Here is a 57,671-nt window from a genome sequence, read left to right as displayed (position 1 = left end):
GGCCGCCGGACGACGTGGCCGCCCTGCCCGCGGGCCGGGTGCTGATCGGGCTGCTCGACCCGCTCGGCGATCCGGCGCTGGCCCAGACGCTGGCTGAGCAGGGTGTCACGGCGATCAGCCTCGACCTGCTGCCCCGTACGCTCAGCCGGGCCCAGCCGATGGACGCGCTGACCTCACAGGCCAACGTGGCCGGTTACAAGGCGGCGCTGCTCGCGGCCGAGGCGTACGGGGGCTTCTTCCCCATGCTGGTCACGGCGGCCGGCACCACCCGGCCGGCGCAGGTGCTGGTGCTGGGCGCCGGGGTGGCCGGGCTGCAGGCGATCGCGACGGCGCGGCGGCTCGGGGCGTTGGTGACCGGATACGACGTACGGGCTCAGGCCCGCGCCGACATCGCGTCGACGGGAGCCGCGGTGTTGTCGATGGACGCCACTCAGGACGGCGACGGGGGCTATGCGCGGGCGCTGGACGAGGACGAGGCCGCGACCCAGCTGCGCGCGCTGACCCAGGCGGTCCCCCGGTTCGACGTGGTGATCACGACGGCCAAGGTGCCCGGCGGCCGCTCGCCCCTGCTGGTCTCGGAGGACGCGTTGCGGGCCATGCGCCCGGGCTCGGTGGTGCTCGACCTGGGCGGCGGCAACGTGGCGGGTTCGGCCCCCGACACGCGGACGGTCACCGACCACGGCGTCACGGTGATCGGGGCGCCCAATCTGGCCGCCACTGTGCCGGTGGCGGCGTCCACGGCGTACGCGAGAAACGTCGTCGCCCTCATCAGCAGCCTGATGCCCGAGGGGCGGCTTCCCGGCGAGAGCAGCGACGAGGTCCTCGCGGCGGTGCTGGTCTGCCGCGACGGCGCTGTCGTGCACCCCCGACTCAACGAACTGGAGACCCGATGAGCCCGCTCCTGCTGGCCGATCTGACCGTGTTCACGCTCGGGCTGCTCGTCGGTTTCGAGGTGATCAGCAAGGTCCCGGCCACCCTGCACACCCCGCTGATGTCCGGGGCCAACGCGATCCACGGCGTCGTGCTGGTCGGCGTCATGCTGCTGGCCGCCACGATCTCGACCCCGGCGGGTTACGCGCTGCTCGCCGTGGCTGCCTTCTTCGCGGCGATGAACGTCGCCGGGGGCTACCTGGTGACCGACCGGATGCTGGCGATGTTCCGGAGCCGGTCGTGAGCGCCTTCGACACGGTCGTCCACCTGATCTATCTGGCCTGCGCGACGGCCTTCGTGGTCGGGCTGCACCTGATGAACGCGCCGAGGACGGCCCGGCGCGGGAACCTCGTCTCCGCCGCCGGCATGGGTGTCGCGATCCTGGTCACGCTCGCGGTCCTCATCGAGGGGCAGCAGATCAACGCGTACGCGGCGTGGGCGCTGGGCCTGGGCACGGCGGCGGGCGCCGTGGCGGGGCTGGTCGCCGCGCGGGTGGTCCGGATGACGGCGATGCCGCAGCTCGTGAGCCTGTTCAACGCGGTCGGCGGCGGCGCGGCGGCCCTGATCGCGCTGGGCGACCACCCGGCGTCCACCCAGGCCGAGGTCACCGGGGTGCTCGACGTGCTGATCGGCGCGCTCACGTTCAGCGGGTCCCTGATCGCCTCGGGCAAGCTGGCCGGGCGGGTGCCGGGCCGCCCGATCGTGGTGCCGTACGGGCGGTTGATCTCGATCGCGCTGGCAGCGGTCGCGGCCGTCATGGCGGTGCTGGTGGTGGGGTTCGACGGGGGCACGGCGGCGCTGGTCGGGGCGGCGGGCGCGGCGCTGGTCGCGGGTGTGCTGCTGACGTTGCCGATCGGCGGGGCCGACATGCCGGTGGTGATCTCGCTGCTCAACGCGTGCACGGGCACGGCGGTGGCGATGGCCGGGTTCGTGCTCGGCAGCACGCCGCTGATCATCGCGGGCGCGCTGGTCGGCGCGGCGGGCGCGATCCTGACCAAGCTGATGGCCGACGCGATGAACCGTCCGATCAGCGCGATCATCGCGGGCGGGTACGGCACCGGCGACGCCGTCGCGGTGGAGGCCGGGGGCGGTTCGGCGGCCGTACGGGAAATCACCGCCGACGACGCCGCGATCCAGCTGGCGTACGCGGGAAAGGTGGTCATCGTGCCCGGGTACGGTCTGGCCGCCGCCCAGGCGCAGCACGAGGCGGTGGCGCTGGCCCAGGCGCTGGCCGCGCACGGGGTGGAGGTGTCGTACGCGATCCACCCGGTCGCCGGGCGCATGCCCGGGCACATGAACGTGCTGCTGGCCGAGGCGAACGCCCCGTACGAGCAATTGCAGGACCTGGAGGAGAGCAACCCGGCGTTCCCGCGGACGGACGTGGCGCTGGTGATCGGGGCGAACGACGTGACCAACCCGGCGGCGCGGCGGCCCGGCAACGCGGTGTCGGGCATGCCGATCCTCGACGTCGACAAAGCACGCAGCGTCATCGTGATCAAGCGGTCGCTGGGGCACGGGTACGCCGGCATCGACAACGAGCTCTACTCGGACCCGCGTACGGCGATGTTGTTCGCGGACGCGAAACAGGGCCTGAACGCGTTGTTGACCGGGTTGTCGGCCTATGCGTCTTGACTAAGCAAGATCCACTTGGGACTCTCGGTGGCGGATCGCTCACCCTCCGCCGCCCTGAGGAGTGTTGCCGTGCAGAGTCCGCAGATGTCCGCGCTGCTGGACGACCCGGCCGGCCTGCACGAGTGGTGGCAGCGCGTGACCGCTGACGGCACGCCGCTGATCGAGCCGTGGCGCGACGGCTCCCAGCTGGTGACGTTCCTGTGGCGGGGGTCGGCGAGCAGCGCCCGCGTGGGGTGGGGGCTCGACGTGCCGCTCGAACGCATGCGCGGCAACGACCTCTGGTACGCGACCCGTGTGCTGCCGTCCGACCTGAGCACGGTGTACTGCCTGGCGCACGACGGCAGGACCCACATCGACGCGTTCAACCCGGCCCGCCTGCTGTTTCCACGCGACCCGGGCGACCCCGGCGACCGCGACGTCTGGGCGTCGACGCTGACGCTGCCCGATGCGCCCTCCGAGCCGTGGCTGGCCCCGCGCCCCGGCGTGACAACTGGGGTGCTGACCGAGGCGCCGCTCGGCCGGCAGGTGGTCGTGTACCGCCCGGCCGGCACGCCGACGGCCGGGCTGCCCGTGCTGGTCGTCTTCGACGGCTGGACGGCCCGCAAGGTCCAGCGCGTCCCCACCGTGCTCGACAACCTGATCGCCGCGGGCGAGATCCCGCCGCTGGTCGCGCTCTTCGTCACCAGCCACACCGCCCGGCGCGACGACGACCTGTCCCCGGACGGAACGATGCGCGACTTCGTGACCGGCGAGCTGCTGCCGTGGGCCCGCACGACGCTGGGGGCGGGCCTGGACCCGCGGGCCAACATGATCGCCGGCGCGTCCCGGGGCGGCCTGATCGCGGCGCACATCGGGCTGACCTCGCCCGACAACTTCGGCGCGGTCATCTCGCAGTCGGGCAGCTTCTGGTGGCCGAGCGGCGACCCCGGCCGGTTGATCCGGGAGGTCGGCCTGCTGCCGCTCGCCGACGTGCGGTTCTATCTGGACGTGGGGATCTTCGAGACGTTCCCGGGGCCGGGCGGGGCGCCGTCACAGGTCGACGTGAACCGGGCCATGCGCGACGCGCTGCGCCGACGGGGTTACACCGTTGCCTACGCCGAATACTCCGGCGGCCACGACTACGTGAACTGGCGCCGCACGTTCGCCGACGGCCTGATCGCGGTGACAGGCGTGCGAGCATGACGGCGGCGGACACTCTCGGCGAACTGTGGGCCGTCTGGGCTGCGTACGGGTCGAATCTCACCGAGGACCAGTGGCGCGCCCCGACGCGGCTGGAGCCGTGGACCGTACGGGCGTTGTTCGCGCACACCGCGCAGTGGCCGCACTGGCTCGGCCACGTCGCCACCCAGGTCTGCGACAGCCCGCCGACACACGAATCCGCGGCCGAGCTGCTACGCGCCTTCAACGCCCCCGACGGCGTGGCCAACCTCAACCGCGCCGACGTGGCGGCCCGAGCTGTCGACGCCGCCGCCCAGTTCACCACCGAGCAGATGACCGCCGCGTTCGCCGAGGTCGGCCCGCGGTCGCTCGACGCCGCCCGCGAACTGGATGACGCAGTAGTCAACTACCTCGGCACGGCCCGCATGCGCGTCGGCGAGGTGCTCGGCATCGGCATCGTCGAGGCCACCGTCCACCTGCTCGACCTGCAACGCGCCCTCGGCGAGTCACCGTCCGTGCCCGCCGCCGGTCTCGCGCACACGTCGGCGGTGCTGACCCGGATGGCCGACCCGGTCGCATTCGTCGAAGCCCTGACCGGCCGCACCGGCAACGGCCTCGCCCCGGTGCTCACCTAGGAGATCGACGATCTCCGTGCGCACGGCCGCTGCTGCACAACGCCGGGCTGTTGCGCCTGGCCGGAATACAGGCCTGCGTCGCACTCCCGGTTCTCCTTGGGTCCCGGTGAGGACTGTCCGATGTGACCGGCCGTTCGAGCCAAGGCGGACCGTCCGCGCTGAGTCCAGCCGGCCGGGCAGCCGGTGGCGGGGCTCCAGAGATCTGGGCGAGCACGGCCGTGGGAGTGTCAGGAGTTGCCGGCCAGGGCGAGGACGGCCACGCCGGCGAAGACGAAGAGCGCGCCGAGGGCTGTTCTCGGGGTGGGGCGGGCGTCGTGGGCCTTTGCGGTGAGCCAGGACAGGGCGATCACGAACAGGATGCCGGTCTCGCGCAGGGCGGCGATCGCGGGGACCTGGGCCTCGCTCACCAGGGCCAGCGCGGCCAGCGTGAGCACGTGGGCCGCCACCGAGCCGAGCCCGATGACGTACGTGTCGCGCGCGATCCGGGCGTACGGGGAAACGGGCTTGGTCAGCAGCCGGAAGGTGACCGACCCGAGGACGAGCGGCGCCATGGACAGCCACAGGTAGGTGCTCGGGTCGACGTGCTCGAGGCCGCGCGAGGCCACGTACGTGTAGCAGGTCAGCGAGACGGCGACCGGCGTGGCGGCAAGCACCGAGCGCCGGGAAGCACCCGACGCCGTGACGAGAATGCCCACGCTGATGACGAGCACGCCGAGACCGGCTCGGGCGGGCACAGTGCCGCCGGCCGCCAGCGTCACGAGCAGCACCAGCACGGGGGCCAGACCGCGCGCGACCGGGTAGGCGGCGTGCACGGGAGCTCGGGCGTAGGCGACATTGAGCAGCAGGAAGTACGTGATCGAGAAGCCGGCCGACACGGCCAGGTAACCCCAGCCGGCGTCGTCCACACGCCACCGGGCCACGGCGAACGGGGTCAGCGCGACCCAGCCGATCGTGTTGCCCGCGATCGCCGCGTCGAAGCCCGTGGGCGCGGTCCGGCCCAGCAACACGTTCCACAAGGCGTGCAGCAGCGCCGACGACAGGACGAGCGCCAGCGCGAGCGTCGGAAGCCCCATGCCGACAGTCTGTGTCCGATCCGCCACCTGCGGGTTAGGCCCAACGGCCTCCCCAAATGCGAGGGTGCCGATCGGCAGGTCGGCCGATTCCCCCGTGACCAGGGGGTTCGTACGGTGGGACCGAGCTTGTTGAAGGACCGGAACCGCGGCACCGGGAACCTGGGCGCGACCGGTCCGTTGACCGCCGCCGGAGGTTCGCTTCGTCCAGGCGCACGGAGGCGGTCACGCGCCGGGGTGGGCGGGCAGCGGGGCGGCTGCCCGCCCACCCGGCGGCCGGTGGCGGTGACGCGCGATGATGAGGCATGGACCATCTGACCGCGCTCGGCTCGCTGTTCGAGGCTGAGGGACGCCACAACCCGTACCCGGCCTACGACGTGATCAGGGCCCACGCGCCGGTGTTCCGGGCGCCCGACGACCGCTGGTACGTCACCACGCACGCGCTGACCAACCGGCTGCTGCGCGACACGAGCATGCGGCTGGCCGACGCGAGCGACTACGACGAGTTCTGGCCCGACTGGCGGCAGAACCGCGGAGTGGCGCCGGTGGTCCTGTCCATGTTGCAGAGCAACCCGCCCGACCACACCCGCGTACGCCGGGCCGCCGCGGCCACCTTCACGCCACGCCGGATCGCCGGCATGCGCGACGTGATCACCGCCCAGTGCGAAGAGCTGATCGACGCGATGCCCGCCGAGACCGACCTGATGACCGCGTTCGCCTACCCCCTGCCGGTCGGCGTGATCTGCGCGCTGCTCGGCGTGCCCGAGGCCGACCGGCCCTGGTTCCGGCAGCGCGCCCACGACCTCACCGTGGTGCTCGAACCGGTCAGCACCGCCGACGAGATGCAACTCGCCGACGCCGCCGGGCGGGAACTCGAGGACTACTTCATCGGCCTGATCGCCGAACGGCAGCAGCACCCGCGGGAGGACCTGACCAGCGCGCTCGTCGAGGCCGGGGCGGGCGGCACCCTGACCGGCCAGGAACTGCTGGCCAACCTGGTGCTGCTGCTGGTGGCCGGGTTCGAGACCACCGCCAACCTGCTCGGCACCGGCCTGCACCTGCTGCTGTCGCTGCCCGACCAGGCCGAGCGGCTGCGTGCCGACCCGTCACTGGCCCCCGGATTCGTCGAGGAGATCCTGCGGTACGACTCCCCGGTGCAGCTGACCTCCCGGTACACGACCGAACCGCTCGACGTGGACGGCATCGCGGTTCCGGCCGGCGCCTCGCTGACCATGCTGCTCGGCGCGGCCAACCGCGACCCGGCCCGCTACGACGACCCGCACCGCTTCGACCCGGGCCGCCCGAACATCCAGCCGGTGTCGTTCGGCGGCGGCGCGCACTACTGCCTGGGCGCCCCGCTGGCCCGCCTCGAAGCCCAGATCGCGCTGCCCGCGCTGTTGACCGGGCGGCCCAAGATGGCCCTCAACGGCGATCCCGTACGCCGCGACCGCCTCGTCCTGCGCGGCTTCTCCGAGGTGCCGGTCACGACGGGATGACCCCGTGCTCGCGCAACCGTCGCAGCAGGCGGTCGTGCGGAACCCCGTACCGGACACGGCCTTGGAACCCGACGGTGGTGGGAGCGGTCAGGATCGCGTTGAGCAGCGCCTCCTCGACCGCGTCCTGCACCGCGTCGAACGCCGGCTCGGGCGCGGGTCACTTCGCCGCCAGCGGGACGGATTCGTAGGCGCGGAGCACGAACGTGGGACGGTTGACCGGCTCGGCGGCCAGGTCGAGGTCTCGTGTCAGCAGGGCGGTCAGCGCGGCCCGCAACTCGATGCGCGCGAGCGGGGCGCCGAGGCAGAAGTGCAGCCCGGCCCCGAAACCGAGGTGCGGGTTCGGATCACGGGCCACGTCGAACGAGTCGGGATCCGCGAACACGGCGGGGTCACGGTTGGCCGCCCCGAGGAGCGCGGCGATCGAGGCGCCTTCCGGGATGCGTACGCCCGCGATCTCCACGTCGGCCGCGGCCGTGCGCACGAACATGTGCAGCGGGGAGTCGTACCGGATCATCTCCTCGGCCGCCGTCGGGATCAGCGCCGGGCCGGCTCGCAGACGTGCGAGCTGTTCGGGGTGGCGCAGCAGGGCGACCACGCCGCCGCCGAGCGCGTTGACCGAGGCCTCGTGCCCGGCGTTGAGCAGCAGGATCGCCGACGCCACCAGCTCGTCGGGCGTGAGCTCCGGTACGGCGGCCAGGTGGCTGATCAGGTCGTCGCGGGGCTCGGCGGCGCGGCGGGCGGCCAGGTCGCGCAGGAAGTCCGTGAACTCGCGGCACGCCTCGAGGGCGGCGGCCTCGGTTTCCGGCGTGCGGGTGACCTCGTACATGCGCACCATGGCGGCCGACCAGGGGCGCAGTTTCGGGCGGTCGGGCCCGGGCACGCCCAGCAGCTCGGCGATCACCGTGACCGCGAGGGGCTCGGCCACGTCGGCGAGCAGGTCGAAGTGGGAGCCGGCCCGATGGACGAGCCGGGCGGCTTCGGCGACGACAGGCTCGCGCAGCCTTTCGACGTGCCCGCGCGCGAACGCCCCCGACACCAGCGACCGCAGCCGGGTGTGGGCGGGCGGTTCGTTCTCCATCATCTGGTTGCGGTGCAACAGGTTGAACGGCTCGTAGACCTCGGCGGGCTCACGGTCCCGCCAGAACCGCCCCAGGCGCCTGTCCCGCAGCACGGCCCCGGCCGCGGCGTGACTGGCGGCCAGGAACTGCCCGGTCGGCTCATGCCAGGTGACCGCGCCCCGCTCCCGGAGCGCCGCCAACCCCGGATACGGATCACGCACGAACGCCGGCTCACCGAAGTCGATGTACTTGATCAACGCCAACCAGCCCTAACCCGCCCGCCTTGGGGGCCCCCACCCTAGAACAGTCCGCAAGTTGACCTTGCGAGTTGTCCACAAGCCAACCACAGAACCGAAAAGCGCGTCGCCGGCTGTCCACAGGGTCATGCGCGCGGAGCGATCGGCTGGGCGGGACCACCGCACGACGAGCTGCAGACGCGGGGAACAGGATTTCGGGACGCGAGCCGCGCGGTGAAGGGGTTGCGGGCGGCAGAGGGACAGCGCTGTCGAGGGCTACTGGGGTGTCGTTGTCCGCGGGCCGGGCCGGCGTTGTCGAGCAACCACCTGCACGACCCGGCCGAGCCGGTAGAGGCGCCGGCCCGGCCTTACGCGGGTCAGTTCCCGGTGGCCAGCAGGGAGTCGAAGACGGCGGCGCGGTCGAAGGTCATGGCTTTGGCGAGGGCCCGTTCCGCCATGGCCTTGCGTTCCACCTCGGTCATGTCGAGGACGGCGTGGTCGAGGGCTTCGGCGAGCCCGTTGATGTCCCCCGGTTCCACGATGACGGCGGTGTCCCCCACGGCCTCCCCCGTCCCCCCGGTGAGCGTCGTGATGACCGGCCCGCCGCCGGCCAGCATCTTCTCGGCCAGGGCGATGCCGAACGTCTCGACGAAGTCGGGTTCGGGCTTGGTGGGCAGGGCGTAGGCGGCGCAGCCGCGCATCAGCAGCGGCTTCTCCTCGTCGTCGACATCGGTGAGGAAGATGATGCGGTCGTCCTCCTTGGCCATCGCCTGCACGTGTTCCAGGGCCGGTCCGGTGCCCGCGACGACCAGCTTCACCTTGTCGCGGGCCCGCATCTGCCCGTACGCGATGATCAGGTCGTAGATGCCCTTGGCGCGCGCCACCCGGGACAGGAACAGGATGTAGCCGTCGCGTTCCAGGCCCCGCTTGGCCAGGGCCTCGTCCACTTTCGAAGGGTTGAGGTCGAGGTATGCCGAGGAGTCGATCGGCGGGTAGCTGACCGTCACCCGGGCGCGGCACTGTTCGGCGAACGACGTGCCACAGGCCGCGTCCACCTCCGCCGCCGAGGCGATGATCTCGTCCTTGGTGTATTCGGAGACCGCCACCACCTCGTCGTTGGCGAGGAACGTCGTGAACAGCACCGTCGCCGCGCCGAAGCGGCCCTCGCGCAGGCACTGGCGGATGACGTTGGTGACGTCGGAGCCGACCGCCTTGGCGATGGTGTGCACGTCGGGGGTCAGGCCGGCCGCGCGGGCCGCGTTCACGGCGTCGACCACCACCGTGGTGTGCGGCACGGTGTACATCGACAGGCACACCGTGGGGATCGGTTCGGCCAGCAGCTCGACCAGCCGGCCGGTCAGGCCCGCGAGGTGCCGGCCGTCGGGCACGCGGTAGTCGCCGACGGCCTCGGGCCGTTCGACGGTGATCCCTTCGCTGTACGGCAGCAGGCGGTCGAGCGGTTTGAGCGGCAGACCGGCGGCCTGCAGCACTTCAATGGGCCAGGTGAGCAGGCGTACGTCCGTGAAGCCCCGGGTGAGGGCGACCTCGGCGAGGTTGCGGGCCTCGCCGGAATGGCCGCAGACCACCGGGTCCGCGCGGACCACGATGACGAGACGACGGTCGGGTTTGTTCAACGTGCGTCCTCCGGTTTGTCGGAGAGGGACGGCGGGCGGTTCCCGCTTCCCCAGCTCGACGGCTCCGGGCCCAGCCGCAGGTGCAACCGGCCGCCGCGATGCACGTCCGCGGCGCTCAGGTGGGTCGCGTGCAGGGTTTTGCCGTTCAGGGTGGCGCTCTGGACGAACAGGGGCGGCGGTTCGCGGTCGAGGCCGTCGACGCCGATCGGGGTCTCCCGGTGGCCGCTGGTCTCGATCACGAACTCGCCGTCGGGCATCTGCAGCACGGCGCGTTCGAACGCGGGCGGGCTGACCAGGAACAGGTGCTGGCCGGCCACGGGGAACAGGCCCAGCGACGCCCACACGTACCACGACGACAGGCCGCCCGAGTCGTCGTTGCCCGGCAACCCGCCCGGCCCGGTGCCGAACTGCCAGGTGAGGGCCGAGTGCACGATCTGCGCCGTACGGTCGGGACGCCCCGCGTAGTGGTACGCCCAGGGCGCTTCCATGTCGGGTTCGTTGTTGAGACCCTCGAACCGTTTGAGCGCGTACCCGGCTTGCATCTCGACCGCGGGCGGACGCTGCCCGGGCTGCTTGACGGGCTCGGCGCCATAGCCGAAGAACCGGTCCAGCTTGCCGATGAACGCGTCGTCGCCGCCGGCCAGGCCGATCCGGGCGCGCATGTCGTGCAGCAGCCGGAACGAGTAGTTCCACTTGCCGCCCTCGTAGAACTCGGAGTCGCGCAGCAGGCCGGTCACCGGGTCGAACGCGTTGACCCAGCCGCGGCTGCGTTCCTCCAGGTCGGCCGCGAGCCGCCGGTCGCCCAGCGCGCGGGCCACGCGGGCGGTGCAGTGATACCCGTACGCGAGGTCGAGTGTGTGCGTGATCGGATGCACCACGCCGTGCTCGTAGAAGTCCTCGCCGTACATGCGGCGCAGGTCGTCGACCATGTGCACCAGCGCCCAGGCCCAGTCGATCGGGGCTCGCCCGAGCGCGTGGGCGTCGGCCAGGGCGGTGTGGGCGAGCGCGCTGGCCTGGCGGAAGAACCGGTCGGCGCCGCGGGCCATCCGGTAGCCGATCGGGAAGTTGCCCTCCTCCTCGCACACCCGGATCAGCGATTCGAGCAGGTCGGCGTGGCGTTCGGGGGCGATCGCGGCGAGCAGCGGCACCTGCGTCTTGTAGATGTCCCACATGGTGCAGACGTCGAACGCGTACGGGCCGGACGTGGGCCAGAACGGGCTCTCGTCGTCGGCGAAACAAGGCTTGATCAGCGCGTGGTAAAGAGCGGTTCCGAACACCGTACGCCGCGACGGTGTGCCCCCGTCGACCTGGACCTTGTCGATGTGCTCGCGCCATTTCGACCGCGTTCTGGCCCGTACGGCGGTGAAGGCGGGACTGTCGCCGCCACACTCGCGCCGCAGGTTGTCGCGGGCCTGTTCGCAGCCGCGCAGCGAGAACCCGAGCCGCACCTCGATCGTCTGGCCGGCGCGGGCCGAACCGCGGAACAGCATGCCGAACGGGCGCAGGTTGGTGTGCCGGATGCTGTCGAAGTCGAGCCGGGTGCCGCCGTCGATGAGCCGCCGGTCGTACCACAGCATCTGCCGCCAGTTGGGGCTGTCCACCTCGACGTAGACCGACAGCGGCACACCCTCCATGACGACCGTGCCCTGCGCCCGGCCGTGGCCCATGCTCTCGATCTGCGCCCGCAGCGGCACCGTACGGCCCAGTTCGGTGGCCAGGCCGCCGCACGACAGGTCGAGGACGACCCGGGCGCTGCCCGCGGCGGGGAACGTGTAGCGGTGCACGGCCACCTTGTCGCCGACCGTGATCTCGCTGCGGATGCCGGTCGCGAGGGTGGCCGCGTAGTAGCCGGGTTCGGCCGTCTCGTCGTGCAGCGGCCACGACTGCCCGAGGTCGTCCAGCGGCTGGATCATCGGGGTGACGCGCACGTAGTTGTAGTACTTGCGGATCGCGCCGGTGCCGGACTGCTGGAAGTGGGTGAACCCGGACGCCTGGATCCGGTCGAACATCGTCTCGGGGACGCCCTCGGTGTTCTTGGTGTAGAGCCCGTATCCGGTCGGGTACGCCCCCGAGTAGGCACAGGCGGAGACCATGCCGAAGGGCGCCGCGGCCCCGGGGTGGGTGTTGCCCACCTGCGGTTTCGGGAACCACCACGTGGCGGCGAGACCGCGGGCCGGGGGGATGTTCGTGGCCGCGGTGCCGATGAAGGGATCAACGTTGTCGAGGATGGCCGGAATCTATCCACCGAACCGTCACCGGGGGTTTCGCACGTGTGAACACCGCGGGTCGGAACCACGGCGGCGGTGATCCACGCTGTCGGACATCCGGCTCTCGCCCGGCCGCAGTTACCCGTTCGGGCAGCGTCGGAGGTGGCACGCGGATGCGAAAATCCACGGCGTGGAGTGGAGCTACGGCCTCGGCATCGACCTCGGCACGACCCAGACCGCGGCGGCCGTGCGCGACGACGGCGGCGCGGCCGAGATCGTGCGCCTCGGCGGGCGGCGGGCCGAGATCCCGTCGCTGGTGTTCGTCAAGGCCGACGGCTCGCTGCTGATCGGTGAGACAGCCGAGCGGCGCGGGCAGGCCGAGCCGTCCCGCCTGGCCCGCGAGTTCAAGCGGCGCATCGGCGACCCCGTGCCGATCCTGGTCGGTGGCACCCCGTTCTCGGCCCACGCGCTCACCGCCAAGCTGCTGCGGCATGTGCTCGACGAGGTCACCCGGTTGCGCGGCGCTCCGCCGTCCGCGATCACGCTGACCCACCCAGCGAACTGGGGGCCCTACAAACGCGAGCAGTTCGCCCAGGCCGTACGGCTGGCCGACGCCGAACAGGTCACGTTCCGCACCGAGCCGGAGGCGGCGGCCCTGCAGCACGCGGCCGCGCGGCGGATCGCGCCCGGCGAGACCGTGATGGTGTACGACCTGGGCGGCGGCACCTTCGACGTGGCGCTGCTGCGACGCGACGGCGACGGGTTCGCGCTCGTCGGCGAGCCCGAGGGCGTCGAGCAGCTGGGCGGGGCCGACTTCGACGAGGCCGTGTTCGCGCACGTGGTCGGGGCGCTGGGCGACGCGGCGCTGTCGCTGGACGCGGACGACCCCGAGGTGGTGGTGGCGCTGTCCCGGCTGCGGCGCGACTGCGTCGAGGCCAAGGAGGCGCTCTCGTTCGACACCGAGACCGAGATCCCGGTCGCTCTGCCGGGCCTGCACACCCGCGTACGGCTGAACCGCTCCGAACTGGAGTCGATGATCTCGCCCGCCCTCGAGGACACCCTGGCCGCGACCCGCCGGGCGATGCGCTCCGCGGGCCTCGACGCGGCTCAGGTCAGCGCGATCCTCCTGGCGGGCGGCTCGTCCCGCATCCCGGTCGTGGCCCAGCTGCTGGGCGAGGAGTTCGGGCGGCCGGTGATCGCCGACCCGCACCCGGAGCACAGCATCGCCCTGGGCGCGGCCGCCGCCACCGGCCCCACCCCGCCGGCGCCGTCGACGGCCGCCCCGATCGTGCCGCGAAGTCCGGCGTCGGCTGCCTCCATCGCGCCGCAGAGCCCGCCGCCGGCGTCGGCGGCCTCGATCGTGCCGCAGAGCCCGCCGGGTCCGGCTGCCCGGCCGCTCCCGCAGACCGCGCCGGCAGCGGCCGGGCAGCCGGCCACGCCACACCTGCCGGAGCCGGGGCCGGACGTGACTTCGCCGGCGCCTGCGGACGCCACACGGGTGATGCCCGCACAGCCTCCGGCGGCGCCTCAGCGGTCCGGCAACGGGGTGCCGGTGTATCAGCGGGGTGCGGCCTCGATTCCCGGTTCCCACCCGGCGCCCGCGCAGGAGCCGCTCACGTCCACGTCGGCGTTCCCGGCCGGGCGGGCCTCTCCGCCCGACCAGCTCACGCCCGCCACCCCGACGCAGCCCCTCACACCCACGAAGGTCTACCCGGCCCCTCCGTCGCAGCCGCACGCGCCCACGACGGCTTATCCGGGCAGCCCGGCATCTCCGTCGCAGCCTCGCCCGGTCGCTCCGGCCTACCCGGCGGATTCCGCGCCGTCCGTCCCCGATCGGCTGCCGCCGGCGTTCGGGCCCGGTGCGGCTCCCCCAGCCCAGCCAGGGCCGGACAGCGCGGCGGCGGGGGGACCGCCGCCGGTGTGGAACGGCCGGGACGCGTACGGGAAAGAAGGGCCCGAGCCGCCCCGCGCGCGCCGCAACACCCGCCGGGTCGCGGTCGCGGCCGGGCTGGCGGTGCTCTTGATCACCGGGGCGGTCGTCGCGGGGGTGGCCCTCAACAACCGGAACAAGCGCGACGCCGGGACTGGCGCCCTGCCCAGCACGCCGGTGACCTCGGCGACTGCGAAGCCGCCCTACCCGACGGACGCGTCGATCCTCGTACGGGTCGACACCGGGGCCGACGACAGCGCCAACCGGGTGTCGAAGATCGTGTCGTTCAAGCCGGGCGCCGGCGCCGAGCGGACCGAGCTGCCCGGCACGATTCCGGGTGACGTCCTGCCGCGCTGGTCGCACGACCGGGAACTGATCGCGATCACCCACATCAACCCGGACGGCACCAACGACATCGTCATCATGGACAAGACCGGCACCAGCCGGCACACGCTCGTCGAGGACGTCTCCAACGGCCGGGCGAGCTGGTCGGGGGACGACAAGCTGGTCGCGTACATGAAGAAGGTCGACGGCATCAACCAGATCCACCGGATCTCGATCGACGGCGGCGAACCCGAGCAGCTGACGTTCTCCAACGAGGCCAAGGACGACCCGTTCTACACCTCGGACAGCGAGGCGATCGTCTACTGGGTCTTCCGGGCCGGCGAGAAGCTGATCTACGCGTTGAACGCGAAGAAGCTGGTGGAGCCGGGCCGGCGCATCACCAACCCGAAGGACGGCCCGGCCGTCGACCCGGCGCTCTCTCCCGACAACAAGTACATCCTGTTCACCAGGGAGAGCGCGGACGGCAACTCGGACATCTGGATCGTCGACAAGCTGACCACGAAGCCGCCGCGCCGGTTGACCAGCAACCCGGCCCGCGAGATGGACCCGTCGTGGTCACCGGACGGCAAGTGGTTCGCGTTCACCCGCGGCGACTACGAACGCCCCCAGATCGTGATCATGAAGCCGGACGGGACGGGCGAGACGGTGCTGACCGCGCCGGGGCAGCGCGAGGGTCATCCCTGCTGGTTCTGAGCGGCGATGATGCCCTCGCACGTGCGGGTGACGGCGCGGGCCGCGGTGCGCAGGTCGCGGTTCGACAGCGGGTGCTCGGCCAGGCGCTGCCACTTGGCCTGAGCGCTCCGGGCGGCGGCGCCGATCTCGTCCGGCTCGGCGTCCACGGCCAGCCCCAGCCGGTCGGCCGGGCCGCCGCCGGAGCCGCCGAGCAGCCGGTCCATCTCGGCGCGGCGGTCGTCGGCCATCGCCAGCCGGCCCGAGCGCAGCTGGTGCAGCAGGCGCAGCTCGACGAACTCGTGCGCGCCGGCCCGGATCTCCTCCGCCCCGGCGGCCAGGGATGAGCCGGGCGGCAGGCGTTCGTCGAGGGCGGCCAGGGCGCTGCGGGCCTTGAGCACCTCGGCCCGGCCCTCCAGGTGGGCGCCGAGGACCTCGCGCAGCCGGGTGATGCCGCTGCGCTCGGTCAGGGCCGCGGCCAGCCCGGCGGCGTCGGTGACCGCACCCTCGCGGATGAGCCGGGTGCCCAGCCGTACGCCGAACAGCCCGACCCGGGTGAGCAGCCGCCGCCGCTCCTCACTGCCGGCCGCGAACCGGTCGGCGGTCAGCAACAGCTCGACGATGTCGTCCATGGGCCGGGACGCGACCTGGGCCAGCACCCGGAACTCACCCTCGCGCAGGGTCGCCCCGGCCGCGCCGAGCAGGCCCGCGACGGGCACCACGACCGGGCACAGCCGCCGCAGCCGCTCGTCGGTGGTGTACCGGTCGGCGACCCGCTCGGCGGCGGTCATCGCGTCGAGGCGGCACGCCCCGATCTCGTCGGCCCGGCTGAGCACGCCGACGGCGTTGACCGAGGTGCCGCCGTCGGCGCCGCCGTGGAACGCCTCCAGGAACTTCAGGTCGCCGCCGTGCAGGTGCCGCAGCAGGTAGATGACCGCGTCGGCCTGGCCGTCGTCGTTGACGAACGTGTGCGTGCGGGCCGACACACCGGTCGACAGCGACTCGATGCCCGGCGTGTCGATCAGCGTGTGCCGGCGCAGGCGGGCGCTGGGCACCCGTACCTCCAGGCGTTCCACCTGCTCGGCCGGGCGGCCCAGGTCGATGCGGACAGCGCCGTCACGCCGCGTGAACGGCCGGGGCTCGCCCGTGCCGTCGCGCAGGTACGACGTCACCGCGTACGAGGGGCCGTCGGCATACCAGGTGACGATGCGGGTGCACTCGCCCGCGTCGGTCGGGGCGAGTTCCTCGCCGATCAGCGCGTTGAGCAGCGTCGACTTGCCCGCCTTGAGCTTGCCCGCGATCGCCACCCGCAGCGGTTCGTCGAGGCGGCGCCGGGCCTGGGCCAGCCGCGGGTCGGCGGTGTCGGCGACGGCCCGGTCGAGCAGGGCGCGGGTGCGGGCGAGCAGGCTCACGAGGCCAGCCTGTCGATGCGCCGGCGCTGCTCGTGCAGGGCGGCCGCGCGACTGCGGCGCTGGTCCTCGCCGAGGACGGCCACCTCGCGTACGGCGGCCTCGGCGGCGTGGGCCGAGCGGGCCAGTTCCCGGGCCCGGGTGGCGAACTCGTCCCGCAGCAGGCGCTGGGTGCGGCGGACCGACTCGCGGCTGTCGCGGCCCACGTGGAAGCCGACCTCGTCGACGTAGCGCCGCAGCTCCTGCCCGGCCTGCAGCCGCCGCTGACGCACCTGTCGCTCCTTTTCGGCCTTGACCAGCCGGCGCCCGAGCGTGACGCCGGCCAGCAGCCCGAGTGGGGCGGCCCAGGCCACGCTGAACAGCGCGCCGACCGCGCCGAGCAGATAGAAACCGCCGTACGCGACGCGGGCCGCGGTGAAGGCGCCGAGGAACTGCGCCATGCCCGACTTGCCGAAGTCCAGCTCGATCTGCCGGGCCTTGTCGGCGCTCATCGGCAGCGCGGGCAGGGTGGCGCTGAGGTCGTGCGCCTCCATCCCGAAGCGCTCGGCAACCTCGGCGGCCAGCTGCTCGGCCCGGGTGACCAGCACCATCAGGTTGTCGGCGGCGGCCCGGGAGGCCTCGCGGGCGGCCCACGCCTGGAAGTCCTGCCAGGTCTCGCGGGGGTCGGACTCGGCCAGCAGGTCCTCCCCGCGGCGGATCAGCAGGCGCAGCCGCTCGCGCAGGTCGTGGTCGACGTCGGCGGCCATGTCCTGGATGCCGTCCTGCAGCACGACCTGCCACGTTCCGTGCTGCAGGGCGGCGCTGCGGCGGGAACGTTCGGCGTAACCGGCCGTCACCGCGGGGTCGAGGGCGGCCGCGGCCTCGGCGTCGAGGCGTTCGCGCAGCTGGGCGGCGACGAAGGCGAGCTCGGCACGGGCGGCGGCGAGGCGGTCCTCGGCGGCTTTCCCGACGACTTCCGTACGCAGCAGGCCGACCAGCCGCGGGAAGCCCGACTCCTCGTTGAGGGCGGCGTCGTCGCGGGCCTGGGCGCGCATCCGCAGGAACGACGACACCGGCACGACGGGCAGCTCGAGCCCGGCCTCGCGCAGGTGCGCCTGGTTGAGCTCGGCGATGCGCCGCCACTCGACGTGCAGGTCGGTCTTGGTGAGCACGATGAACGTGCGGGGGCAACGCTCGGCCGTACGGCGCAGGAAGTCGACCTCGGGGGCGGTGAGCTCCTGGGCCGCGTCGGTGACGAACAGGGCCGCGGCCGCCGTCGTGAGCGTGGCCAGGGTGAGGTTGCCCTGCGCGGAGTCGAGGCCGCCGACCCCCGGCGTGTCGACGAGCGCGAGACCGGCGCCGAGCAGCCGCCGGTCGATGCTGATCTCGACCGCCCGTGCCTCGGCGCCGGCGCCGGTGATGTGTTTGCCGATGGCGTCGAAGTCGATCGGTGTGCGCCCCTCGTCGTCCACGAGAGCCGCCGAGGGTGGGCGGCCGAACCGCAGGATCGTGGGCAGCGCCGTCACGACGTCGGCGTCGACCGGGCACAGGTCGGTGCGCAGCAGGGCGTTGACCAGGCTGCTCTTGCCCTGCTTGAACTCGCCGACCACGGCCACGGCGAGGTCGCCGCCGGGCCCGAGCCGCCCGGCCGCGCGTTCCAGGCGCTCCGCGAGGTCACCGCGGCCCGCGTCGGCGGCGATCCGCCGGGCCTCGGCCAGCCGGGCGACCATCTCGGCCGTCGTGGTCAACCGGTTCCCCCTCCGCGCTCGCAACGCCCGACCATAGCGTCCCGTACGGTCTCACCTGCGGACGGATTTCCGACACTCCCGCCCGAGCCCTCGAATGTGCGATGTTGTGCGCGCTTCGCACGCGCCGCCCGGGACGGCACCTCCCTCTCCGGCGCGTGCGAGGCCTTCCTGCGGCTTCCCGCGCAAGTTACCCGGCGGTAGGCTGCGGGGATGACTCACGAGGTCTTCAACCAGGCTCCCCCGCTGGTCGGCCACGACGTGGCGGGCGACCCGGCCCTGCTCGAGGCGGTTTCCCGCGAGGGCGCCTCCTGGGCCGTCGACGACCTGCACCGGCTGGGCAAGCTCGCGGGCACGGCCGAGCCGCAACGCTGGGCCGACGAGGCCAACCGTCACGAGCCCCGGCTGCTGACCCACGACCGGTACGGGCACCGGCTCGACGAGGTCGACTTCCACCCGTCGTGGCACCGGCTGATGGAGGTCGCCGTCGGCGAGGGCCTGGCCGGGGCGCCGTGGGCTGCTCGCCGTCCGGGCGCGCACGTGGCCCGCGCGGCCGGCGTCCACGTGTGGTCGCAGGTCGAGGCCGGCCACATCTGCCCGGTCTCGATGACGTACGCCGTGATCCCCGCGCTGCGCCACGCCCCGGAATTGTCCGCGCTCTACGAGCCGCTGCTCACCTCCCGCTCGTACGATCCGGGCCTGCGCACCCCGGCCACGAAGACCGGGCTGCTGGCCGGCATGGGCATGACCGAGAAGCAGGGCGGGTCGGACGTCCGCGCCAACACCACCGTGGCCACGCCCGGCGGCGACGGCACGTACCGGCTGCGCGGGCACAAGTGGTTCACCAGCGCGCCCATGTGCGACCTGTTCCTGGTGCTCGCGCAGGCGCCGGCCGGGCTCTCCTGCTTCCTGGTGCCGCGGGTGCTGCCCGACGGCAGCCGCAACACGTTCCGCATCCAGCGGCTCAAGGACAAGCTGGGCAACCGCAGCAACGCCAGCAGCGAGCCGGAGTTCGACGACACGGTGGCGTGGCTGGTCGGCGACGAGGGTCAGGGCGTACGGACGATCATCGAGATGGTGGCGATGACCCGGCTCGACTGTGTCACCGGCTCGGCCTCGGGCATGCGGGCCGCCCTCACCCAGGCGATCCACCACACCCGGCACCGGCACGCGTTCGGCGGCCCGCTGATCGAGAAGCCGGCCATGCGCAACGTGCTGGCCGACCTGGCGCTGGAGTCCGAGGCGGCGACGGCGCTGGCGATGCGGCTGGCCGGGGCGGTCGACCGCGACGAGCAGGCCTTCAAGCGGCTCGCCATCGCGATCGGCAAGTTCTGGGTGTGCAAGCGCCAGCCGGTCGTGGTCGGCGAGGCCCTCGAGTGCCTGGGCGGCAACGGCTACGTCGAGGAGTCGGGGCTGCCGCGGCTGTACCGGGACGCGCCGCTCAACTCGATCTGGGAGGGCTCGGGCAACGTCCAGGCCCTGGACGTGCTGCGGACTATGCAACGGTCACCCGCCGGCCTCGACGCGTTCCGCGAGGAACTGTCCCTGTCATCCGGGGCGGACCGTCGCCTCGACGACGCCGTGTCCACGTTCCTGCGCGACAAGCCGGACGAGTCGGACGCGCGCCGGGTCGTCGAGCTCATGGCCCTGCTGCTGCAGGCGTCGCTGCTGGTCCGGTACGCCCCGCCGGCGGTCGCCGACGCCTTCTGCGCGAGCCGGCTCGGCGGCGACTGGGGGCACACGTTCGGCACCCTCGGACGCGCGGCCGACACGGCGGCGATCGTGGAGCGCGCCGCGCCGGCGTAACCGGAAAGGGTTGTTCAGAACCGCTGCGGTCCTCTGTAGGGTGCCCGGGTGGCGCTGGGCTCCGACTTCCGCCGGCTGTGGGCGGCGTACGCGATCAGTGAGTTCGGCACGGGGATCGGGTTCGGCGCGTTGCCGCTCGTCGCGGTGCTCGTGCTCGACGTGCCCGAGTTCCAGGTGTCGCTGCTGGCGGCGCTGGGCGGGTTGGCCGGTGCCGTGCTGGCGCTGCCGTTGGGTCCGTGGATCGAGCACCGGCGCAAACGCCCCGTGATGATCGGCGCCGACCTGGCCCGCTTCGTGATCATGGTGAGCGTGCCGGTGGCGATGCTGGCCGGCGTGCTGTCGTACGCGCAGCTCTGCGTGGTGGCGGTGGTGCAGTCGGTGGGGACGATCGCGTTCACCGCGGCGAGCGGCACCCATCTGAAGGCGCTGGCCGGGCCGGACGAGCGGGACACGGCCAACGGGCGCTTCGAGGCCACGTTCTGGACGGCGTACAGTGCCGGTCCGGCCATCGGCGGCGCGCTCACCTCGTGGTTCGGGGTGGCGTGGACCATCACGGCGGACGCGGTGAGTTTTCTGCTCTCGGCGTTCGGGGTGCGTTCCCTGCGTACGCCGGAGCCTGCCCCACCCGTACGGGAAAAGGCTCGTCATCGTCTTGCCGAGATCACCGCCGGGTGGCGTTACATCGCGGGGCACAGCGGGCTGCGGCTGCTGTTCGTGAACGCGCAGCTGTTCGGCGGCTCGATGATGGCCGCCTCCCCGCTGCTGACCGTCCTGATGCTGCGTGACCTGGGGTTCGAGCCGTGGCAGTACGGCATCGCGTGGGGCGTCCCGTGCCTCGGCGGCATCGTCGGCGCGCTGCTGGTGCGCCCGCTGACCACCCGTTACGGCCGCCGGCAGGTCCTGCTGTTCGCGGGCGTGGGACGCGCGCTCTGGCTGTGGGCGCTCGCGTTCATGCCCGCGGGCGCGGCCGGACTGATTCTGATCACCACCGTCGAGTTCGTGGCCCTGTTGGGCTCGGGCGTGTTCAACCCGGCCTTCGCGACCTACCGCATGACGGTGACGGCCGACGGCTACCTGTCCCGGGTGATCGCCTGCTGGCAGATCACGTCCCGCACCGTGCAGCCGGTCTGCATCGCGCTGGGCGGCCTGCTCGCCGCCGTGACCGATGTGCGCGTGGCCCTGCTGGTGTGCGGGCTCGGCGTCCTGGCGAGCTCCGCACTGCTGCCGTGGCGGTCACGGGGGCGGTCAGCGTGGCCCGAGCAGCTCACACACGCTGGCCAGTAGCTCGTCGGTGGTGATCGGGGTGACGTTCCCGCCCGTACGGGCGTCCTGCATCGCCTTGGACAGCTGCACCCGCCGCAGGATCTCCTTGATGTCGGCGCCGGTCATGCCGTGGCTGGCCGTGGCCAGGGCCGCGATGTCGAGGTCGTCGGCGAACATCTGGAAGCCGGGCGCCTCGTGCGCCGCGATCAAGCCGCGGATCATCTTGCGGAAGATCTCGGCCCGCGACGCGTCGTCCGGCTTCGGCACACTGATCTTGACGTCGAAGCGTCCGGAACGGATCAGCGAGTCGTCGACCCGGTGCGGGAAGTTTGTCGTGGCCACCACGATCACGTTCGGGTTGGCCTCGATCAGATCGTTCATCTCCTGCTTGAAGATGCCGGCCACGGCGTTGATGGCCTGGCTGGCCGCGTCCCCGCCCGAGCCGGCGTAACTGATGATCGAGTCGAACTCGTCGAACAGGATCAGCGTCGGCACCCGGTAACGGCGGGCATCGCGGAAGATCTGCTTGATGTTGCGTTCCGAGCCGCCGAGCCACTTGTCGAGGATCTCCGGCGTGCGGATCTCGCGGAAGTCGGCCCCGATCTCGTTGGCCAGGGCCCGCGACAGCATCGTCTTGCCGGTGCCGGGCGGCCCGTACATGAGGATGCCCTGCGGACGGCGGGCGCCCCAGCGGGCCATCGCCTCCGGGTGGCGGAACGACACGGCGATCTGCCGCAGCTCGCCGACCACGTCGGCCAGCCCGCCGACCATGTCGAGCGTGACCTCCTGCGTGGTCACCGGCGCCTTCGGCAGCGTCTCGCGGGTCACCACGAACCGGCGCCCGGTCAGCGAGTCCGGCCCGGTCAGCTCGATGACGGCCTGCAACGTCAGCCCGACGAAGGCCTGCAGGTGGGCCGGGGTCACGTCGTCGCGCGGCACCTCGGCGTGCAGCCGCACCACCGTGCCCGTCTCGTCGTAGGAGATCTCGGCCTGCAACCCGACCACCGCGTCGGCCAGCGTCCCCGGCTCCCGCCCGGTCATCGGCGCGGCCTGACGATCAAGACCAAGTTTCCGGTACGCCGCGGCGGCCGCTGCCCCCACCCCGTCGACGATGCGGGTGGCGATCGGGTCGCCGGCCTCGATGCGCTTGGCCAGCAGCAGCCCGACGGGGTCGTTGCCGAGCACCAGCTTGCGGATGCGCTCCTTGGAAAGCGGCTCCTCGGCGGTGCTGATCGACGCCGCGAACGTGTGCACCGGCCCGGACGTGCGGTCGGCACTGGCCACAGTCAGCTCGACGCGCTGCACCGGCGCCGGCCAGGTCGCCCGGCGCAGCAGCTCGACCGGGTTGACCCGGGCGGCCGCCAGCACGGTTGCCACGTCGACGAGCTCAACGGTCGCGCCCGCGTACTCGAAGGTCTCGCCTCGTGGCCGCGTGTCGGACATTGCTACCTCCCGAAGGGTGTCGGCCTACCAAGAGTGACACGGGTCCACACCGGTTGCCGTTCGGTGCGACCCTGACTCTCCCCCGGGAAGCGGCCGATCGGTGCCGGCATGTCAGCAGAGCCGATCGAAGACATGTGCCCCACCGCCTCCTACCAGTGGTGGCGTGACGCCGTGGTCTACCAGGTCTACCTGCGGTCGTTCGCCGACGGCAACGGCGACGGCATCGGCGACTTCCCCGGCCTGCGGGCGCGGCTGCCGTACGTGGCCTCGCTCGGCGCCGACGCCGTCTGGGTGACCCCGCACTACGTCTCGGGAGGCGCCGACGGCGGCTACGACGTGATCGACTACACGACGGTGGACCCGGCCTACGGCACCGTCGACGACGTGCGGGCCCTGGTCGCCGACGCGCACGAGCTGGGCCTGCGCGTGCTGCTCGACATCGTGCCCAACCACACCAGCGACCAGCACGACTGGTTCCAGCGCGCCCTCGAGGACCCGTCCTCGCCGGAGGCCGCGCGCTACCACTTCATGCCGCCGTCGGAGTCGCCGCCCAACAACTGGCAGTCGATGTTCGGCGGGCCGGCCTGGTCCCGTACGCCGGACGGCCGCTGGTACCTGCACCTGTTCACGCCGCAGCAGCCCGACCTGAACTGGGACAACCCCGACGTGGCGGCGGATTTCGACCGTACATTGCGGTTCTGGTTCGACCTGGGCGTCGACGGGTTCCGGGTCGACGTGGCGTACGGCCTGTTCAAGGACCCGGCGTATCGCGACAATCCGGGCATCTACTCGCCGACGTTGTTCGGGCACGGCCCCGAGCAGGTCAGGACCACCAACCAGGCCCGGATCCACCAGGTGTGGCGCCGCTGGCGGGAGATCTGCGACTCGTACGCCACGCCGAAGATGCTGGTCGGTGAGGTGTCGCTGGCCGACCTGTCGCAGGTGGGCCTGTACGCCCGCCCCGACGAGATGCACCACGCGTTCCAGTTCCGCCTGCTCAAGAGCGACTGGGACGCCGAAGCCTTCGCCTCGACCATCGCCGAGGCCCTGGACGCGTTCCGGACTGTCGGCGCCCCCGCTCCGTGGGTGCTCGGCAACCACGACAAGGCCCGCCAGGTCACCCGGTACGGCAGCACCCGCCGCGCCCGCGCCGCCGCCCTGCTGATGCTCGCCCTGCCCGGCGCCGCCTACCTGTACGGCGGGGAGGAACTCGGCCTCCCCGAGGCCCCCGTCCCCGACGCGGCCCGCCGCGACCCCATCTTCCACCGCTCCGCCGGCGCGCGCCCCGGCCGCGACGGTTGCCGAATCCCCATGCCGTGGGACTCGACTGCCCCTTCGGTCGGGTTCTCCACCCCTGCGGGCCTCACCGCCGTCACCGGCTCGCCCGCGTCCCCGCCTGCCAACTTCACCGACCCCGCCACGCCGCCGCTCACCGACCCCGCGACATCGCCGTCCACCAACCCCGCCACGCCGCCGTCCACCAACCCCGCGACATCACCGTCCACCAACCCCGCCACGCCGCCGTCCACCAACCCCGCGACATCGCCGCCCGCCGACCCCGCCACGCCGCCGTCCACCAACCCCGCGACATCGCCGCCCACCGACCCCGCCACGCCGCCGTCCACCCATGTCAGTGGTCTCGCCGGGTCCCAGCCCGGCTCAGGCACGTCCCGGCCCTCCACTCCGGCGCCGTGGCTGCCGCAGCCCGCCGGGTGGGCGGACTACGCCGTCGACCGCCAGCAGGGCGACCCCTCGTCCACGCTGACGATGTATCAGCAGGCCATCCTGCTGCGCGACCTCTATGAGCCGCTCGGAACAGGCCTGGCCTCGGTGACCCGCGCCGGCGACGTCATCCGGGTGGACCTGATCGCCCGCCACCGCGAACCCGACCCGATCACGGTCTGGATCAACATGGGCTCCGAGACGGTCACCGTCCCCGCCCACAGCCTGCTGCTCGCCTCCTCCCCCGACGTACCCGGCCCCACCGCCGGAAAGCTGACGCTCGCCCCCGACACCACAGTCTGGGTCCGCGTCTGACCGACCCGCCGCCACCGTGTCGGGCCGGGCCGCCCCCGGCCCGCCGCAAAACCGGTGACGGCGCGCACGCGGCCGGCCCGCCCGCCCCCGGCAGGCCGGCCGCGTGTCCCATCGCCCCAGCCTCTCCAGGTGCCAGTTCGCCCTCACCGGCTCGTGCCCGCATGTCAGTCCCGGCCCTGCCACGTGCTGACGCACGCCTCGTTGCCCTCCGGGTCGGCCAGCACCCAGAACGACGGCGCGCGGGCGTCGGACACCACGCGCCCGCCCGCTTTCAGCGCCGCCTCCACCCGCAGCGGCGCCTCGTCGTGCGCCACCGCTATGTCCACATGGATGCGATTGCGCTGCGGCCGGGCCTCATCCATCTGCTGGAACCAGACCACCGGCCCCTGCCCCGCCGGATCGGTCAGAGGTTCCCCAGGCCCGCCCTCCGCGTAACCGAGCACCGCAGACCAGAACGGTCGCACCGCCGCGATGTCCATCGCGTCGATCGCGATCTCGAGCAGTTGCAGGTCGCCGGGCTCGGTCTGCACCCCCGACGCGCTGATCCGCTTCGCGAGCTCGACGTCGGCCGCGGTGACGGTCCTGAGCTTCCGCGTCTGCAACGTCAGCACCACCTGATCGACGCGCAGGTCGGCGCGAAGGTGCTCGTCGGCCTGCTCACCACAGGCCGCGACCGCGTGGGCGGCCACCGACACCGCCTGAAACAACGATCCGACCGCCACCGAAGCGCGCAGCGTGCCAAGCATGTATCGCCACCCCAGACCGCCCACCGCATCGGAGGCCGCCTGCCGGGTCACCCGTTCGCTCATGCGGGCATCCTGCCACCCCGGCGCGACAATCCGGGAGTTATCCACACGGTTGTCCACAGCCCATCCGGCAGAGATAGCCATTTTCCGCAAGAATCGGAGTTGGGTGGTGGTCCCCCTGGTAGGGCGGGCCATGGGCAGGGCGGACCGTGGGCAGGGCGGACCATGGGCAGACCATGGGCAGGGCGGACCATGGATAGGAGTAGTACCGGGCGGGACCGCCGAACCGTTCCTGCGGTGCAAGCGGAGGCAACCCCTGTGGGGGAGCTACCCGGAGGCCGGCCGTATCGATGTCTGGGGGACACCTCAGGGTTACCACTGATGTCCTCTCGGTCCGCACGCTGTCGAGGATGGACGCCATGAGTCCCCGCAGCCTCGCCGCCTCCGTTGCCGCCCTCGTAACCGGCCTGGCACTCGCGGTCGCCCCGCCGGGTCACGCCGCGCCAGTGCCGGAACCACCGCGGATCACCTGGACGGTCTGCGGCAACGACCCGGCCGTCCGCTGCGGCAGCCTGCGATTACCGGTCGACTGGTCACAGCCTGACGGTGCCACGTTCGAGCTGGCGGTAGCACGCCGCACCGCCCGCAAGCCCGCAAGCCACACCGCCGGCCACCAGGGAGACGCGGCCCCGGCACTGGTCTTCGGCCCCGGCGGTCCGGGGGATTCCGGGGTCGAGCGCATCCTGGCCGGCAACCGGTTCAGTCCCGAGATTCTCGACCGGTTCGACACGGTCAGCTTCGACCCGCGTGGGGTGGCTCGCAGCGGCGGCCCGAAGTGCGATCTCTCGCTCGGCAAACCGGGCCTGCTCACCAGCCAGGCCGAGTTCGAAACGGTCAGCGCCGACAACCAGGCCACGTGGGCGGCCTGCCGGTCCACCAGCCCGGTCTGGGATCATGCCGACACGGCGAGCGCGGTCCGCGACCTCGACGCCCTGCGGGCTGCTCTGGGGCTACGGCAACTGACGTTCCACGGCAGCTCGTACGGCACTTTGCTCGGCCAGCAGTATGCCGAGCGCTACCCCGGCCGGGTCAGGGCGATCGTGCTGGAGGGCGTCTTCGACCACAGCCTCGACGTGCGCCAATTCGTCCGTACGCAGGCACTGGCGGCCCAGGATGCGTTCGGCGAGTTCGTGACGTGGTGCGGGCAGCACACCGAGTGCGCGCTGCACGGCGAGGATGTTCGCGCCGTATGGAACGACGTGCTCGACAAAGCGGGGCCGCAGCGGGCGTTCGAGATCGCGATGCTGCCGATCGCCCGGCTGGCCTCGCCCGATCGCGCGGCACTGGCCCAGGACATCGCGAGCCTGCGCGACGGCGCCACACCCGAGATCGCACTGCCGCCGATCGCGTCGTCCGTGTTCTGCGCCGACTGGCCCGCCGCGGTGCGTGAATTCGGCGAGTACGAGCAGCTGGTGCGGATCGCTCGCAGGGCCGCGCCGGACGTCCGGTACGGGGCCGGGCTGCTCGCGATCCGGACCTGCCTGGGCTGGCCGCAGCCGGTGGCCAACCCGCCGCACCGGCTCGAGGCGCGCGCGAGCACGCCGTTGTTGCTGCTCAACTCGCGGCACGACGTTCGCACGGGTCACGTCTGGGCCACCCTCGTCGCGGCGCAGCTCGGCCGGCACGGGCGGCTCGTCACATACGAGGGGTCGGGGCACGGCGTGTACAAGAACACGCCGTGCACGACCGCAGCCGTCGACCGCTACCTGATCGACCTCGTGGTGCCGCCGCGAGGGGCGAGCTGCCCGGCCTGACATGGGTATCGTCGAACCATGTCGATGGGTCGTGCGGCCGTCGCGATCGCGGGGGCCCTGATCACCGTGGCCGTGCTGGCGGCGGCGCTGTTCACCGCGCTGCGCGGGCCTGACCTGGGGCCTTACTCGGTAAGCATGGACGAAGCCGAGCCGGTCGTGGCCGCTCCCCCGGCCTCGGCGGGCGCGTCGACCGGGTCGTACACGTGGAACTGCGGCCGCAACGAGCGGGGGCATCGCAACACGGCGAACATCGTGACCACGCCCGGCCGGCCGGGGCCGCAGCACCACACGCACGACTACGTGGGCAACCTCGGGGTCGAGGCCGGCTCGACCGTCGACAGCCTGCTCGGCAAGCCGACGACCTGCACCAACGGGGACGCGTCGACGTACTTCTGGCCGGTGCTGCGCTACGTCGAGAAGGGCCGTGACCCGCACGACGGCCCGATCCAGGTGCCGGTGTCGCTGACGATGACCTACCTGGGGAACCCGCGCGGCCCGGTGCTGGCGATGCCGCCGCTGCTGCGGGTGCAGGTCGGCGACGCGTACGCGCACACCAACGGCGGGAAACTTGCGCGGGCCTGGTGGACTTGCTCCGACACACTCGACCGGCAGACGATGAACTATCCCGCGTGTGAGGACGGAGCCCAGGTGGTGCGGATCTTCGACTTCCCGAGTTGCTGGGACGGCCGCCAGCTGGACGCCCCCGGCCACCGCCAGCAGGTCGTCTTCCCGGCCGAGGGCGGCGGCTGCCCGGCCGGCACGTTCGCGGTCCCCCGCCTGAGGATCACCATGACGTACGCCGTGCCGCCCGGCACGCGCTACCAGATCGACGCTTTCGACGGGCAGGACAACCACCCCGCGACCGATCACGGGTTCATGGTCAACCTCATGCCCGACCCCGTGATGAAACAGGTCGTGAGCTGCCTGAACCGGGGCGTGCGGTGCGACGGGACGACCACCCGCCGGGCGTCGTCGTGACCACGCCCGAGACCGGCGACCACGTCGACATCGCCGGTTACCTCGTCGGCGAGCTCACCCCCGAGCAGCGCGACGAGGTCGATCAGCACCTGACCGGCTGCGCCGGGTGCCGGGCAGAGGTCGAGTCGCTGCGGGACTGGACGTCGGCGCTGCGGGCCGTGCCCGGCGAGATGCTGCTCGAGGGCCCGCCCGAAGGCGGTGACCTGTTGCTGCAGCGCACCCTGCGCGAGGTGCGCCAGCAGTCGTCGGGGGAACGCAACCGCCGCCGGGTTCTGGTCTCGGCTGCCGCCGCGGTGCTGGCCGTGGTGGCCGTCGGCGGCGGCATCCTGGCCGGCCGTTCGACCACTCCCTCGGGCCCGGTGGCGCAGGTTCCGCCGCCCCTGGCATCGCAGGCCACGACGGTTCCCGGCACGCGTACGGGCACCACCGTCGACGCCACCACGGGCGCGCGGATGACGGTGGCGGTCGCCCCGGCGGCGGGCTGGGTGCGGGTCACCGCGGCTGTGGCCGGCATCCCGGCCGGTGAGAAATGTGTCCTGGAGGTCGTGGCCCGTGACGGGTTCACCGTGCAGGCCGGCAGCTGGCTGGTCTCTCCCGCGGGTGAGGCGAGCGGCACCACGCTCAACGGCAGCGCCCTGATCGAGCCGGCCCAGGTCGCCTCGGTGCGGGTCGTCAACACCGCAGGCAAGCAGTTCGCCAGTGTGAACCTCTGACCGGGTCACCGGTAACCCGGAGAACATCACCGCGCAGTAGGTTGCGGGCATGGACCTTCGCAACGGGCTGCGGCCGCTCGGGACCACGCCGGACGAGTTCCAGCGGGATCTGCTGAGCAACCTGTACTACCGCCGGGGCACCACTGTCGAGTCGGCGAGCGCCCAGGACGCGTACGAGACCCTCGCCCTGACCGTGCGGGACAGGCTCGCCGAACGTCGCGCGCGCACGGCCGCGGCGCACTACGAGAGCAATCCGCGCTGGGTCTACTACCTGTCCGCGGAGTACCTGCTCGGCCCCCAGCTGGAGCAGAACCTGCTGTACAGCGGCACCACCGAGCTCGCCCCGGCCGCGCTCAAGACACTCGGTTTCTCCCCCGAGGAGGTGGCAGCGCTCGACGTCGAGCCGGGGCTGGGCAACGGCGGCCTGGGCCGGCTCGCGGCCTGCCTGCTCGACTCGCTGGCCACGCTGGACATTCCCGCGGTGGGTTACGGCATCCGCTACGACCTGGGCATCTTCAAGCAGGAGTTCGACAACGGGGAGCAGGTCGAGCGGCCCGACGACTGGGCCTTCCAGGGTGACCCGTGGGAGTTCCCCGCGCCCGACGACTGGCAGATGGTCGGCTTCTACGGGTTCCTCGGCCCCGAGGGCTGGGTGCCCGGCGAGGTGGTGCACGGCGAGCCCAGCCACCTGCTGATTCCCGGTTACGGCACCGAGACCGTGAACATCGTACGGCTGTGGCGGGCCCGCGCCGCGCGGGCGTCGTTCGACCTGCGGCGGTTCTCGGCCGGGCAGTACGCCGAGGCCGTCGAGGAGGCGGTGAGGGCCGAGAACATCAGCAAGGTGCTCTATCCCGACGACAGCACCGACATGGGGCGTGAGCTGCGTCTGAAGCAGCAGTACTTCCTGGTGTCGTGTTCGCTGCGGGACATCGTACGGCGGTTCCGGTTCCGCAATGCCGACTGGGACGACTTCCCGGCCAAGACCGTCATCCAGCTCAACGACACGCACCCCACGCTGGCCATCCCCGAGCTGATGCGGCTGCTGGTCGACGAGGAGAAGCTGGAGTGGGAGCACGCCTGGTCGCTCGTACGGCGGACGTTCGCGTACACGTGTCACACCCTGCTGCCCGAGGCGCTGGAGACGTGGCCGGTCGACATGCTGGGCCGGCTGCTGCCCCGCCACCTCGAGATCATCTACCTGATCAACGAGGCGTTGCTGGCCGAGGTCCGTTCCCGGTTCCCCGGCGACCTCGACCGCGTACGGCGGATGTCGCTGATCCAGGAGGAACCGCAGCGCCGCGTGCGGATGGCCAACCTCGCCGTCACCGGCACGTTCGCGGTCAACGGCGTGGCCGAACTGCACTCGCAGCTGCTCACCTCGACCACGTTCGCCGACTTCGCCGCCCTGTGGCCGGACCGCTTCACCAACGTCACCAACGGCGTGTCCCCGCGACGTTTCGTGCGGCTCGCCAACCCGGGCCTGTCCACCCTGATCACCTCGGGGCTGGGCAGCGACGCCTGGCTGCGTGACCTGTCCCTGTTGTCGGGCCTGGCTCCGCTCGCTGACGACCCGGCCTTCCGCGAGCAATGGCGGACCGAGAGGCGCCACGCCAAGGAAGCCCTCGGGCTCGGCGACCCCGGCGCGATGCTCGACGTGATGATCAAACGGTTCCACGAGTACAAGCGGCAGCAGCTCAAGCTCCTGCACGTGATCACGTTGTACCACCGCCTGCGCGACAACCCGGAGCGCTTCGGTGTGCCACGTACGGTGTTGTTCGGCGGCAAGGCGGCGCCGGCCTACTACGCGGCCAAGTCGATCATCCGGCTGATCAACGCGGTGGCGGCCGCAATCGAGGCCGACCCCAAGGCGTACGGGCTGCTCCGCGTGGTGTTCCCGCCCAACTACAACGTGACGCTTGCCGAAAAGATCATCCCGGCGGCCGACCTGAGCGAGCAGATCTCGATGGCCGGCAAAGAGGCTTCCGGTACGGGCAACATGAAGCTCGCCCTCAACGGCGCGCTCACGATCGGCACGCTCGACGGCGCCAACGTCGAGATCCGCGACCGGGTCGGCGCCGGCAACTTCTTCCTGTTCGGGCTGGACACGCCGGCCGCCGCCGCGCTCCGGGCGTCGGACTACCGGCCGCGCACCTACTACGACTCGGACGACGAGCTGCGAGCCGCCCTCGACGCGATCCTGTCCGGCGCGTTCGGCGGGGTGGGGCAGGAGGTGGCGCATTCGCTGCTCGACCGCGACGAATACCTCACATTGGCCGATTACCGCTCGTACGTCGACAAGCAGGACGAGGTGGCCGCCGCCTGGGAAGATCAGGAGCATTGGACCCGCATGTCGATCCTGAACACCGCGAACAGCGGCTTCTTCTCCGCCGACCGCACGGTGGCCGACTACCTGTCCCGCATCTGGCACGCGTCCCCCGTACGCCTGTCGTGACGGCGGGCTTGGCAAGCGCGGGCCGTACGCGTTTGATGTCGTGGGATGCGCAAACACCGGTCCAGCCTCGGAACCCTGCTCCACCACGTCCATGTGAGCGGGCCGCTGTCGCGTGCCGCGCTGGCCGAGCGGATGGGGGTCAACCGCAGCACGATCCTGGCGCTGACGGCCGAGCTGGTCGCGGCCGGGCTGGTCACCGAGGAACACCCGGCCGGCACGACCGGGGCGGGCCGGCCGTCGCTGGTGGTGCGCCCGTCCCCTGACGTCTTCGTGCTCGCGTTCGACGTGGCGGTCGACCACCTCACGGCGGCGCGGGTCGGGCTGGGCGGGGCGGTGCTCGACCGGCGCTCGGCGCGGCGCACGCGCACCGGCGTGGACCTCGACACCGTCGTACGCAAACTGGCCTGCCTCGGCCGGGAACTGCTCGACGCGGCCCCGGCGGGCTCGATCTGCGCCGGGGTGGGCGCCTCCTACTGCGGCATGATCCGGCCCGGCGACGGCATGGTCCGCTACGGCCCCGAAATGGGCTGGGTCGACCAGGCGTTCGGCGCCGAGCTGGCCAAGACCCTCGACATCGGCCGTCCGGTGGCCGTCGGGAACGAGGCCCACCTGGGCGCGCTGGCCGAGTTCGAGCGCGGCGCCGGGGTGGGCGTGCCCAACTTGATCTACCTGCACGGCGACGTCGGCGTGGGCGGCGGCATCCTGGTCGGCGGCCGGCTGCTGGGCGGCGACGGCGGTTACGGCTGCGAGGTCGGGCACATGCTGGTCAACCCGGCCGACGGGCGGCCCTGCCTGTGCGGTTCCCGGGGCTGCCTGGAAGCCGAAACCGGCGAACACGCCCTGCTCGCGGCGGCCGGCCGCCTCCACGGGCAGATCGGCGCCGACGCCGTACGGGCGGTGGCGCGGGACGCCCTCGCCGGCGACCCCGCAGCCGCTGCGGCCGTGGCCGAGATCGGCGACTGGCTCGGCATCGGCGTCGCCAACCTGATCAACCTGTTCAACCCGGGCGTGGTCATCTTCGGCGGCATGCTGCGTGACGTCTACACCGCCGCCGCCCCACACGTGGCGGCTCGCATAGCCCGCCACGCCATGCCCGTTTCGAGGGAACGCACCCGCCTCACCGTCTCAGCCCTGGCCGCCGACACAACATTGCTCGGCGCGGCCGACCTGGGTTTCGCCGCTTTGCTCAACGACCCCGTACAGGAGTTCAAGGCCGCCCGAACCACACCGTGAAGCGCCACCCATCGCACCTCCGCCCCGCGCCCGCCCACCGACGCCAGCACCCGTGCCGATGGGCGGAGCCGGGCGCGGGAGCCGCGCCGGGGACGCCTGCCGCAAACCCCGAATCGCCTCGTCTTTCCCATCGCCGACCGCAACCACCGAATGATGAGTTGCACCCACCCGCAGCCGAACAACGGCCGCAAGCGGTCACCGCAACCACCCACCGACCGCGCCCACACAATTCTGTAAAGCTGCACAAGAGCGCCACCCGCTCCGCACGCGCCCAAGCACATCGCCCCTCGCGCACCCCCGACAATGACGAGCAAATAAACCCCTTTAGCCCGACGTTTCGGATACAGGGTTATAGACGGGGGTTCAGGGCGGCTAAGGCGTGGGTTGAGGGCGGGCTGAGGCGCGGGGTCGGCGCAGGTGGGCGCGGAAGGCAGGCGCGGCGGATGACGATGGGTCGGAGCCGAGATCGCGGGTGACTGCCGCAAGGCGCGACAATGGCTTCGCAGCTCGCCGGCTCACGGCTTGACGTGAGGGCCGATGTGCTTGGCCGAGTGCTGGGCGAGTCGCGCCCTTGTGCAGCTTTACAGGATTGTGTGGGCGCGGTCGGCGGGTGGTTGCGGTGACCACTCACGGCCGTTGTTCGGCTGCGGGTGGGTGCAACTCATCATTCGGCGGTTGCGGCCGGAGACTCCAACAGACAAGAAAGGGCGCGGTCGTTGGCGGGACTTAAGGGCAGCGGGTCGGCAAGGGGAAATCAGCGGCGACCACCCCGCCTCCAGGGACGGACCGTGGCGTCCTCGGGAGCCGTTCTCATCGCGGCGTCCAGTGTGGGCGCGTCGAGCAGGGCCGCGCGGCCCAGATGCGCCGCACCGTCGAGAGCGAACAGATCCCCGTACGCGAAAAGGTGTTTGGAGGTTATCGGGGTGACGCCGCCGGTGAGGACCAGGTAACCGGTGTCGTTCGGGACGACTCGGCCCAGCAGGCTGACGTAGCGGCACAGCATCACCGATTCGAAGATGCCGGACAGACAATACGGCTCGGCATAGGCGAACACGCGCGCGGCCGCCACGTCGGGCAGGTCCACAATGTGCACGCTCCCGGTGGGATCCCCACGTTCGTCAACGGTGGGGCCGCGGGCGATGAGACGATCCGCGTACGGGTCGAGAAAGGCCCAATGCCGCTCGGTGAGCTCCATCTTGCGCTCGAGGGAGCCGGGACGGTCGCGGCCGTAGACGAAGAACTGCACGAATACCTCTGTCGGACACGCGAACACCGCCCGGTCGGTGAATCCCGGGCGGCGTCGGCGAAACGGTCAGGAACAGTACGTGGATTGCTTGCCGATCACCTTGTACGGGCAGTCTGCCACTTCGGCGAGCATCAGGGTGGCCTCCCGGTTACGCGTTGTCTCCCGCGTTATGACGCTCGCGGGTGGATAGAAGCCACCGCCGGACGCCGAACGCGGGTACATCTCGAACGTATAGGCAAAGATCTTGTGCGTTCCCCACAGCCAGTCGAGCAGGTCGCCGTCGGTGATGTACAGGTCGGACGACTGTTCCGGGGTGTAGTTGTTGGTCGCGGCCATCTGCCGGCCGAACGTCGAGAAAGTGTTGTAGTCGTCGGCCGTCATGCCGGTGGTGGTGTTCGCGGTGGTGTGCCCGAACGGCCAGAGAACCAGTTCCGAATACGTGTGGAAGTCCATTGCCGCGCGGATCTGCTGCTGTCCGCCCACGACGCGGCTGTTGACGAAGTCGCGCACGGCACGCGTCTCGGGCGCCGAGAAGGCCGCCGTGCCGCGGTAGGTCGCCGAGGACGTGCTGCCCGACGAGCCGCCGCAGCAGCCCCAGCGGTAGCCGTAGTTGCGGTTCAGGTCGGTGCCGACGTTCGACGAGCCGCTGTTGGGCTGCCGGTTCTTGCGCCACGAGCGGTAGCTGCCGGTCGCGACGTCGTACTCCGAGCCGTCCGGGTTGACCGACGGGATGATCCAGAGCTCGCGGCTGTTGACCACGTTGCGGATCCGGCTGTCGCTCGCATAGTTGCTGGTGTAGAGGTCGAGCACGTACAGCGCCATCTCGACGGTCAGGTGCTCACGCGCGTGATGGTTGGCGTCGTAGAGGACCTCGGGCTCGTTCTCGTCCGTGCCCACGTTGTCCGAGATCTTGACGGCGACTATGTCGCGGCCCTCGTACGTCTTGCCGAGCACCCGCTTGGCGGCGATCGACGGATAGGCGGCGACCACGCGGTTCACCTCGGCGATCATCTCGCCGTAGTTGTGGTACGGCGCGTCCGAGGGCGGGAAGTCGAAGGTGGAGAGCAGCGGCTGCACGTCGAAGCCCTGACGCTGCAGGGCGCGGACGTCGGCCGGGGTGGCGGTGATCGTGACGGTGGCGTGCTCGACGCTGTCGATGGCAACGCCGGTGCGGGCGATCAGGTTCCGCTGCCCCTGACCGCGTACGTCGTAGATCTCGTACTGGGCGGGTTCGGTGCTGACGGTCGGCGCGGCGCCGGCGGGCACCCCGGTGAACAGTGCGCCCAGCATCGCCACGGCCAGGGCGGCGGCCACAGCCGTACGTCGTCGTCTCATGAACGACCTCCAGGTGGGGGGATGATGCCCCTCACCCCACCATCGGCGCTGCATAGATGGCAATCTATTCGGTCATGCCAATGACTACCTAACGCCGAGGTGATGGCGGCGTCCGTATACTACGGAAATAGTGCACAACGGTCTTTTCCGGCTCCTGGGGACCGGGCCGCGGGCGGCGGCCCGGCAGGCTGGGGTGCTCCTGGGGCTGGCGGGGTTGCTGGCTCTGCTGGGAACCGCCAGCGACCCCGGACATGCGGACCGGCTCGTGCTGGTGGCGATCTGTGACTTCGCGCTTGCCGCGGTCGCGCTGCTGCCCTGGTGGTCACGGGCGAGGCCGAACGCGCCCGCCTGGCTGGCGCTGCCGTCGTTCGCGGTGCTCGGCCTGTCGACCTGGTCGTTCGGCGGATCGGCCAGCGGCACCGGCCCGTTCCTGGTGCTGATCTACGTGTGGGCGGCGCTGCACTTCCCGCGCTGGATCCTGCTGGCCTACGCCGTGCCGGCGACGCTCGCGTACCTGGCGCCGCTCGTGCTCACCGATCAACCGCCGCTCGTGCTGAGCAGCGCGCTCGTCCTGATGCCGGTCGCGATCACCGTCGCGCTGCTGATCGAGGCCCAGGCCCGCCACCTGCGCCACGAGCGGGAACGCCTGGCCCGCGTCGAGCAGTGGCGCTCGGCCATGATGAGCACGCTCGCTCACGACGTGCGGACACCCCTGGCCACCGTACGGGTGGTGCTGGAGGAACTGGCGGCCGAGGCGGACCCACCCGTCGCGCAGCTGGTCGACGCGGCCCTGCGGCAGACCGCGCGCATCACCGGGCTGGCCGAGGGGCTGCTCGACGCCCAGCGCATCGACCGCGACGGCCGCCTCCAGCTCGACCTGCGCGAATACCCGGCCCGCACGCTCGTGAAGGAGACCCTGACCCACGTGCGCAGCACCGACGCGCCCGTGACGGTCGACGTCGACGACGCGCAGACGCTGCACGTGGACCGGCAGCGCTTCGAGCAGATCCTGGTCAACCTGCTCACCAACGCGATGCGGTACGGCGCGCCGCCGGTCGAGGTGCGCGTCACGCGCGGCGACGGCCACGATCGGCTGGAGGTCCGCGACCACGGTCCCGGCATCCCCGACCATCTGCGCGAACGGTTGTTCCAGCAGTTCGCGGTCGGCGGCCCCCAGGGCATCGGGCTCGGCCTCTGGATCGTCCGGCAGCTGGCCGAGGCGCACGGCGGGCAGGCGTCGGCCGAGGCACGCGACCCGGGAGTGGCCATGGTCGTCACGTTCCCTTCGTCAGGGTCACCCCGTGAGCATCGAGATACGTGACTACGACCCGGCCTGGCCCGCCGCCGCCGAGCGGGCCGTGCGAGAGGCTTGCGCCGCGCTGGGCGACACCGTCACCGTCGCCGAGCACGTGGGCAGCACGGCTGTGCCCGGCCTGCCCGCCAAGCCGATCATCGACCTGATGGCCGCCGCGCCCTCGCTCGACGCCGTACGCGCCCGCGAGGACCGGCTGAGCGAGCTGGGTTACGAGCACGTCGACGCACACATGCCGCGGCGCCTGCTGTACCGTCGGCCCGGGTATCACCTGCACATCGTCACCGCCGACACGTGGGACACCCGCAACCAGCGCATCCTGCGCGACCACCTGCGCGCCAACGACCAGGACAGGGACGCCTACGCCGCCCTGAAACGCGAGCTGGCCGGCTCCGCGGAGGACGCCGACGCCTACACCCGCGGCAAGACCGCCCTCATCCAGCAGATCATGGACAGAGCCCGAGCCGAACGCGGCCTCCCACCCGTCAACGTGTGGGAGGCCGGATAGGTCGCTAAGCGGCCTTCGACGTACGGGCGTTGACGATCAGCAACCAGCCCACGGCGCCCCAGATGGCGCCGGCGAGCAGGTTGCCGCCGGCCTGGGACAGGACGATCGACAGGGGCATGACGAGCCCGGTCGCCACCGCGAGCCAGCGAGGCAGGGCGCGGGTGCGGAAACAGGCGACGGCCAGCATGATCGAGCCGATCAACCAGGACGCGTTGGCGGGCACGGCCACCACGCTGAACCAGGAGTAGTCCCGGTCGTGCAGGTTGGTCGAGGTCGTGCCGAACGCCAGCAGACCGCACCCGAACGCGGCCAGCCCGGCGCCGATGCGGCCGGTTCTCGTGCCGGCCCGCCGGCCCAGCCCGAGGTACGCGGGTATCCACAGCACCAGGGTCAGCGCGATCATGGTCAGCAGGACGTGCTCGGTCCGGTCCACCACCGGGTCGAAGTTCTCGGCACGCACGGTCTGGATCGCGCCGGCCACCGCGGAGGTGACGCCACCGGCCAGGCCGGCCCATCCGGCGTACGCGACAGTGCGGTTGATCGTTGTCGTTGCGGTCATTTCCCCAGGCCCTTTCGGTGTTTCTCGGTCGAGGAAGAACCTAGGGATCGCGACCCGCCCGGCACGTCGGCCGCGAGTCGGCGACCCGGGCCACCGCGTGGCGCGATCTTGATACACCGTACGGACGATGCCGATGCGACCGCGGGATGACGTGCTCGCGCCCGGCGGTCGCCTACCGTCACCTGCGTGGACGACGCCCTCAACACGATCACCCGCGTGCCGCGCCGCCCGCCGCCGGTCGACGTCGCGCTGACCGTGGGCCTGATGGCCTGGGCGGTTGCCGAGGCGCTGGTGGCCGCCGGGCCGGGTGGCCTCCCCGGACGGCTGGCGTTCGCGATCGCCGTGACGCTGCCTCTGCTCGTACGCCGGAAAGCGCCCTTGATCGTCCTGGCGGCGCTGGTGGTGACCCTGCTCGTACGGGTGTGGGCCGTGCCCGGCGCCGAGGAGAGCACCTTTCCGTTCCCCAGCCTGCTCGTGGCCGTCGTCTCGGTGGCGCTCTACGAACGGCAGGTGGTGGCGGCCGTCCTGGGCGGCCTGACCGCTCTGGGCGCGATGCTGTCGCTCTACCCGCTGGGCTACTACGCCGATACCCCGTCGCTCGGCCAGGTCGTCATTCTGACCTTCTTCATCTCGGGCGCGTGGGCCGCCGGCTATCTCGTCCGCGTGCGCGCCGCGCAGGCCGCCGCCGCCCAGCGCGCGACCGTCGAGGCCGTGGCGACCGAACGCGAGCGGATCGCCCGGGAGCTGCATGACGTGGTCGCCCACTCGCTGTCGATCATCGCCGTGCAGACCGGCGCGGCCGAGGAGCTGATCGCGCTGGACCCCGCCCTGGCCCGCGAGCACGTGGCCGCGGCCCGCCGCACCGCCCGCGAGGCCTTGACCGAGATGCGGCACGTGCTCGACGTGCAGCGCGAGCCGTCCCAGCATGCCGACCTGGCGCCGCAGCCGACCCTGGAACGGGTGCGGGACGTGGTCGACGAGGTACGTGCGGCCGGCCTGCCGGTCACGTTGCGGGTCGACGGCGCGCGGGGCTCGGTGCCGGCCGGCCTCGACCTGGCTGGCTACCGCATCGTGCAGGAGGCGCTCACCAACGTGCTCCGGCACGCGGGAGCAGCTGAGACCTGCGTGCACGTCCTGTACGAGCCGCGCGGCATCGAGCTCGAGATCGTCAACGAGGCCGGCCCGCTCACCAGCCGCGACACCTCCGGCAGCGGCCGGGGGCTGGTCGGCATGCGCGAACGGGTGCGCCTCTACGGTGGCACGGTCACCGCCGCCCCGGACCGCGGCGGTTTCCGCGTCCACGCTCGTCTGCCCAGGGAGAACTCATGATCACGGTGCTGGTCGCGGACGACCACGCGCTCATCCGCTCCGGTCTGGCCGGCATGCTCGGCGCCCAGCCCGACCTGACGATCGTCGGTGCGGCCGCCGACGGCGCCGAGGCGGTCAGGATGGCCGCCGAGCTCTCCCCCGACGTGGTGGTCATGGACATCCGCATGCCGACGCTCGACGGCATCGAGGCCACCCGCCGCATCCGGGCCGCCGCCGAGGCGCCGGCCGTGCTGGTGCTGACCACCTTCGACCTGGACGAGTACGTCTACGACGCGCTGCGCGCCGGAGCCGGCGGCTTCCTGCTCAAGGACGCCCCGCCCGGCCAGCTCGCCGAGGCCGTCCGCACGGTGGCCGCCGGTGATTCGCTGCTTGCCCCGGCCGTGACCCGCCGGCTGATCACCCGCTTCCTGCGCGTGCCCCCGTCGGCCGCCGCCACGGCCGCGGCGGCCGACCGGCTGACCGAGCGGGAGCTGGAGGTTCTGCGGCTGATCGCCCGTGGCCAGAGCAACACCGAGATCGCCGCCCGGTTGTTCCTGTCCGACGCCACGGTGAAGACCCACGTCAGCCGGGTGCTGACCAAGCTGGGCCTGCGCGACCGGGTGCAGGCCGTGGTCTACGCCTACGAGAACGGCCTGGTCACACCGGGCGAGGACGAGACCTGACCGGCGGCCGGCGGGCACACTGCAACGACGACTGCAACGGCCAGTGCAAGCACGCCGGGCAACATGATTGGCTGAAGGGGGCAGCCATGACTGATCCGAGCGACGGACGACCGCTGCTGGCCGCACGCCTTCTGGGCGGCTTCCGAATCACGATCGACGGTGTCCTGGTCGACACCGCCTCGCGCCGGCGCACCCGGCACGTGCTCGCCTACCTGCTGACCCACCGCCGGGCCGCCGTCCCGCGCGACGTGCTCACCGAGACGTTCTGGCCGCGGGCGACGCCGGCCGCCGCCCGCAACAACCTGCACGTCACGCTGAGCGGGGTGCGCCAGGTGCTGCGCGCGGCCCACCCCCTCGCCGGGGTGGAACGCCGGTTCGACACCTACCGGCTGACCGGCGCGATCGACGTCTGGACCGACGTCGAGCAGTTCGAGCACCACCGTGCGGAGGCCGACCAGCTCGAGCGGCGCGGCGCGCACGCGGCCGCGATGCGCGAGCGGGAGGCCGCCTGCCAGCTGTACGAGGCGGACTTCCTGGAGGACGACCGGTATCTCGACTGGGCCGTGCCGGTCCGGGAGTCGCTGCGGCTCGACATGATCGACCTGCAGAGCCGGCTGATCGACGGCTACCTGGAGGAAGGCACGTACGGCCCGGCCACCTTCCTGGCCCGGCGCCTGGTCGAGGCCGACCCCTGCAACGAGCCCGTGAACCGGCAGCTCATGGCCTGCTACGCGGCGGCCGGGCTGCGGCACCTCGCGCTCGCGCAGTACCACCGGCTGGCCGAGCGTCTGTGGGAGAGCCTGCGGGTGCGGCCGTCCTCCGCCACCACCGCGTACTTTCACGAACTGCGCAACCCCCGGCACGACGGGCTGACCCTGATTGCGTCGTGACGGCAGAAGCGTACGGTCGGGGGATGGCTACCGAGCATCGGCTGACAGCCACCGCGAGCCCCGGTGGACTGTTGTTCACCTGCGAGGACGACCTGTGCGGCCGTCGCCTCGTCATCGACCGGCAGACCGGCGAGATGACGGTGATCGACCACGGCGACCGCGCCGCCCTGCACAGCGGGTCGATCGGCGGGGTCGTCCTGGCCACCCCGGACGTCACCTGAGCCCGCGGACACCGATGGCGACCTCCGAGCAGGGAGGCCGCCATCGGGCGTCGGGTGCGATCAGGCGATCCGGACCACCGGCCCCTCCACCAGGGCGGCGACATCGCTGTTCTGGCCGAAGTTGCGGTGCGTCAGCACCGTGACCAGCTTGTAGATGCCGCCGGCGGGCGGAGTGGGGTTGTTCGGCAGGGTCGGCGGCACGATGACCGTCGTGCTGTAGGTGGTTCCTCCGTTGAGCGACACGGTCTGGCTGCCGACGCGCGCCTCCGGGCCGGGCCCGATCGACTCGGCGTAGACGCTGACGGTCCACACCCCACCCATCAGCAGGGCGGCCACGGCCGGGATCTCCCACTTGGTCTCGACCTTGAACGGCTGGGAGGCCTCCAGCACGTTGGTCGGATCCCCGTTGTTGTCCTGTACCTCGGCGGTGAAGGTTCCCTTCGGGAACGGCTGGTTCGGGAACTGGATGTCGGACATCTTTTCCTCTCCGTGACAGCGCGCGCTGTCACGGGGCCCAGAGTGCGGCGCGCTCATTCGCGGGTTCTTACTCCTGGCTTAGCAGCCCGATCCGATCCGCTAAGAGCCGGGAACGCGCCTCGGCCACGGCCGGCGCGTCCAGTTGCTCCAGCACCTCCGCCGCCCGCTGCCAGGCCGCGACGGCCGACACGCGGTCCCCGGCCGCGGCGCGGGCATCCCCGAGCGCGATGAGCGCGTGCCCCTCGTCGAAGCGGTCGCCGAACTCGACGTACAGCTCGATCGCCTCGGTGTAGTAGTCCGCGGACTCGTCGAACCGGCCGAGCTGGAAGTAGGCCCGGCCGACGCTGTCGAGCGTGTCGGCCTGATCCCAGCGGTCGCCGAGCCGGCGCTGCAACTCCAGGGCGTGCCGGCAGTAGTGCAGCGCCTTCTCGTGCTCGCCGAGGCGGGAGTGGAACCAGCCGAGCGCGTTGAGTGCCCGCGCCTCCCCGGTCTCGTGCCCGCCCCGCCGGAAATGGTCCAGAGCCTGCTGGACGTAGCCGAGGGCTTCGTGATACTCGCCCTCGCAGTCGAGAACCCAGGCCAGCGATCGGCGCGCGTGCCCCATGCCGATGTGCTCGCCGAGGTTCTCGAAGGTGCGGTACGCGATGTTCAGCTGCTGGCGGGCCTCGGCATACCGGCCCAGGCGGATGTATCCCACCGCCAGCCCGACCCTGGTGACCGCCTCACCGCGCGGCTCGGTCATGCGCTTCGCCGCGGCCAGGGCCAGTTCCTGCGCGGCGGCGAGGTCGTGGGCGCGGCCCTGCCGGTCGAGGAACGGGATCAGCGTCCAGCCCAGCTGCCAGGCGTGCCGGTCGTAGCCGTCGTGGACAGCCTGCCGCAGCGAGGCCAGCAGCACCGGTTCCTCGGCTGCGAACCAGGCGAGCGCGGCCTGCTGGTCGGCCGGTTGCTCGGTGCGAGCGCCGGGGACGGCCGGTTCCAGGCCGATCAGGTCGTCACGGAACTCGCCGAGCCGGCGGTCGGCGGCGTACGCGGTGTGCAGGTAGTGGTCCAGCGAGCGCCGGACCGCGGCCCGCCGCTCGTCGGGCGACTCGGTGGCGGCGACCAGCTCCGCGGCGTACGCGCGCAGCAGGTCGTGCAGCACGAACCGGCCCGGGGCGCGTTCGGCGATCAGGTGGGCGCGGGCCAGCTCGTTGATCTGCGCGCGCACCGCGGCGGCGGGCACGGCGGCCAGTCCCCCGGCGGCGGCGATCGAGATGTCGGGGCCGGGGTGCAGGCCGAGCAGCCGGAACAGGCGGGCGGCGGGGGCGGTCAGCGCCCGGTACGAGCAGGCGAACACCGCCCGTACGTTCGTGACCAGGTCACCCGCGTCGAACACGTCGAGGCTGCCCTGGGCGCGGCGCAACTCCTCGGCGGTGGCGGAGAGCGGGAACTGCGGATGGGCCGCCGCGCGGGCGACCACGACCGACAGGGCGAGCGGCAGGCGGGCGCAGGCGTCGATGATCTGCCGGACGGCGGCCGGCTCGTCGTGCACCCGGTCGCGCCCGAGCCGCCGCCCGATCAGGTCGCGGGCCTGGCTCGGGCTCATCAGGTCGACGTGCACCGGCCGGGCGCCGTCCAGGGCGACCAGGCTGAGCAGTTCGTTGCGGCTGGTCACGACGACCAGGCAGCCGGGCGTGCCGGGCAGCAGCGGCCGCACCTGGTCGGCGTCGAGGGCGTTGTCGAGCACGATCAGGACGCGCCGGCCGGCCACCGCGCTGCGATAGAGGGCGGCGTGCGCGTCGGGGTCGGCGCCGATCCGGTCCGGCGGCACGGCCAGGGCCTCAAGGAACCCGCGGATGACCTTGCCCGGGTCGGCCGGGGCGCCGGCCGGGTCGAACCCGCGCAGGTTGACGTAGAGCTGGCCTTCGGGGAAGCGCTCCCGTACGCGGTGGGCCCAGGTCACCGCCAGTGTCGTCTTGCCGACGCCGGCCGTTCCCGAGATCGCGGCCACACCGGCCTCGTCCCGGTCGAGGAGCCGGTCGAGCTGCCGGAGCTCGGCCTCACGGCCGACGAAGTCGCCCAGCGCGTGCGGAAGCTGGGCCGGCACGGCGGTCGCTGTCCGGGGCGGCTCGGTGCCGGTGGTCTCTCCGGCCAGGATGCTCTGGTGCAGCTGTCGTAGTGGCGCGGCCGGGTCGACACCGAGCTCGTCGCGCAGCAGCCGCCGGGCGTGCTGGAAAGCGGCCAGCGCGTCGGCCCGCCGCCCGGCCCGGGACAGCGCGAGCATGAGCAGCTCGTGCCACCGTTCGCGCAGCGGGTGCTCGGTGACCAGCCGGCGCAGCTCGTCGACGACCGCGACGGCGTCACCGGCGGCCAGGTCGAGCTCGATGCGGTCCTCCAGCACGCCGAGCACCCGTTCGGCCCGGCGTTCCCGTTCGGCGTCGAGGAACGGGCTGCTCAGGCCGTCGCACAGTGGGCCGCGGACGAGCAGCAGAGCCGTACGCAGCTCGCCGGCGGCGGCTTTGGGGTCGCCGGCGTCGCGCGCCTGCCGGGCCCGGCGCACGGCGGCCTCGAACCGCGCCAGGTCGAACACGTCGTCGCCGACGCCGAGCCGGTAACCCGAGCCGGTCCAGGCCAGCCGGCTGGTCGCGGCGTGCGCGGCGCGATCGGGTTCGAGCACCCGCCGCAAGCCGGACACGTGCCGCTGCACGAGGTTGACCGCGGAGGCCGGGGCGTTCTCACCCCAGACCGCGTCGATCATCGCGGGCACGCTCAGCGGCCGGTCGCCGTGCAGCAGCAGGACCGCCAGCACGACCTGCTGCTGCACGGGCCCCAGCCGGACCGGCCGGCCGTTGCGGTGCACGGCCAGCGGCCCGAGCACGTCGAAGGTCAGTGCAACACGCGGTGCAGCGGGTGCTGCAGCGGCCTCCGTAACCATCGACGCGGACGATGTTCCGGGCGGGTGTCCGTCCCGGACGGGGGAGAAAGGAAACGACATGACCAGGACACTCCTGCCCGTGCTGACCCGGTTGATGATCGGACCGCCGCGCGGGACGGCCCCGGCGCCGCTCGATCAGCCGGTCTTCCCCTGTGACGGTGACGGCTGGTCGGTCACGGCGTGTGCCTCGCCGGCCGAGACGCCGTGCTCGATGCGCGCCGCCGCGGTGGCGTTCGTTCAGTCCGTCGAGGGCGCGGACGGCACATTCGTACGCAGCCTGGTCGTGCAGACGGATGCCTCCGTGCGCAACCCGTACGTGTTCGCCCCGGTGACGCTCGGGATCGCGATCGACGTGGTGGACAACGTGGGCGTCACGCTGGCGACGTTCCGGCACGAGGTGTCGGCCCACCCCTGGGCCGACCCGCGGGGCAACTGCGCGGTGCTCAGCTGGATCGACAACCGGGTGATGCCGGATCCGCGGCTCAATCGCATCGACCATCTTCGTATCCGTTTCTCCAACGCCGTCTGAATCAGCGGCCCGCGACGGCCGGCAGGGCAAGCGCGAGCGCGGTGTCGTCCTCGAGGAGCATCAGGCCCAGCCGGTCGAACTCGGCGAGCGATTCGTGCACGGTGTGCGCGCTCAGACCGAGCGTTTCCCGTACGGCCCGGGCACGCGCCGGACGGTCAGAGCACGCGGAGTAGACGTCGGCGGCGGGCCCGTCGAACGTGTGTGTGCACTCGTGACCCGGGTGGCGCGCGTCGTAGACCTGCAGGAATCGCGGGGCGTGGCGGAATGTCAGGGAGGGCCGCCCGGGCGCGTCCCAGGCGCGCTGCCAGGCCCCGGCCGCACGGCGCAGCCCGTCGTACGCCTCCTCGGGCAGGCCGCCGGCCACCTCGTACTCGAAGAAGTAGGCCACCCGCTCCAGGTCGATCGACGGCGGGTAGACGTACGCGTAGCTTCTCTCGGGCCGGCGGCCGCGGACACGTTCGTCGGTGAACAGCGGGCTGAACCGTTCGAGCCAGATGCGGTCGGCGCCGCCCGGCGGTTGCAGGTGGGCCAGGCGCGGCACCAGAGCGGCCTGCCCGGTGTAGTCGTCGCGGGTCTCGCCGGGGAAGCCCCAGAGCAGGTTCCACTGCACGTCGAGGCCGTAGTACCGCGCCCAGCGCAGCAGGTTGACGTTCTGCGGGGCCGTCGCCCCCTTGCGCATCAGGGCGAGAACGCGCGTGCTCAGCGATTCCAGGCCCGGCTGCACCCGGGTCACCCCGGCCCGGGCCAGCAGCCGCACCTGATCGCGGCGCAGGTTGGCCTTGATCTCGTAGAACAGCTCGTACCCCCGGTCCCGCGCGGCCAGTTCGGGCAGCAGCGTGCGCAGATAGCCGGTGTCGAGGATGTTGTCGACGGCGGCGAAGGTGAAATGCCCGTAGCGGCGGGCCTGCCGGTCGAGCTCCTCGAGGGCGCTGCCCGGCGGCTTGGCGCGGAACCGCATGGTGGTGGCGTTGAGGCCGCAGAACGTGCAGTGATGCTTCTCGCCCCACCAGCAGCCGCGCGACGTCTCGATCGGGATCCAGACCCGGGAGTCGTGATCGGCGCGGAAGAACTCGTCGTAGTCCGGCGCGACGACCGGCAGCGCCGACGGGGGCGCCGGCGGGGTGGCGGTGACCGTGCCGTCGTCGTCACGGCGGATCACCCCGGGAATTCCGGCCGGATTGTCACCGGTCGCGAGGGCGTGCAGTAATTGCGGAAAAGACTCGTCGGCCTCGCCGCGAATCGCGTAGTCGACACAGTCGATCGTGCGAACCCACTCGATCCCCATCTCGTCGTCGAAATTGGCGCCGCCGAACACCGTCACGAGATCGGGAAAGCGATTCTTGAGCCGGCGCGCGAGGGCGAACGACGCGGTGTTCTGCTGAAACGTGCAGGTGAAACCGGCCACACTCGTTTGCCGCCACTCGTAGGTGTTCACCAGGTCGTCGAGATAGGCCGGCACCACCTCGTGCCGGATCCGCAGCAGCTCCTTGCGGTCCGGGAAGCCGCCGGGCAGGTCGTCGAGCAGGGCCGACCCCGGATCGGGGGCGCGGGCGCCGAACGCCGCGACCGAGAACAGCCACTCCCCCAGCATCCGGTCGCGGTGCTGAGCCAGCTGCTCGTAGCGGGCCGGCCCGATCCGCGCGGCGAGATCGAGGTTCGCGTGCAGGGTGCGGGCCGCGAAGCCGTGCTCGCGGACGATCGCGGCCAGCAGCCCGGCCTGGATCGAGGGCCGGTCGGCGCCGTGGAACGGCATCGACACGATCACGACCGGCCCGCGCGTGTTCATCGCCTGTCCCCGGTCACCGCCGCACCCAGATGTTGATCTGCACCGTGGGACCCTCGTCATCGCCGTCCTCGGGCTCCACGACCTCGACCGTCGGTGGGGCCACGGGGCCGATGCGCCGCCCGATACGACCGGTGAACGCGGCCTCCTCGCCGTCGCGACGGCCGTGCACCACCGTGTGGACGGTCGTCTCGCCGAGCAGGGCGTCCCGGCCCGCCCGCAGCAATGCCTCCAGGCTTCCCCGGTCAATTTCTTTGTTGTTCTGCGTGGCTTGGAGGGTCTTGTCGATGAGATCGTCGTACTGGGTGTTCCGGTCAGATGCGGAGTTGTTCATGAGGACCTCCCGAACGGTCACCAGCATTGTTCGGCGGCCGTTGCGGCGAAGTCCATCGAATTGACAAGGGCCGACAGCGACAATGCCCACTAATGTCCGATCATCCGCCGTGGCGATCGGTCGGGTGGCCGACAACCGCGCCATTGATCAAGCGGTGATCGGCGGCCGGACCCCGGGCCGGGAGTCACCCCGTTAAGATCATCGGTCGTGACCGAGACGCCGCGCTACGTGCTCTTCCCGGGTCGGCACCACCTGCTGACCCGGTTCCAGGCCGAGTACCTGCAGCGGCTGGCCGACGAGGGCGCCGGCACGATCGTCTGGGCCGTCACCTCGGCCAACCACGAGAACACCAAACGCAACCCCGTCCCGTACCACCGGCGCGAGGCGGCGATCGAGCGGTTCAGCGTCGAGACCGGGCTGCGGTCGGTGGTCGTGCCGATCTTCGACACCGCCCCGACGGACAGGTTCGCGCAGGTCACACTGAAGACCGTCACGGTGGCCACCGGGCTCGAGCTGACCCCGGCCGACACCCTGGTCGCCTGCTCGACGCCGCAGGTCGCCGCCCTCTACGAGGAGCTGGGCTTCGCGATCGCGCCGGTCGAGGCCGACCCGGCCTTGACGGTGACGCCCGAACGGCCGTGGGACGTGCTGCTGCGGCTGGCCGCCGGTGACGAGTCGTGGCGCAAGCTCGCCCACCCCGCCACGGTCGACGTCTACGACCGCTACGGGCTGCCTGCTGTCGTGCGTACGGTGGTCAACGACCCGGTCGTCGGCGACGAGGGCGGCCTGACCGCGACGCGCGACTACCGCACGTACGTGGAAGCCTTCGCCGACGCCGCCGAGCGCAAATGGGCCGCCGTACGCCGGTACGTGCAGCCGGGCCGGATCGTCGACATCGGCTGCGGCGCCGGCGCGGTGCTCGAACTGGCCGACCGCGACGACGCGCTGCACGAGAGCGACCTGATCGGCGTCGAGGTCGCCCGCCACCTGTACCAGGAATGCGTGCACAAGAAGGCGCAGGGCGTCTTCCGCAACGCCAACGTGTACTTCTACCAGCGCAACGTCCTCGGCGGCGCGGTGCTGCCGGACCGCTCCGTGGACACCACCCTCACGTTCGCGCTCACGCATGAGATCTGGTCGTACGGCAGGCAGCGGGAGTCGCTGGTCGAGTTCGCCCGCCGCATCCACGACCACACCGTCCCCGGCGGCGTCTGGATCAACAGCGACGTCTGCGGCCCCGGCGACCGCACCCGTCCAGTCCTGCTGCGCCTGACCGACGACGACGGGGCAAACCCCGCTTCCCCCCGTACGGACCTCGCCTCCCTGCCCTCGGCCGAGGTGGCCGCCTATGTGGGCGGGTTGTCGACGCGCGCCAAGCTCGACCAGTTCGCGGTCGACTTCGCCTTCCCGTTCGCGTTCGAGGCCCGGCCCGGCGGCACGGTCCGCCTCCCGCTGGGCCAGGCCATGGACTTCCTCACCCGCAAGGACTACACCGACAACTGGCTCTCCGAGACCCACGAGCAGTTCTGCGGCCTCGACTTCGCCGACTGGGTGACCCTGCTGGCCGAGGCCGGCTTCGACCTCGACCCGGCCTCCCACCCCCTGCGCAACGACTGGGTTGTCACCAACCGCATAGCCCCCGTGGCCCAGCTCTTCGCCGACGACGGCGCCCCGATGGACTGGCCCACCACGCACGCCGTGATCGTCGCTCGCCGCCCCCGCAACAGCTGACCCGGACCGGCTCAGCCGCTCAGCGACAGGGTCCACCCATAGAGCCGTCGCTCCACAGTGGCGCCTTGCCTAGCATGTGGCGATCACCACCACGCGGGAACCGGGGGACAGCATCGTCATGTATTCGGATGGGTCGTCACGCCGCCGGCAACACCTCATCAACGGCCGCCGCGTCCGGTTGTCCGATCTCCTGGACGCACAGTTGCTCGACGCCGATGACGAACTGATCTTCGAGCGCCCACGCCTCGGCGAGGTCCATCGAGCCACTGTCACACGCCGAGGCCGCATCAGACTGGAGGACGGCCAGGAGTTCATGTCGCCCTCAGGGGCGTCCGACGCCGTCACGAAGGTGGCGACTGACGGGTGGTACGCGTGGAGGGTCGGCCCCAGCGGTCCCTTCCTGCACGACCTTCGCAGGCAACTCCTCGAGGCTGTCGCGAGCAAGACCCCGGAGGACGACGAACCTCAGTCGACCGTGGTCGTCCGCCGTTATGAGGGCCTCAACGCCGCGCGGGAACGGGCGGAGCGCGGAGATCCCGAGGAACTGACAGTCCGCGATCTGATCCGGCGGTGGGGTGGACAGGACCGCGACCGCGAGCTGACGGCAGAGATCGAAGCGGATCTGGCGAACCACGGTCTCTCGACCGTGCCCGACTTCCGCGCCGTCGGCCTGGACACCGTCGTACGGCTGGAGGTCCTGAGCACGCCGGAGGATGTGGAGAACGTCGCCGCGCCCGCCGTCCCCAGTGCACCCAGCTTGGCCTTCCACGTGCCGGCGGTCAGCCCGAGCGATGAGGAGAGCGAAGACATCGGTCGTACGCTGGGAAATCTCCTGCCGGACAAACACAGGCTGGTGTCGGTGAGCCCGTCTGCGTCCCTGGACGAGGCTGTGACCGAGATGTTGCTCGGTGACTACTCTCAAGTGCCGGTGCTGTCCGGGACACGCGATTTGCGTGGTGCGGTGACCTGGCAATCCATCGCCATCGCCCGGCAAGCCGGCGGCGACGCCACCCTCAGCGACGCCGTAATCCCGGTGCGTGACTTCCCCTACAACACTCGCCTCCTCGACGTGCTCGGCGTTCTGTGGAGCGAGGAGTTCGTTTTCGTGCGGGCCCACGACAAGCAGGTCTACGGCATCGTGACCGCGGCTGACGTGGTTCGCGTCTACGACGACATGGCGACGCCGTTCTTTCTCATCGGCGAACTCGATCAGGAGTTGCGCCGGCTGATTCGCAACCGCTTCGAGATCGAGGATCTGCAGCGGGTCTGCGTCTCCGGCGAGAACCTCACGTCGTACGACGACATGACGATGGGCGACTACCTGTCGGTGATCCGGAATCCCGACTGCTGGGCCAAGATCGGTTGGACCCTCGATCGTAAAGTGGTCGGCACTCATCTGGACGAGCTGCGCAAGATTCGCAACAAGGTCACTCACTTCAACCCCGACCCGATATCGTCCGCCGACGTCGATCGCCTCCGGAACTTCCTGACCGTCATACGCGCATTCGACCGGTGAGGTCAGCGGGCGACCAGCACCGGGCAGGCGGCGTGGTGCAGCAGGCGGGTTCCGATCGGGCCCAGCATCAGGCCCTGGAAGCCGTGCGTGCGCGGGCCGACCACCATCAGGCAGGCCGAGCGGGAGCGCTGGGTCAGCACCAGGTCGGGGCGGCCGGTCAGGTATTCGCGGCGGGCCCGCACGCCGGGGTACTTCTCGCGCCACCGATCCAGCTGGGCGTCGAGTTCGGCGCCGAGGGGGTCGGGGGCCGCCGTCCCGCCGACGGTGAGGGCCTCCAGCTCGACGCCGTGCAGGGCTGCCTCCTCGAAGGCGTGACCCAGCACTGTGGTGGCGGCGGGCCCGTCGTCGAGAGCGGCCACGACCGGGCCTGCGCCGGGGCCGTAGCGGCCGCGGACGACGACGACCGAGCTGCGGGCCTGCGTCGCGACCTGGTTGCTGACCGAGCCGACGGGAAGGACGGGCAGGCCACCCTCGTGCCGGCCGCCGACGACCAGCAGCGCGGCCTCCTCGGCGGCATGCACGAGCAGCGGGACCGCGTACCCGGGAAGGGACTGGCATTTGATCTCGACCTCGCCGGCGGCCTCGCGGGCGTGGGCGGCGGCCCGGCGCAGGACGGTCGCGGCGTGTTCCTCGGCCGAGTGGCTGCCGGGGCGCCCGGGAGTGGACCGGTGACGATAGTAGGCCGTCAGCAGCCTGAGCTCGGCGTGCCGGCGTACGGCCTCCGCCGCGGCCCAGCTCACCGCCGCGGTGGCCTCGGCCGATCCGTCCACACCCACCACGAGCCGTGTCTTGATCATGTCCGCCTCCGATGGTCAGGCGGTCGCCGGTACGGCGGCACTACTACTCTCAGCGTTCACCCGGCGCGCCGCGACGGCAAGGCCGGGTGCACAGCCTGACAGACAAGACGGGGGATGCGGATGACCGGCGATCACGGCAGACTGCCACGAATGGACGGACGCAGTGACCTCGCCGGTGTCGTCCTCGGCGGCCGCTACGAGCTGCGGGAGCCGATCGGCGCCGGGGGGATGGCCGTGGTATGGCGGGCCCGCGACAACGTGCTGGCGCGCAGCGTGGCGGTCAAGATCGTGACGCCCGAGCGGGGCGAACAGGCCGACATCCGGCGGGAGGCGCAGGCCGCGGCGGGTTTGTCGCATCCGAACATCGCTCAGGTTCACGACTACGGCGAGATGACGGCCGGCGGGCGGACATTCCCGTACGTGGTGATGGAGCTGGTCGAGGGTGGCACGCTCGCCGAACGGATGGTGGACGGGCCGGTCAAACCGCGCCTGGCGATGCGGGTCTGTGCCGAGATCGCGGCCGCGCTGGCCGCGGCGCACGCGGTGGGCCTGGTGCACCGCGACATCAAACCGGCCAACGTCATGCTGGGCCCGACGGGCGCCAAGGTCGTCGACTTCGGGATCGCGGCCGCCACCGCGCCGAGCGGGTCCGGCATCCTCGACCCCGAGGTGCTGGGCACCCCCGCGTATCTGGCGCCCGAACGGTTGTTCGACGACGCCGTGGAGCCCGCGTCCGATGTGTACGCGCTGGGCGTGGTGCTCTATCGCCTGCTGTCCGGGCACTCGCCGTGGACCAGCGAGGACACCACGCAGATGCTGACCGCGCACATCTATCTGGAACCGGCGCCGCTGCCGACGGTGACCGGGGTGCCCGACTTCATCGCCGAGCTGTGCGAACGCTGCCTGATCAAGGATCCGTCGCGCCGGCCCAGCGCCCGCGAGGCGTCCATTCTGCTCAGCCGGGCCGCCGGCGCGTGGAACCCGGACCGTGCCGCCGGAGCCTGGACACCGACCCGTGCCGACGGCGCGGGAGCGCCGGGTGGAGTTGCCGGAGCGGGGGCGCTGGGCGCGGCTGCCGGGGCTGGATCGACGGATCGGGCGGCCGGCCACACAACCGGGTCCAGGTCGCTGGCCGGGGCCGCTGCCGGGAACGCCAACCCGGGCCACACCACAGGCGACGCCGCGCCGGGTCACACCACAGGGGGAAGCGCGCCGGGTCACACCACAGGGGGAAACACGCCAGGTCACACCACGGGGGGAACCGCGCCGGATCACACCACCGGGGCCGGGCCGAAGGATGACGACACAGGAGCCGGCACGCAGGACGGGACCACCGGCGACGCGACCGGCGGCTCCGCCAATGCCGGGCCCGTGAACCACGTCGCCGGGGCCGAACCCCGCAACAGGGCGTACAAGGAAGGTCCGCCGGGCCGTCCCAGCAACACCCGGCCGCCGAACCCGAACACGCAGGACCCCCGGAACACCGGCCCTCGCCCGTGGCCGTTCCGTGCCACCAACCGGGGCCGCTGGACAGCCACCGTCATCGTGCTGCTGGCGGCCGCCGCGCTCGGCTGGCTGCTCATGCCCGACAAGTCGGACAAGGTCACGCCAGCGGCGATCAACGCCTCGGTCCCGCCCCAGCAGCCACCGGCGAGCGCCCTGCCGTCCGCCAACGCCGCCCCGGCGCCGGCGCCCACGAAGAAGAGGCCGGCCACCCCGGCGACAGCGACCACCCGAACGCAGGCCCCGACGGCGACCACCACCACCACGGCGGCGGCCGGCCCGGTCACGACCACCGGCCCCGGCACGCCCGGGACGACGGCGCCCGCACCCGATCCCGAGCCGGTGTTCCGTACGTGGTCGTCCGACGCCGGCACGCTGACGGCGACCTGCCCCTCCCCCACGACGGCGGAGATCACCTCGTACGAGGCCTTCAAGCCCTACAAGGTGCAGTCGGCCCGCACCGGACCGTCGTCGGCGGCCGTCGTCACCTTCAAGCACGGCAACCAGGTCACGACGATGACGGTCACCTGCTCCGGCGGGCAGCCCACGGAATCCACCACGAACGACTGATCAGGGGGTCAGTGGGACTCGCGGGAGACCTTGTCGCCGGAGGCGCCGAGCAGGAAGGACTGGTCGGCGCCGGTGTTGGCCTGGCCCACCGTGTCGACGTAGAGCTTCTCCCAGCCGCGTTGCGGGGCCGCGTAGGCACGGGCGGCCTCGGCCGACGGCTCACGGGCCGCCCACTCGTCGGCGGGCAGGTCCACGTCGAGGCGCCGGTTCTCCAGGTCCAGGATGATCGTGTCGCCCGTGCGGACCTTGGCCAGCGGACCCCCGGCGGCGGCCTCGGGGGCGACGTGCAGCACCACCGTGCCGTACGCGGTGCCGCTCATCCGCCCGTCGCAGACGCGCACCATGTCGCGGACGCCGTCGGCCAGCAGCTTGGCGGGCAGCGGCATGTTGGACACCTCGGGCATGCCGGGGTAGCCCTTGGGGCCGCAGCCGCGCAGGATCAGCACCGAGTCGGCCGTGACCTCGAGCTCCGGGTCGTCGAGCCGCTCCTTCAGGTCCTCGACCGAGTCGAACACCACCGCCGGGCCGCGGTGCTGCAGCAGGGCCGGGGTGGCCGCGGCCGGTTTGACCAGGGCGCCGTCAGGGGCCAGATTGCCGTAGAGGACGGCGATCCCGGCCTCCATCTGCAGCGGGTCGGCCCGGGGCCGGATCACCTCGCGGTCGTAGACGCGGGCGGCGTCGAGCGCGGAGACCAGCGGCTCGCCGAGCACGCTGATCGCCGCCGGGTCGAGCAGGTCGCGCACCTCGGCCAGCACGGCGTGCAGCCCGCCCGCGCGGAACAGGTCCTCCATCAGGAACCGGCCGGCCGGCTGCAGGTCGACCAGGAGCGGGACGCCGGCACCGATGCGGTCGAAGTCGTCCTGGGTGAGCTCGACCCCGAGCCGCCCGGCGATCGCGAGGAGGTGCACCACGGCGTTGGTCGACCCGCCGATCGCGGCCAGCGCCACGATCGCGTTGTGGAACGAGGCCCTGGTCATGACCGCGCTCGGCCGCCTGTCCTGCTCGACCAGGTCGACGGCGAGCACCCCGGTGGCGTGCGCGGCCTCGAGCAGACGGCTGTCGGCCGCCGGTGTGCCCGCGATGCCGGGCAGGGTCATGCCCAGCACCTCGGCCAGCAGGCCCATGGTCGAGGCGGTGCCCATGGTGTTGCAGTGCCCGCGGCTGCGGATCATCGACGACTCGGAGCGCTGGAACTCGTCGGCGCTCAGCGTGCCGGCGCGGACCTCCTCGCTCAGTTTCCACACGTCGGTTCCGCAGCCGAGCGGCACGCCCCGGAACGTGCCGGTCAGCATCGGCCCGCCCGGCACCACCACGGCCGGCAGGTCGACCGAGGAGGCGGCCATGAGCAGCGCCGGGATCGTCTTGTCGCAGCCGCCGAGCAGCACCACGCCGTCGATCGGGTTGGCCCGCAGCATCTCCTCGATCGCCATCGCGGCCATGTTGCGCCACAGCATCGCGGTCGGGCGGACCTGCGTCTCGCCGATCGACACCACGGGCAGGTTGAGCGCGATGCCGCCGGCCCGGTGGATGCCGTCGGCGACGCTGCGGCCGACCTCGTCGAGGTGCGCGTTGCACGGGGTCAGGGCGCTGGCGGTGTTCGCGATGGCGATGTGTGGCCGGCCGTCGAACGCGTCGGCGGGCAACCCCCGCCTCATCCAGGCCCGATGGATGTAGCTGTTCCGGTCGTCGCCCCCGTACCACTGCGCGCTGCGCCGCTCAGACATGGTCCGACCGTAGTACCCGGCGCGCGACTCGGGAAGATCCTTCTCCCGCCCGGCTCTTACGCCTACGATCCGGACATGACTGCCCACTTCGTCGCCCATCCGGCCGGTGACCAGGCCTACACCCTCGGCGAGGGCCCGATCTGGGACGCGAACCGGGAGCGCCTGCTCTGGGTCGACATCCTGGGCGGCACGGTGCACGCCGGCACGGTCGGCCCGGGGACCATCACGGTCACCGGCACCTGGGATTTCGAGGACCTCGCCTGCGTGGTCGCCGTGTCCGAGCCCGGCGATCTGCTGGTGGCCACCCGCGGCGACGTCCTCGAACTCGGCAAGAGCGGTTCCCGTACGCGGATAGCCCAGCTCGGCCGGGCCGGCAGCCGCCTCAACGACGGCGGCATCGATCCCCAGGGCCGTTTCCTGGTCGGCGGCATGGCCCTCGACGACTCGCGCGGCACGCAGACCCTCGTACGGCTGGACGGCGACGCCGTGACGGTGCTCGACGACGACCTGACCCTGTCGAACGGGCTGGCCTGGAGCCCCGACGGCCGCACGCTGTACAGCGTCGACTCGATCCCCGGCGTGATCTACGGGCGGGACTACCCTGACGGCGTACGGGAGAAGCTGTTCGAGATTTCCGAGGGGCTGCCCGACGGGCTGTGCGTGGACGCGATCGGCAACCTCTGGATCGCGATCCACGGGCAGGGGCGCGTCGAATGCCGTACGCCCTCCGGCGCGCTGCTGGCCGTCGTCGAGGTGGACGCGCCCCAGCCGACCAGTTGCGCGTTCGCCGGCCCCCGCCTGGACACGCTGGTGATCACGACGGCGACCGAGGGCATGTCCGCGGAAGACCTGACCCGCCACCCCGCCTCGGGGCGCCTGTTCACGGCCGAGGTGGGCACGACCGGGCTGCGTACGCCGTACTGGATCCCCTGAGAAGAGGAGAGTTCCACCCGTGTTCCTCATGCGTCTCGGCGCACCCGGCGCCGAAAAGCCCGCCGTCCGCGCCGGCGAGTCCGGCTACGTCGACGTGTCCGACCTGGTCGCCGACTTCGACGAGCAGTTCTTCGGCAGCGGCGGGGTGGAGCGGATCGCCGGGCCGGTCGCCGAGCGGGTCGCCGTTGGGGACGTGCGGCCGATCGGCGGGCAACGCGTCGGCGCCCCGATCGCGCGGCCGCACCAGATCCTGTGCATCGGGCTGAACTACAGCGACCACGCGGCCGAGACCGGGCAGGCCGTGCCCAAGGAGCCGATCCTGTTCACCAAGTCGCCGAACACGCTGGTCGGGCCGGACGACGACGTCCGTCTGCCGCGCGGCTCGGCCAAGACCGACTGGGAGGTCGAGCTCGGCATCGTGATCGGGCGGCGCACCTCCTATCTGGGGTCCGTCGACGACGCGGCCGCCGCGATCGCCGGGTACGTGCTGGTCAACGACGTCAGCGAGCGCGCCTTCCAGATGGAGCGCGGCGGGCAGTGGGTCAAGGGCAAGTCGGCCGAGACGTTCAACCCGGCCGGGCCGTGGCTGGCCACCCCCGACGAGATCCCGGACGTCCGCGACCTGGCGATGTGGCTCGACGTCAACGACGTACGGCGGCAGACCGGCAACACCAGCACCATGATCTTCGACCCGTTCCACCTCGTGCACTATCTGAGCCAGTTCCTCGTGCTGGAGCCGGGCGACCTGATCAACACCGGTACGCCGCCCGGGGTCGGGCTGGGCCTCAAGCCGCCGGTGTATCTGAAGGCCGGCGACGTGATGACGCTCGGCATCGAGCACCTGGGCAGCGCCCGCCAGCAGGTGGTCGGCCCCCGATGACCGCCCTGCGCGCGATCGTCACCGGCGGCGCGTCCGGCATCGGGCTCGCGACCGCCACCCTGCTGGCCGGGCGCGGACACCGGGTGGCCACTCTCGACCTGCGCGCCGAGGTGCCGGAACCGCTGCTCGGCCTGCGCTGCGACGTCACCGACGACACCTCCGTACGCGCGGCGGTGGACGAGGCGGCGGCCGCGTTCGGCGGGCTCGACATCGTGGTCAACAACGCCGGGATCGGCGCGCAGGGCACGGTCGAGGAGAACGACGACGCCGAGTGGGCCCGCGTCTTCGACGTGAACGTGCAGGGCGTGGTGCGGGTCAGCCGGGCCGCCCTGCCCCACCTGCGGGCGTCGGCGCACGCCTCGATCGTCAACACGTGCTCGGTCGTCGCCACGGCCGGGCTGCCCCGCCGTGCCCTGTACGCCGCGACCAAGGGCGCCGTGCAGTCGCTGACCCTGGCGATGGCGGCCGACCACCTGCGCGAGGGCATCCGGGTCAACTGCGTGAACCCGGGAACGGCCGACACCCCGTGGGTGCAGCGGCTGCTCTCGGCGGCCGGCGACCCGGCCGCCGAACGGGCCGCGCTGGAGGCCCGGCAACCGTCGGGACGCCTGGTCACGGCCGAGGAGATCGCGCAGGCCATCGCCTATCTGGCCGGGCCGGAAGCCTCGGCGACGACCGGGGTGGCGCTGGCCGTCGACGGCGGGATGCAGGGTCTGCGACTGCCCAAATAGGGCCGGCCATGGCAGGATACTCACCAGTAACCACCGCCTCGCGGCTCGTACGGAAGTGGGTGGCATCGTGGCCGACTCGCGCACGGCATACCGGACCTGCCCGTTCTGCGAGGCCGCCTGCGGTCTCGAGCTGACCCTCGCCGGGGACACGGTGATCGCGGCCCGCGGCGACCGGGAGCACGTGTTCAGCCACGGGTTCATCTGCCCCAAGGGCGCCACGTTCGGGCGGATCGACGACGACCCCGACCGGCTGCGGCGGCCCGTGGTCAAGCGCGGCGGCGCCCATGTCGAAGTGGACTGGGAAGAGGCGTTCGAGGTGGTCGCGGCGGGGCTGCGGCCGGTCCTCGACACGTACGGGCCGAACGCTGTTGCCCTGTACCTCGGCAACCCGAACGTGCACACGATGGCCGGCGGGCTCTACGTGACGCCGCTGGTCAAGACGCTGGGCTCCCGGAACGTGTTCTCGGCCAGCACGGTCGACCAGATGCCCAAGCACGTGTCCAGCGGACATCTGTTCGGCAGCCCGCTGACCATCCCCGTGCCGGATCTCGACCGCACCGACCTGCTGC

General features: G+C 72.0%; 47 protein-coding genes (2 of these 47 only partly in view). 29 read left to right on the top strand and 18 right to left on the bottom strand.

The window, feature by feature from the left end; genetic code table 11:
- The 5 genes from C8E87_RS36200 to C8E87_RS36180 form a co-directional block, all read left to right on the top strand.
- Window positions 1–893, top strand: the 3' portion of a protein-coding gene (locus C8E87_RS36200) for an NAD(P) transhydrogenase subunit alpha (protein WP_133877898.1). It extends 223 nt beyond the left edge of the window; only the last 893 of its 1,116 coding nucleotides appear in the window; its start codon lies off the left edge, out of view; it ends in the stop codon at window positions 891–893.
- Window positions 890–1,174, top strand: coding sequence for an NAD(P) transhydrogenase subunit alpha part 2 (locus C8E87_RS36195; RefSeq protein WP_133877897.1), 285 nt, complete (start codon window positions 890–892; stop codon window positions 1,172–1,174). Before C8E87_RS36200 ends, C8E87_RS36195 begins: the two co-directional genes overlap by 4 nt.
- Complete coding sequence (locus tag C8E87_RS36190; protein WP_133877896.1) at window positions 1,171–2,562, top strand: NAD(P)(+) transhydrogenase (Re/Si-specific) subunit beta; 1,392 nt, start codon at window positions 1,171–1,173, stop codon at window positions 2,560–2,562. The genes C8E87_RS36195 and C8E87_RS36190 overlap by 4 nt, the downstream gene beginning before the upstream one ends.
- Before the next feature lie 69 nt (window positions 2,563–2,631).
- Window positions 2,632–3,744, top strand: coding sequence for an alpha/beta hydrolase-fold protein (locus tag C8E87_RS36185; protein ID WP_239080419.1), 1,113 nt, complete (start codon window positions 2,632–2,634; stop codon window positions 3,742–3,744).
- On the top strand, window positions 3,741–4,355 hold the full coding sequence (locus C8E87_RS36180; protein ID WP_133877895.1) for a maleylpyruvate isomerase N-terminal domain-containing protein: 615 nt from the start codon (window positions 3,741–3,743) through the stop codon (window positions 4,353–4,355). The genes C8E87_RS36185 and C8E87_RS36180 overlap by 4 nt, the downstream gene beginning before the upstream one ends.
- A gap of 227 nt (window positions 4,356–4,582) precedes the next feature.
- Here the strand turns inward: C8E87_RS36180 and C8E87_RS36175 are convergent, their stop codons facing one another.
- The gene (locus C8E87_RS36175) at window positions 4,583–5,428 is read right to left on the bottom strand and encodes a hypothetical protein (protein ID WP_133877894.1); all 846 of its coding nucleotides are present in this window, start codon (window positions 5,426–5,428) and stop codon (window positions 4,583–4,585) included.
- Window positions 5,429–5,730: 302 nt separating this feature from the next.
- Between C8E87_RS36175 and C8E87_RS36170 the strand changes: the two genes are divergently transcribed.
- A complete protein-coding gene (locus C8E87_RS36170; RefSeq protein WP_133877893.1) occupies window positions 5,731–6,921 on the top strand; it encodes a cytochrome P450 in 1,191 nt (396 codons plus the stop codon).
- Here C8E87_RS36170 and C8E87_RS36165 read toward each other — a convergent pair.
- The 4 genes from C8E87_RS36165 to C8E87_RS36150 form a co-directional block, all read right to left on the bottom strand.
- Window positions 6,908–7,051 (bottom strand): hypothetical protein, encoded by a 144-nt coding sequence (locus tag C8E87_RS36165; protein ID WP_203720803.1) that lies wholly within the window; start codon window positions 7,049–7,051, stop codon window positions 6,908–6,910. The two genes, C8E87_RS36170 and C8E87_RS36165, sit on opposite strands and share 14 nt — an antisense overlap.
- 27 nt (window positions 7,052–7,078) lie before the next feature.
- The gene (locus tag C8E87_RS36160; protein WP_243755189.1) at window positions 7,079–8,236 is read right to left on the bottom strand and encodes a cytochrome P450; all 1,158 of its coding nucleotides are present in this window, start codon (window positions 8,234–8,236) and stop codon (window positions 7,079–7,081) included.
- Window positions 8,237–8,592: 356 nt separating this feature from the next.
- Entirely contained in the window at window positions 8,593–9,849 is a 1,257-nt protein-coding gene (locus C8E87_RS36155) for a glycosyltransferase (protein ID WP_133877891.1), read from the bottom strand.
- Window positions 9,846–12,077 carry a glycoside hydrolase domain-containing protein gene (locus tag C8E87_RS36150; protein ID WP_166661489.1) on the bottom strand — a complete coding sequence of 744 codons (2,232 nt, stop codon included), beginning with the start codon at window positions 12,075–12,077 and terminating at the stop codon, window positions 9,846–9,848. The genes C8E87_RS36155 and C8E87_RS36150 overlap by 4 nt, the downstream gene beginning before the upstream one ends.
- Before the next feature lie 169 nt (window positions 12,078–12,246).
- On the opposite strand from C8E87_RS36150, the gene C8E87_RS36145 reads away from it, so the two are divergent.
- Entirely contained in the window at window positions 12,247–15,024 is a 2,778-nt protein-coding gene (locus C8E87_RS36145) for an Hsp70 family protein (RefSeq protein WP_133877890.1), read from the top strand.
- Here C8E87_RS36145 and C8E87_RS36140 read toward each other — a convergent pair.
- Window positions 15,006–16,412, bottom strand: coding sequence for a dynamin family protein (locus C8E87_RS36140; RefSeq protein WP_133877889.1), 1,407 nt, complete (start codon window positions 16,410–16,412; stop codon window positions 15,006–15,008). The two genes, C8E87_RS36145 and C8E87_RS36140, sit on opposite strands and share 19 nt — an antisense overlap.
- On the bottom strand, window positions 16,409–18,136 hold the full coding sequence (locus C8E87_RS36135; RefSeq protein WP_133877888.1) for a dynamin family protein: 1,728 nt from the start codon (window positions 18,134–18,136) through the stop codon (window positions 16,409–16,411). The genes C8E87_RS36140 and C8E87_RS36135 overlap by 4 nt, the downstream gene beginning before the upstream one ends.
- Before the next feature lie 210 nt (window positions 18,137–18,346).
- Between C8E87_RS36135 and C8E87_RS36130 the strand changes: the two genes are divergently transcribed.
- Both C8E87_RS36130 and C8E87_RS36125 read left to right on the top strand, forming a co-directional pair.
- Window positions 18,347–19,939 (top strand): isovaleryl-CoA dehydrogenase, encoded by a 1,593-nt coding sequence (locus tag C8E87_RS36130; RefSeq protein ID WP_133877887.1) that lies wholly within the window; start codon window positions 18,347–18,349, stop codon window positions 19,937–19,939.
- Between the two features lie 48 nt (window positions 19,940–19,987).
- Window positions 19,988–21,223 carry an MFS transporter gene (locus tag C8E87_RS36125; RefSeq protein ID WP_133877886.1) on the top strand — a complete coding sequence of 412 codons (1,236 nt, stop codon included), beginning with the start codon at window positions 19,988–19,990 and terminating at the stop codon, window positions 21,221–21,223.
- Here the strand turns inward: C8E87_RS36125 and C8E87_RS36120 are convergent.
- Window positions 21,185–22,645, bottom strand: a complete 1,461-nt coding sequence (locus C8E87_RS36120) for an ATP-binding protein (RefSeq protein WP_133877885.1) — start codon at window positions 22,643–22,645, stop codon at window positions 21,185–21,187. The genes C8E87_RS36125 and C8E87_RS36120 overlap by 39 nt on opposite strands.
- A gap of 108 nt (window positions 22,646–22,753) precedes the next feature.
- Here C8E87_RS36120 and C8E87_RS36115 point away from each other — a divergent pair, with 108 nt between their 5' ends.
- Window positions 22,754–24,682, top strand: coding sequence for an alpha-amylase family glycosyl hydrolase (locus C8E87_RS36115; protein ID WP_133877884.1), 1,929 nt, complete (start codon window positions 22,754–22,756; stop codon window positions 24,680–24,682).
- A 164-nt stretch (window positions 24,683–24,846) separates the two neighbouring features.
- Here the strand turns inward: C8E87_RS36115 and C8E87_RS36110 are convergent, their stop codons facing one another.
- A complete protein-coding gene (locus C8E87_RS36110; protein WP_133877883.1) occupies window positions 24,847–25,491 on the bottom strand; it encodes a 4a-hydroxytetrahydrobiopterin dehydratase family protein in 645 nt (214 codons plus the stop codon).
- A gap of 356 nt (window positions 25,492–25,847) precedes the next feature.
- Here C8E87_RS36110 and C8E87_RS36105 point away from each other — a divergent pair, with 356 nt between their 5' ends.
- Genes C8E87_RS36105 through C8E87_RS36085 form a run of 5 tightly spaced genes read left to right on the top strand, consistent with a single transcriptional unit; the run spans window position 25,848 to window position 32,618 of the window.
- Window positions 25,848–27,242 carry an alpha/beta hydrolase gene (locus C8E87_RS36105; RefSeq protein WP_133877882.1) on the top strand — a complete coding sequence of 465 codons (1,395 nt, stop codon included), beginning with the start codon at window positions 25,848–25,850 and terminating at the stop codon, window positions 27,240–27,242.
- An 18-nt stretch (window positions 27,243–27,260) separates the two neighbouring features.
- A complete protein-coding gene (locus tag C8E87_RS36100; protein WP_133877881.1) occupies window positions 27,261–28,220 on the top strand; it encodes a DUF1996 domain-containing protein in 960 nt (319 codons plus the stop codon).
- On the top strand, window positions 28,184–28,933 hold the full coding sequence (locus tag C8E87_RS36095) for an anti-sigma factor family protein (RefSeq protein ID WP_239080423.1): 750 nt from the start codon (window positions 28,184–28,186) through the stop codon (window positions 28,931–28,933). The genes C8E87_RS36100 and C8E87_RS36095 overlap by 37 nt, the downstream gene beginning before the upstream one ends.
- 49 nt (window positions 28,934–28,982) lie before the next feature.
- Window positions 28,983–31,385, top strand: a complete 2,403-nt coding sequence (locus C8E87_RS36090; protein WP_133877880.1) for a glycogen/starch/alpha-glucan phosphorylase — start codon at window positions 28,983–28,985, stop codon at window positions 31,383–31,385.
- A gap of 45 nt (window positions 31,386–31,430) precedes the next feature.
- The gene (locus C8E87_RS36085; RefSeq protein ID WP_133877879.1) at window positions 31,431–32,618 is read left to right on the top strand and encodes an ROK family transcriptional regulator; all 1,188 of its coding nucleotides are present in this window, start codon (window positions 31,431–31,433) and stop codon (window positions 32,616–32,618) included.
- A gap of 754 nt (window positions 32,619–33,372) precedes the next feature.
- On the opposite strand, the gene C8E87_RS36080 is transcribed toward C8E87_RS36085, so the two are convergent.
- Both C8E87_RS36080 and C8E87_RS36075 read right to left on the bottom strand, forming a co-directional pair.
- Window positions 33,373–33,864 (bottom strand): YciI family protein, encoded by a 492-nt coding sequence (locus tag C8E87_RS36080; RefSeq protein WP_166661396.1) that lies wholly within the window; start codon window positions 33,862–33,864, stop codon window positions 33,373–33,375.
- Window positions 33,865–33,930: 66 nt separating this feature from the next.
- A complete protein-coding gene (locus tag C8E87_RS36075; protein ID WP_133877877.1) occupies window positions 33,931–35,199 on the bottom strand; it encodes a M14 family metallopeptidase in 1,269 nt (422 codons plus the stop codon).
- Between the two features lie 130 nt (window positions 35,200–35,329).
- Between C8E87_RS36075 and C8E87_RS36070 the strand changes: the two genes are divergently transcribed.
- Together C8E87_RS36070 and C8E87_RS36065 are read left to right on the top strand one after the other, a co-directional pair.
- Window positions 35,330–36,520 (top strand): sensor histidine kinase, encoded by a 1,191-nt coding sequence (locus C8E87_RS36070; RefSeq protein WP_239080424.1) that lies wholly within the window; start codon window positions 35,330–35,332, stop codon window positions 36,518–36,520.
- The gene (locus tag C8E87_RS36065; RefSeq protein ID WP_133877876.1) at window positions 36,501–37,019 is read left to right on the top strand and encodes a GrpB family protein; all 519 of its coding nucleotides are present in this window, start codon (window positions 36,501–36,503) and stop codon (window positions 37,017–37,019) included. The genes C8E87_RS36070 and C8E87_RS36065 overlap by 20 nt, the downstream gene beginning before the upstream one ends.
- Window positions 37,020–37,023: 4 nt before the next feature.
- On the opposite strand, the gene C8E87_RS36060 is transcribed toward C8E87_RS36065, so the two are convergent.
- The gene (locus C8E87_RS36060; RefSeq protein WP_133877875.1) at window positions 37,024–37,578 is read right to left on the bottom strand and encodes a hypothetical protein; all 555 of its coding nucleotides are present in this window, start codon (window positions 37,576–37,578) and stop codon (window positions 37,024–37,026) included.
- A gap of 186 nt (window positions 37,579–37,764) precedes the next feature.
- Between C8E87_RS36060 and C8E87_RS36055 the strand changes: the two genes are divergently transcribed.
- The 4 genes from C8E87_RS36055 to C8E87_RS36040 all read left to right on the top strand — a co-directional run bounded on the left by C8E87_RS36055 (window position 37,765) and on the right by C8E87_RS36040 (window position 40,680).
- Window positions 37,765–38,907: a sensor histidine kinase gene (locus C8E87_RS36055; RefSeq protein WP_133877874.1), complete on the top strand. Its 1,143-nt coding sequence runs from the start codon at window positions 37,765–37,767 to the stop codon at window positions 38,905–38,907.
- Entirely contained in the window at window positions 38,904–39,569 is a 666-nt protein-coding gene (locus tag C8E87_RS36050; protein WP_133877873.1) for a response regulator, read from the top strand. The genes C8E87_RS36055 and C8E87_RS36050 overlap by 4 nt, the downstream gene beginning before the upstream one ends.
- Before the next feature lie 86 nt (window positions 39,570–39,655).
- Window positions 39,656–40,459, top strand: coding sequence for an AfsR/SARP family transcriptional regulator (locus tag C8E87_RS36045; RefSeq protein WP_133877872.1), 804 nt, complete (start codon window positions 39,656–39,658; stop codon window positions 40,457–40,459).
- 23 nt (window positions 40,460–40,482) lie between these two features.
- Window positions 40,483–40,680, top strand: a complete 198-nt coding sequence (locus C8E87_RS36040; RefSeq protein WP_133877871.1) for a hypothetical protein — start codon at window positions 40,483–40,485, stop codon at window positions 40,678–40,680.
- Between the two features lie 60 nt (window positions 40,681–40,740).
- Here the strand turns inward: C8E87_RS36040 and C8E87_RS36035 are convergent, their stop codons facing one another.
- Both C8E87_RS36035 and C8E87_RS36030 read right to left on the bottom strand, forming a co-directional pair.
- Entirely contained in the window at window positions 40,741–41,157 is a 417-nt protein-coding gene (locus C8E87_RS36035; RefSeq protein WP_133877870.1) for a hypothetical protein, read from the bottom strand.
- Window positions 41,158–41,224: 67 nt separating this feature from the next.
- Entirely contained in the window at window positions 41,225–44,071 is a 2,847-nt protein-coding gene (locus tag C8E87_RS36030) for an AfsR/SARP family transcriptional regulator (RefSeq protein ID WP_166661395.1), read from the bottom strand.
- A gap of 58 nt (window positions 44,072–44,129) precedes the next feature.
- Here C8E87_RS36030 and C8E87_RS36025 point away from each other — a divergent pair, with 58 nt between their 5' ends.
- Window positions 44,130–44,600 (top strand): hypothetical protein, encoded by a 471-nt coding sequence (locus C8E87_RS36025; protein WP_133877868.1) that lies wholly within the window; start codon window positions 44,130–44,132, stop codon window positions 44,598–44,600.
- Window position 44,601: 1 nt separating this feature from the next.
- Here the strand turns inward: C8E87_RS36025 and C8E87_RS36020 are convergent, their stop codons facing one another.
- Both C8E87_RS36020 and C8E87_RS36015 read right to left on the bottom strand, forming a co-directional pair.
- Entirely contained in the window at window positions 44,602–46,386 is a 1,785-nt protein-coding gene (locus C8E87_RS36020) for a RiPP maturation radical SAM C-methyltransferase (protein WP_133877867.1), read from the bottom strand.
- A 13-nt stretch (window positions 46,387–46,399) separates the two neighbouring features.
- On the bottom strand, window positions 46,400–46,717 hold the full coding sequence (locus C8E87_RS36015; protein ID WP_133877866.1) for a hypothetical protein: 318 nt from the start codon (window positions 46,715–46,717) through the stop codon (window positions 46,400–46,402).
- A gap of 207 nt (window positions 46,718–46,924) precedes the next feature.
- Between C8E87_RS36015 and C8E87_RS36010 the strand changes: the two genes are divergently transcribed.
- Both C8E87_RS36010 and C8E87_RS36005 read left to right on the top strand, forming a co-directional pair.
- On the top strand, window positions 46,925–48,448 hold the full coding sequence (locus tag C8E87_RS36010) for a class I SAM-dependent methyltransferase (RefSeq protein ID WP_133877865.1): 1,524 nt from the start codon (window positions 46,925–46,927) through the stop codon (window positions 48,446–48,448).
- Window positions 48,449–48,524: 76 nt separating this feature from the next.
- Window positions 48,525–49,964 carry a restriction system modified-DNA reader domain-containing protein gene (locus C8E87_RS36005; RefSeq protein WP_133877864.1) on the top strand — a complete coding sequence of 480 codons (1,440 nt, stop codon included), beginning with the start codon at window positions 48,525–48,527 and terminating at the stop codon, window positions 49,962–49,964.
- A gap of 2 nt (window positions 49,965–49,966) precedes the next feature.
- Here the strand turns inward: C8E87_RS36005 and C8E87_RS36000 are convergent, their stop codons facing one another.
- Entirely contained in the window at window positions 49,967–50,761 is a 795-nt protein-coding gene (locus C8E87_RS36000; RefSeq protein WP_133877863.1) for a universal stress protein, read from the bottom strand.
- A 150-nt stretch (window positions 50,762–50,911) separates the two neighbouring features.
- Between C8E87_RS36000 and C8E87_RS35995 the strand changes: the two genes are divergently transcribed.
- Entirely contained in the window at window positions 50,912–52,834 is a 1,923-nt protein-coding gene (locus tag C8E87_RS35995) for a serine/threonine-protein kinase (RefSeq protein WP_239080425.1), read from the top strand.
- Between the two features lie 8 nt (window positions 52,835–52,842).
- Here the strand turns inward: C8E87_RS35995 and C8E87_RS35990 are convergent, their stop codons facing one another.
- Entirely contained in the window at window positions 52,843–54,558 is a 1,716-nt protein-coding gene (locus tag C8E87_RS35990) for a dihydroxy-acid dehydratase (protein ID WP_133877861.1), read from the bottom strand.
- Between the two features lie 75 nt (window positions 54,559–54,633).
- Here C8E87_RS35990 and C8E87_RS35985 point away from each other — a divergent pair, with 75 nt between their 5' ends.
- The 4 genes from C8E87_RS35985 to C8E87_RS35970 form a co-directional block, all read left to right on the top strand.
- Window positions 54,634–55,491 carry an SMP-30/gluconolactonase/LRE family protein gene (locus C8E87_RS35985; protein ID WP_133877860.1) on the top strand — a complete coding sequence of 286 codons (858 nt, stop codon included), beginning with the start codon at window positions 54,634–54,636 and terminating at the stop codon, window positions 55,489–55,491.
- 28 nt (window positions 55,492–55,519) lie between these two features.
- Entirely contained in the window at window positions 55,520–56,371 is an 852-nt protein-coding gene (locus C8E87_RS35980; RefSeq protein WP_307870766.1) for a fumarylacetoacetate hydrolase family protein, read from the top strand.
- Window positions 56,368–57,102, top strand: a complete 735-nt coding sequence (locus tag C8E87_RS35975) for an SDR family NAD(P)-dependent oxidoreductase (RefSeq protein ID WP_133877858.1) — start codon at window positions 56,368–56,370, stop codon at window positions 57,100–57,102. Before C8E87_RS35980 ends, C8E87_RS35975 begins: the two co-directional genes overlap by 4 nt.
- 67 nt (window positions 57,103–57,169) lie before the next feature.
- Window positions 57,170–57,671, top strand: the 5' end (the start) of a protein-coding gene (locus C8E87_RS35970; protein WP_239080426.1) for a molybdopterin oxidoreductase family protein. It continues 1,643 nt past the right edge of the window; 502 of the gene's 2,145 nt are visible here — the first part of the coding sequence; the start codon lies at window positions 57,170–57,172; its stop codon lies beyond the right edge, outside the window.

Origin of the sequence: Paractinoplanes brasiliensis (genome assembly GCF_004362215.1) — a bacterium.
GTDB lineage: Bacteria > Actinomycetota > Actinomycetes > Mycobacteriales > Micromonosporaceae > Actinoplanes > Actinoplanes brasiliensis.
This window is presented reverse-complemented; position numbering and strand designations above follow the sequence as displayed.

Excerpts from the sequence above, each read along its gene's own strand:
- C8E87_RS36025 (WP_133877868.1), top strand. The coding sequence starts at position 44,130 with ATGACCAGGACACTCCTGCCCGTGCTGACCCGGTTGATGATCGGACCG.
- C8E87_RS36105 (WP_133877882.1), top strand. The coding sequence starts at position 25,848 with ATGAGTCCCCGCAGCCTCGCCGCCTCCGTTGCCGCCCTCGTAACCGGC.
- C8E87_RS36090 (WP_133877880.1), top strand. The coding sequence starts at position 28,983 with ATGGACCTTCGCAACGGGCTGCGGCCGCTCGGGACCACGCCGGACGAG.
- C8E87_RS36040 (WP_133877871.1), top strand. The coding sequence starts at position 40,483 with ATGGCTACCGAGCATCGGCTGACAGCCACCGCGAGCCCCGGTGGACTG.
- C8E87_RS36015 (WP_133877866.1), bottom strand. The coding sequence starts at position 46,717 with ATGAACAACTCCGCATCTGACCGGAACACCCAGTACGACGATCTCATC.
- C8E87_RS36110 (WP_133877883.1), bottom strand. The coding sequence starts at position 25,491 with ATGAGCGAACGGGTGACCCGGCAGGCGGCCTCCGATGCGGTGGGCGGT.
- C8E87_RS36035 (WP_133877870.1), bottom strand. The coding sequence starts at position 41,157 with ATGTCCGACATCCAGTTCCCGAACCAGCCGTTCCCGAAGGGAACCTTC.
- C8E87_RS36000 (WP_133877863.1), bottom strand. The coding sequence starts at position 50,761 with ATGATCAAGACACGGCTCGTGGTGGGTGTGGACGGATCGGCCGAGGCC.
- C8E87_RS36045 (WP_133877872.1), top strand. The coding sequence starts at position 39,656 with ATGACTGATCCGAGCGACGGACGACCGCTGCTGGCCGCACGCCTTCTG.
- C8E87_RS36120 (WP_133877885.1), bottom strand. The coding sequence starts at position 22,645 with ATGTCCGACACGCGGCCACGAGGCGAGACCTTCGAGTACGCGGGCGCG.
- C8E87_RS36020 (WP_133877867.1), bottom strand. The coding sequence starts at position 46,386 with ATGAACACGCGCGGGCCGGTCGTGATCGTGTCGATGCCGTTCCACGGC.
- C8E87_RS36115 (WP_133877884.1), top strand. The coding sequence starts at position 22,754 with ATGTCAGCAGAGCCGATCGAAGACATGTGCCCCACCGCCTCCTACCAG.
- C8E87_RS36075 (WP_133877877.1), bottom strand. The coding sequence starts at position 35,199 with ATGAGACGACGACGTACGGCTGTGGCCGCCGCCCTGGCCGTGGCGATG.
- C8E87_RS36130 (WP_133877887.1), top strand. The coding sequence starts at position 18,347 with ATGACTCACGAGGTCTTCAACCAGGCTCCCCCGCTGGTCGGCCACGAC.
- C8E87_RS36030 (WP_166661395.1), bottom strand. The coding sequence starts at position 44,071 with ATGGTTACGGAGGCCGCTGCAGCACCCGCTGCACCGCGTGTTGCACTG.
- C8E87_RS36050 (WP_133877873.1), top strand. The coding sequence starts at position 38,904 with ATGATCACGGTGCTGGTCGCGGACGACCACGCGCTCATCCGCTCCGGT.
- C8E87_RS36060 (WP_133877875.1), bottom strand. The coding sequence starts at position 37,578 with ATGACCGCAACGACAACGATCAACCGCACTGTCGCGTACGCCGGATGG.
- C8E87_RS36195 (WP_133877897.1), top strand. The coding sequence starts at position 890 with ATGAGCCCGCTCCTGCTGGCCGATCTGACCGTGTTCACGCTCGGGCTG.
- C8E87_RS36170 (WP_133877893.1), top strand. The coding sequence starts at position 5,731 with ATGGACCATCTGACCGCGCTCGGCTCGCTGTTCGAGGCTGAGGGACGC.
- C8E87_RS35990 (WP_133877861.1), bottom strand. The coding sequence starts at position 54,558 with ATGTCTGAGCGGCGCAGCGCGCAGTGGTACGGGGGCGACGACCGGAAC.
- C8E87_RS36085 (WP_133877879.1), top strand. The coding sequence starts at position 31,431 with ATGCGCAAACACCGGTCCAGCCTCGGAACCCTGCTCCACCACGTCCAT.
- C8E87_RS35985 (WP_133877860.1), top strand. The coding sequence starts at position 54,634 with ATGACTGCCCACTTCGTCGCCCATCCGGCCGGTGACCAGGCCTACACC.
- C8E87_RS36100 (WP_133877881.1), top strand. The coding sequence starts at position 27,261 with ATGTCGATGGGTCGTGCGGCCGTCGCGATCGCGGGGGCCCTGATCACC.
- C8E87_RS36180 (WP_133877895.1), top strand. The coding sequence starts at position 3,741 with ATGACGGCGGCGGACACTCTCGGCGAACTGTGGGCCGTCTGGGCTGCG.
- C8E87_RS35975 (WP_133877858.1), top strand. The coding sequence starts at position 56,368 with ATGACCGCCCTGCGCGCGATCGTCACCGGCGGCGCGTCCGGCATCGGG.
- C8E87_RS35980 (WP_307870766.1), top strand. The coding sequence starts at position 55,520 with ATGCGTCTCGGCGCACCCGGCGCCGAAAAGCCCGCCGTCCGCGCCGGC.
- C8E87_RS36175 (WP_133877894.1), bottom strand. The coding sequence starts at position 5,428 with ATGGGGCTTCCGACGCTCGCGCTGGCGCTCGTCCTGTCGTCGGCGCTG.
- C8E87_RS35995 (WP_239080425.1), top strand. The coding sequence starts at position 50,912 with ATGGACGGACGCAGTGACCTCGCCGGTGTCGTCCTCGGCGGCCGCTAC.